Source organism: Dongia sp. (assembly GCF_041905885.1).
In the GTDB taxonomy this organism is placed as follows: Bacteria; Pseudomonadota; Alphaproteobacteria; order Dongiales; family Dongiaceae; genus Dongia.
In genome coordinates, this window is record NZ_JAYRKD010000023.1 from 1 (window position 1) to 55,891 (window position 55,891).

Annotated in this window: 53 protein-coding genes (1 of these 53 cut by a window edge); 19 read left to right on the forward strand and 34 right to left on the reverse strand. The window is 64.8% G+C overall.

Going from position 1 to position 55,891, the window contains the following annotated elements; genetic code table 11:
* Positions 1-123: 123 nt before the first annotated feature.
* From ACH2CY_RS20315 to ACH2CY_RS20335, 5 genes are all read right to left on the reverse strand, one after another.
* Positions 124-540 carry a thioesterase family protein gene (locus ACH2CY_RS20315; RefSeq protein WP_395021257.1) on the reverse strand — a complete coding sequence of 139 codons (417 nt, stop codon included), beginning with the start codon at positions 538-540 and terminating at the stop codon, positions 124-126.
* Positions 510-1,487: a GNAT family N-acetyltransferase gene (locus tag ACH2CY_RS20320; RefSeq protein WP_395021259.1), complete on the reverse strand. Its 978-nt coding sequence runs from the start codon at positions 1,485-1,487 to the stop codon at positions 510-512. Before ACH2CY_RS20320 ends, ACH2CY_RS20315 begins: the two co-directional genes overlap by 31 nt.
* 65 nt (positions 1,488-1,552) lie before the next feature.
* Positions 1,553-2,332, reverse strand: a complete 780-nt coding sequence (locus ACH2CY_RS20325) for an ATP-binding cassette domain-containing protein (protein ID WP_395021260.1) — start codon at positions 2,330-2,332, stop codon at positions 1,553-1,555.
* Positions 2,329-3,429: an ABC transporter permease gene (locus ACH2CY_RS20330; protein WP_395021261.1), complete on the reverse strand. Its 1,101-nt coding sequence runs from the start codon at positions 3,427-3,429 to the stop codon at positions 2,329-2,331. The genes ACH2CY_RS20325 and ACH2CY_RS20330 overlap by 4 nt, the downstream gene beginning before the upstream one ends.
* Before the next feature lie 107 nt (positions 3,430-3,536).
* Complete coding sequence (locus ACH2CY_RS20335; protein ID WP_395021262.1) at positions 3,537-4,562, reverse strand: sugar ABC transporter substrate-binding protein; 1,026 nt, start codon at positions 4,560-4,562, stop codon at positions 3,537-3,539.
* Positions 4,563-4,760: 198 nt separating this feature from the next.
* On the opposite strand from ACH2CY_RS20335, the gene ACH2CY_RS20340 reads away from it, so the two are divergent.
* From ACH2CY_RS20340 to ACH2CY_RS20350, 3 genes are all read left to right on the forward strand, one after another.
* Entirely contained in the window at positions 4,761-5,984 is a 1,224-nt protein-coding gene (locus ACH2CY_RS20340; protein WP_395021263.1) for an ROK family protein, read from the forward strand.
* Complete coding sequence (locus ACH2CY_RS20345) at positions 5,984-6,991, forward strand: hypothetical protein (RefSeq protein WP_395021265.1); 1,008 nt, start codon at positions 5,984-5,986, stop codon at positions 6,989-6,991. The genes ACH2CY_RS20340 and ACH2CY_RS20345 overlap by 1 nt, the downstream gene beginning before the upstream one ends.
* A 73-nt stretch (positions 6,992-7,064) precedes the next feature.
* Positions 7,065-7,421 carry a hypothetical protein gene (locus ACH2CY_RS20350; protein WP_395021266.1) on the forward strand — a complete coding sequence of 119 codons (357 nt, stop codon included), beginning with the start codon at positions 7,065-7,067 and terminating at the stop codon, positions 7,419-7,421.
* A 3-nt stretch (positions 7,422-7,424) separates the two neighbouring features.
* Here ACH2CY_RS20350 and ACH2CY_RS20355 read toward each other — a convergent pair whose 3' ends face one another.
* From ACH2CY_RS20355 to ACH2CY_RS20370, 4 genes are all read right to left on the reverse strand, one after another.
* Positions 7,425-8,438 (reverse strand): ABC transporter permease, encoded by a 1,014-nt coding sequence (locus ACH2CY_RS20355; protein WP_395021268.1) that lies wholly within the window; start codon positions 8,436-8,438, stop codon positions 7,425-7,427.
* A gap of 10 nt (positions 8,439-8,448) precedes the next feature.
* On the reverse strand, positions 8,449-9,963 hold the full coding sequence (locus tag ACH2CY_RS20360; protein ID WP_395021269.1) for a sugar ABC transporter ATP-binding protein: 1,515 nt from the start codon (positions 9,961-9,963) through the stop codon (positions 8,449-8,451).
* 128 nt (positions 9,964-10,091) lie between these two features.
* Positions 10,092-11,042 (reverse strand): sugar-binding protein, encoded by a 951-nt coding sequence (locus ACH2CY_RS20365; protein ID WP_395021270.1) that lies wholly within the window; start codon positions 11,040-11,042, stop codon positions 10,092-10,094.
* 325 nt (positions 11,043-11,367) lie between these two features.
* On the reverse strand, positions 11,368-11,994 hold the full coding sequence (locus tag ACH2CY_RS20370) for a DNA-3-methyladenine glycosylase (protein ID WP_395021272.1): 627 nt from the start codon (positions 11,992-11,994) through the stop codon (positions 11,368-11,370).
* Positions 11,995-12,412: 418 nt separating this feature from the next.
* Here ACH2CY_RS20370 and ACH2CY_RS20375 point away from each other — a divergent pair, with 418 nt between their 5' ends.
* Complete coding sequence (locus ACH2CY_RS20375) at positions 12,413-12,640, forward strand: DUF2934 domain-containing protein (RefSeq protein ID WP_395021274.1); 228 nt, start codon at positions 12,413-12,415, stop codon at positions 12,638-12,640.
* A gap of 4 nt (positions 12,641-12,644) precedes the next feature.
* Positions 12,645-13,004, forward strand: coding sequence for a hypothetical protein (locus ACH2CY_RS20380; protein ID WP_395021275.1), 360 nt, complete (start codon positions 12,645-12,647; stop codon positions 13,002-13,004).
* 287 nt (positions 13,005-13,291) lie between these two features.
* Here ACH2CY_RS20380 and ACH2CY_RS20385 read toward each other — a convergent pair whose 3' ends face one another.
* Entirely contained in the window at positions 13,292-14,266 is a 975-nt protein-coding gene (locus ACH2CY_RS20385; RefSeq protein WP_395021276.1) for a lysylphosphatidylglycerol synthase transmembrane domain-containing protein, read from the reverse strand.
* Between the two features lie 171 nt (positions 14,267-14,437).
* On the opposite strand from ACH2CY_RS20385, the gene ACH2CY_RS20390 reads away from it, so the two are divergent.
* Complete coding sequence (locus ACH2CY_RS20390) at positions 14,438-14,611, forward strand: hypothetical protein (protein ID WP_395021277.1); 174 nt, start codon at positions 14,438-14,440, stop codon at positions 14,609-14,611.
* Positions 14,612-14,615: 4 nt separating this feature from the next.
* Here ACH2CY_RS20390 and ACH2CY_RS20395 read toward each other — a convergent pair whose 3' ends face one another.
* Positions 14,616-14,936 (reverse strand): hypothetical protein, encoded by a 321-nt coding sequence (locus tag ACH2CY_RS20395; RefSeq protein ID WP_395021279.1) that lies wholly within the window; start codon positions 14,934-14,936, stop codon positions 14,616-14,618.
* Between the two features lie 428 nt (positions 14,937-15,364).
* Here ACH2CY_RS20395 and ACH2CY_RS20400 point away from each other — a divergent pair, with 428 nt between their 5' ends.
* The gene (locus tag ACH2CY_RS20400) at positions 15,365-15,892 is read left to right on the forward strand and encodes a hypothetical protein (RefSeq protein ID WP_395021280.1); all 528 of its coding nucleotides are present in this window, start codon (positions 15,365-15,367) and stop codon (positions 15,890-15,892) included.
* 8 nt (positions 15,893-15,900) lie between these two features.
* On the opposite strand, the gene ACH2CY_RS20405 is transcribed toward ACH2CY_RS20400, so the two are convergent.
* The 8 genes from ACH2CY_RS20405 to ACH2CY_RS20440 form a co-directional block, all read right to left on the reverse strand.
* Positions 15,901-17,517 carry a hydantoinase B/oxoprolinase family protein gene (locus tag ACH2CY_RS20405; protein ID WP_395021282.1) on the reverse strand — a complete coding sequence of 539 codons (1,617 nt, stop codon included), beginning with the start codon at positions 17,515-17,517 and terminating at the stop codon, positions 15,901-15,903.
* Positions 17,517-19,565: a hydantoinase/oxoprolinase family protein gene (locus tag ACH2CY_RS20410; RefSeq protein ID WP_395021283.1), complete on the reverse strand. Its 2,049-nt coding sequence runs from the start codon at positions 19,563-19,565 to the stop codon at positions 17,517-17,519. The genes ACH2CY_RS20405 and ACH2CY_RS20410 overlap by 1 nt, the downstream gene beginning before the upstream one ends.
* 76 nt (positions 19,566-19,641) lie before the next feature.
* A complete protein-coding gene (locus ACH2CY_RS20415) occupies positions 19,642-20,490 on the reverse strand; it encodes a phytanoyl-CoA dioxygenase family protein (RefSeq protein WP_395021284.1) in 849 nt (282 codons plus the stop codon).
* Positions 20,480-21,460 (reverse strand): hypothetical protein, encoded by a 981-nt coding sequence (locus ACH2CY_RS20420; RefSeq protein WP_395021285.1) that lies wholly within the window; start codon positions 21,458-21,460, stop codon positions 20,480-20,482. The genes ACH2CY_RS20415 and ACH2CY_RS20420 overlap by 11 nt, the downstream gene beginning before the upstream one ends.
* Entirely contained in the window at positions 21,457-22,320 is an 864-nt protein-coding gene (locus ACH2CY_RS20425) for a carbohydrate ABC transporter permease (protein ID WP_395021286.1), read from the reverse strand. Before ACH2CY_RS20425 ends, ACH2CY_RS20420 begins: the two co-directional genes overlap by 4 nt.
* Entirely contained in the window at positions 22,317-23,198 is an 882-nt protein-coding gene (locus ACH2CY_RS20430) for a carbohydrate ABC transporter permease (protein WP_395021287.1), read from the reverse strand. Before ACH2CY_RS20430 ends, ACH2CY_RS20425 begins: the two co-directional genes overlap by 4 nt.
* A gap of 191 nt (positions 23,199-23,389) precedes the next feature.
* Positions 23,390-24,721, reverse strand: a complete 1,332-nt coding sequence (locus tag ACH2CY_RS20435) for an ABC transporter substrate-binding protein (RefSeq protein ID WP_395021288.1) — start codon at positions 24,719-24,721, stop codon at positions 23,390-23,392.
* A 28-nt stretch (positions 24,722-24,749) separates the two neighbouring features.
* A complete protein-coding gene (locus ACH2CY_RS20440) occupies positions 24,750-25,526 on the reverse strand; it encodes an SDR family NAD(P)-dependent oxidoreductase (protein WP_395021289.1) in 777 nt (258 codons plus the stop codon).
* 122 nt (positions 25,527-25,648) lie between these two features.
* Here ACH2CY_RS20440 and ACH2CY_RS20445 point away from each other — a divergent pair, with 122 nt between their 5' ends.
* Positions 25,649-26,506 (forward strand): SMP-30/gluconolactonase/LRE family protein, encoded by an 858-nt coding sequence (locus tag ACH2CY_RS20445; RefSeq protein ID WP_395021290.1) that lies wholly within the window; start codon positions 25,649-25,651, stop codon positions 26,504-26,506.
* A gap of 165 nt (positions 26,507-26,671) precedes the next feature.
* Here the strand turns inward: ACH2CY_RS20445 and ACH2CY_RS20450 are convergent, their stop codons facing one another.
* From ACH2CY_RS20450 to ACH2CY_RS20465, 4 genes are read right to left on the reverse strand one after another with little or no spacing between them, the layout of a single operon-like run.
* Positions 26,672-27,466, reverse strand: a complete 795-nt coding sequence (locus tag ACH2CY_RS20450; protein ID WP_395021292.1) for an SDR family NAD(P)-dependent oxidoreductase — start codon at positions 27,464-27,466, stop codon at positions 26,672-26,674.
* A gap of 6 nt (positions 27,467-27,472) precedes the next feature.
* Positions 27,473-28,693 (reverse strand): mandelate racemase/muconate lactonizing enzyme family protein, encoded by a 1,221-nt coding sequence (locus ACH2CY_RS20455; protein ID WP_395021294.1) that lies wholly within the window; start codon positions 28,691-28,693, stop codon positions 27,473-27,475.
* A gap of 17 nt (positions 28,694-28,710) precedes the next feature.
* Positions 28,711-29,484, reverse strand: a complete 774-nt coding sequence (locus tag ACH2CY_RS20460; protein ID WP_395021296.1) for an SDR family NAD(P)-dependent oxidoreductase — start codon at positions 29,482-29,484, stop codon at positions 28,711-28,713.
* Positions 29,485-29,498: 14 nt separating this feature from the next.
* Positions 29,499-30,260, reverse strand: coding sequence for an SDR family NAD(P)-dependent oxidoreductase (locus tag ACH2CY_RS20465; protein WP_395021297.1), 762 nt, complete (start codon positions 30,258-30,260; stop codon positions 29,499-29,501).
* 119 nt (positions 30,261-30,379) lie between these two features.
* Between ACH2CY_RS20465 and ACH2CY_RS20470 the strand changes: the two genes are divergently transcribed.
* Positions 30,380-31,090 (forward strand): GntR family transcriptional regulator, encoded by a 711-nt coding sequence (locus tag ACH2CY_RS20470; RefSeq protein ID WP_395021298.1) that lies wholly within the window; start codon positions 30,380-30,382, stop codon positions 31,088-31,090.
* On the opposite strand, the gene ACH2CY_RS20475 is transcribed toward ACH2CY_RS20470, so the two are convergent.
* From ACH2CY_RS20475 to ACH2CY_RS20495, 5 genes are all read right to left on the reverse strand, one after another.
* Positions 31,087-32,265, reverse strand: a complete 1,179-nt coding sequence (locus tag ACH2CY_RS20475) for a mandelate racemase/muconate lactonizing enzyme family protein (RefSeq protein WP_395021299.1) — start codon at positions 32,263-32,265, stop codon at positions 31,087-31,089. The two genes, ACH2CY_RS20470 and ACH2CY_RS20475, sit on opposite strands and share 4 nt — an antisense overlap.
* On the reverse strand, positions 32,246-34,306 hold the full coding sequence (locus ACH2CY_RS20480; RefSeq protein ID WP_395021301.1) for a dipeptide ABC transporter ATP-binding protein: 2,061 nt from the start codon (positions 34,304-34,306) through the stop codon (positions 32,246-32,248). The genes ACH2CY_RS20475 and ACH2CY_RS20480 overlap by 20 nt, the downstream gene beginning before the upstream one ends.
* The gene (locus tag ACH2CY_RS20485; RefSeq protein WP_395021302.1) at positions 34,303-35,190 is read right to left on the reverse strand and encodes an ABC transporter permease; all 888 of its coding nucleotides are present in this window, start codon (positions 35,188-35,190) and stop codon (positions 34,303-34,305) included. The genes ACH2CY_RS20480 and ACH2CY_RS20485 overlap by 4 nt, the downstream gene beginning before the upstream one ends.
* Entirely contained in the window at positions 35,190-36,140 is a 951-nt protein-coding gene (locus ACH2CY_RS20490; protein WP_395021303.1) for an ABC transporter permease, read from the reverse strand. The genes ACH2CY_RS20485 and ACH2CY_RS20490 overlap by 1 nt, the downstream gene beginning before the upstream one ends.
* 80 nt (positions 36,141-36,220) lie before the next feature.
* A complete protein-coding gene (locus ACH2CY_RS20495) occupies positions 36,221-37,750 on the reverse strand; it encodes an ABC transporter substrate-binding protein (protein ID WP_395021305.1) in 1,530 nt (509 codons plus the stop codon).
* A 147-nt stretch (positions 37,751-37,897) separates the two neighbouring features.
* On the opposite strand from ACH2CY_RS20495, the gene ACH2CY_RS20500 reads away from it, so the two are divergent.
* Entirely contained in the window at positions 37,898-39,040 is a 1,143-nt protein-coding gene (locus ACH2CY_RS20500; protein WP_395021307.1) for an extracellular solute-binding protein, read from the forward strand.
* Here ACH2CY_RS20500 and ACH2CY_RS20505 read toward each other — a convergent pair.
* Entirely contained in the window at positions 39,037-39,867 is an 831-nt protein-coding gene (locus ACH2CY_RS20505) for an IclR family transcriptional regulator (protein ID WP_395021308.1), read from the reverse strand. The genes ACH2CY_RS20500 and ACH2CY_RS20505 overlap by 4 nt on opposite strands.
* Positions 39,868-39,960: 93 nt before the next feature.
* Between ACH2CY_RS20505 and ACH2CY_RS20510 the strand changes: the two genes are divergently transcribed.
* Positions 39,961-41,091 carry a mandelate racemase/muconate lactonizing enzyme family protein gene (locus ACH2CY_RS20510; protein WP_395021309.1) on the forward strand — a complete coding sequence of 377 codons (1,131 nt, stop codon included), beginning with the start codon at positions 39,961-39,963 and terminating at the stop codon, positions 41,089-41,091.
* Positions 41,092-41,497: 406 nt separating this feature from the next.
* Here the strand turns inward: ACH2CY_RS20510 and ACH2CY_RS20515 are convergent, their stop codons facing one another.
* Positions 41,498-42,664 (reverse strand): mandelate racemase/muconate lactonizing enzyme family protein, encoded by a 1,167-nt coding sequence (locus ACH2CY_RS20515; RefSeq protein ID WP_395021311.1) that lies wholly within the window; start codon positions 42,662-42,664, stop codon positions 41,498-41,500.
* 8 nt (positions 42,665-42,672) lie between these two features.
* Complete coding sequence (locus tag ACH2CY_RS20520) at positions 42,673-43,422, reverse strand: SDR family NAD(P)-dependent oxidoreductase (RefSeq protein ID WP_395021313.1); 750 nt, start codon at positions 43,420-43,422, stop codon at positions 42,673-42,675.
* A 224-nt stretch (positions 43,423-43,646) separates the two neighbouring features.
* Here ACH2CY_RS20520 and ACH2CY_RS20525 point away from each other — a divergent pair, with 224 nt between their 5' ends.
* From ACH2CY_RS20525 to ACH2CY_RS20540, 4 genes are all read left to right on the forward strand, one after another.
* Entirely contained in the window at positions 43,647-43,988 is a 342-nt protein-coding gene (locus ACH2CY_RS20525; protein WP_395021315.1) for a hypothetical protein, read from the forward strand.
* A 325-nt stretch (positions 43,989-44,313) separates the two neighbouring features.
* Complete coding sequence (locus ACH2CY_RS20530) at positions 44,314-45,033, forward strand: Bax inhibitor-1/YccA family protein (RefSeq protein ID WP_395021316.1); 720 nt, start codon at positions 44,314-44,316, stop codon at positions 45,031-45,033.
* Positions 45,034-45,062: 29 nt separating this feature from the next.
* On the forward strand, positions 45,063-45,854 hold the full coding sequence (gene ppk2 / locus ACH2CY_RS20535; RefSeq protein WP_395021317.1) for a polyphosphate kinase 2: 792 nt from the start codon (positions 45,063-45,065) through the stop codon (positions 45,852-45,854).
* Positions 45,855-46,341: 487 nt separating this feature from the next.
* Positions 46,342-46,641, forward strand: a complete 300-nt coding sequence (locus tag ACH2CY_RS20540; RefSeq protein WP_395021318.1) for a thioredoxin domain-containing protein — start codon at positions 46,342-46,344, stop codon at positions 46,639-46,641.
* Between the two features lie 104 nt (positions 46,642-46,745).
* Here ACH2CY_RS20540 and ACH2CY_RS20545 read toward each other — a convergent pair whose 3' ends face one another.
* The 3 genes from ACH2CY_RS20545 to ACH2CY_RS20555 all read right to left on the reverse strand — a co-directional run bounded on the left by ACH2CY_RS20545 (position 46,746) and on the right by ACH2CY_RS20555 (position 49,848).
* Positions 46,746-47,888 carry a cytochrome D1 domain-containing protein gene (locus tag ACH2CY_RS20545; protein WP_395021319.1) on the reverse strand — a complete coding sequence of 381 codons (1,143 nt, stop codon included), beginning with the start codon at positions 47,886-47,888 and terminating at the stop codon, positions 46,746-46,748.
* A 29-nt stretch (positions 47,889-47,917) separates the two neighbouring features.
* Positions 47,918-49,426, reverse strand: coding sequence for a multicopper oxidase family protein (locus ACH2CY_RS20550; protein ID WP_395021321.1), 1,509 nt, complete (start codon positions 49,424-49,426; stop codon positions 47,918-47,920).
* Positions 49,427-49,503: 77 nt separating this feature from the next.
* On the reverse strand, positions 49,504-49,848 hold the full coding sequence (locus ACH2CY_RS20555) for a hypothetical protein (RefSeq protein WP_395021322.1): 345 nt from the start codon (positions 49,846-49,848) through the stop codon (positions 49,504-49,506).
* Between the two features lie 1,174 nt (positions 49,849-51,022).
* Here ACH2CY_RS20555 and ACH2CY_RS20560 point away from each other — a divergent pair.
* From ACH2CY_RS20560 to ACH2CY_RS20575, 4 genes are all read left to right on the forward strand, one after another.
* Positions 51,023-52,474, forward strand: coding sequence for a multicopper oxidase family protein (locus tag ACH2CY_RS20560; RefSeq protein ID WP_395021323.1), 1,452 nt, complete (start codon positions 51,023-51,025; stop codon positions 52,472-52,474).
* A 16-nt stretch (positions 52,475-52,490) separates the two neighbouring features.
* Positions 52,491-54,938, forward strand: a complete 2,448-nt coding sequence (locus ACH2CY_RS20565; protein WP_395021324.1) for a heavy metal translocating P-type ATPase — start codon at positions 52,491-52,493, stop codon at positions 54,936-54,938.
* Positions 54,938-55,156 carry a hypothetical protein gene (locus tag ACH2CY_RS20570; RefSeq protein ID WP_395021326.1) on the forward strand — a complete coding sequence of 73 codons (219 nt, stop codon included), beginning with the start codon at positions 54,938-54,940 and terminating at the stop codon, positions 55,154-55,156. Before ACH2CY_RS20565 ends, ACH2CY_RS20570 begins: the two co-directional genes overlap by 1 nt.
* 75 nt (positions 55,157-55,231) lie before the next feature.
* Positions 55,232-55,891, forward strand: partial view of an MBL fold metallo-hydrolase RNA specificity domain-containing protein gene (locus tag ACH2CY_RS20575; protein WP_395021328.1) — the 5' end (the start) only. It continues 705 nt past the right edge of the window; the window shows 660 of its 1,365 coding nt (coding positions 1-660); its start codon is at positions 55,232-55,234; its stop codon lies off the right edge, out of view.

The window sequence follows — 55,891 nt, forward strand, 5'->3', positions numbered from 1 at the left end:
GACGTACGAGAATAGTGATCCTGCCTGATCGTCCGATCCACGCATCTGATCCCCCAGAAGCTTTCTTCACTTCGAGTGAATCATCTCCAAAGATCGACCGCTATAGGCTTTTTCAACAGCCTGCTAGCTCTTCGCCGGGGTAAGCTTCGCCAGGAAGCGCTCGAGATCGATCAATACGCGCTCGTGGAAGCCTTCGCCGATCGGACCCTTGTCGTCGGTGCAGAGCACCTTGAACTTCAGTTTGCGGCCTTCGACCTCGATGAGTTCGACGGCGCAGATGGCGGTCATGCCGATCGGCGTCGCGGCGCTGTGGCTGACATTGACATGGGTGCCGACGCTGCGCTGGCCCGGCGCCAGATGCGGCTGCAGCGCCGCGACGCAGGTATCCTCGACGAAGCCGACCATGAAGGCCGTCGCGAACACCGCCGGCATGTCGTGGAAACCGGGGAAATGCGGCGAGACGCTGGGGACGGTGAGGTCGGGGGTAACGGTGATGCTCTGCTGGTGTTTCAAGCCGAGCGGCGGTGCTCCGCTGGACATTCATTCGCCTCCAAATCTAGTTCCCAGGTCTGCCCCACCAGGTCCTTGCCGAACATGTGGTGGCGATCCTCCTTGACCAGCTTGAAGCCCTGCGCCTTGTAGATATGCCGCGCGGCGGCGAGGACGTCGTTGGTCCAGAGGGTCATTCTTTTGTAGCCGAAGGCGCGCGCCTGGGCGACGCATTCCTCGACCAATCGCTTGCCGAGCCCGAGGCCGCGCGCCGCCGCATCGACATAGAGCATGCGCAGCTTGGCGATCTCTTCGCTCTGTTTCACCAGGAAGATCGAGCCGACCACCTCCCCGCCCCGCTCCACGATCCAGCAGCGCTCCCATTTCGGATCGAAGCTCCTGGCGAAGGCCATCGCGATCTCGTTCGCCATGATCTCGAACTCACCGTTCCAGCCGTATTCCTCGGTATAGAGCCGCGCCTGGCGCGCGATCACCAGCGAGATGTCACCCGGCTTCGGCGCACGCAGAACATAACCCTCCGGTTCCGAACCAGTCCCCATCGCCGCCTCGATCGCGTCCATCGCCTGCACCATGCGCTGGCGCTGGGCCTGCGGCATTGGGTCGAGGATGGCGGCGACGTCCCGGCGGGTCACCTCGTCAAGCGGCGCGAAGGTCTTGCGGCCCTTGTCCGTGAGGGAGAGATGATAACGACGTCCGTCGGTCTCGGAGGGCGTCCGCTTCAGCAGCTTCTTCTTCTCAAAGCTCGCCAGGATGCGGCTCAAGTAGCCGGCGTCGAGGCCAAGATCGCGCGCGAGCTCCGCCGCGGTCGGCACGGCGCGATGCGCCAGCTCATAGAGAACGCGGGCCTCGGTCAGGGTGAACGGGCTCTTGAGCCAGCCCTCGCCCAGCACGCCAATCTTCTGGGTGTAGAAGCGGTTGAAGCGCCGCACTGCGGCGATGTCGCGCTCGAGGTCGTCCTGGGGAGATGAAATAGCCATCGCGCACCTGCCGTTCCAGCCTCCGGCAAGCCTATCCGCATATAGTTGACTCAGTCAAGCATCTCTCAGGCGGCCTCGGGAGCCGAGGCCGGGGCCTTGGCGCCGGTCATCAGTGCGACGGCATCCGACATCGAGTGTTCCTTGGGGTTGATGACGCAGAGCCGCCGGCCGAGCCGGTTGATATGGATGCGGTCCGCGACCTCGAAGACATGTGGCATGTTGTGGGAGATGAGCACGATCGAGAGCCCCCGCTTCTTCACGTCGAGGATCAGCTCCAGCACGCGGCGGGACTCCTTGACGCCTAAGGCCGCGGTCGGCTCGTCCATGATCACGACCTTGGAGCCGAAAGCGGCGGCGCGCGCCACTGCCACGCCCTGGCGCTGGCCGCCGGACAAGGTTTCCACCGCCTGGCCGATGTTCTGGATCGTGAGCAAGCCGATCTCCGAGAGCTTGTCCCGGGACCGCTTCTCCATCTCGGCGTGATCGAGGGTGCGGAACAGCTTGCCGAGCAGCCCGGGCTTCCGGAGCTCGCGGCCGAGGAACATGTTGTCGGCAATCGAAAGCGCCGGCGAGAGCGCCAGATTCTGATAGACGGTCTCGATTCCGGCGAGGCGCGCTTCCATCGGCGAGCGGAACGCAACCCTTCTGCCCTCGAACTCGATCTCGCCGGCATCGGCGCTCATCGCGCCGGTGATCGCCTTGATCAGCGTGGACTTGCCGGCGCCGTTGTCGCCGATCACGCCGAGGATCTCGCCGGGATAGAGATCGAAGTCGCAGCGGTCGAGGGCGACCACGCGGCCGAAATGCTTGACCAGCTTCCTGGCGGTAAGGATGGGTTCACTCATGCCGACACCTTCCGGATCCACTGGTCGATGGCGACCGCGATGATGATCAGCGCGCCGACCGACAGGAAGGTCCATTGCGGGTCGGTACCGATCAGACGGAGGCCGAGGCCGAACACGCCGACGATCAAGGCGCCGAACATGGTGCCGACGATCGAACCGCGCCCGCCGAACAGCGAGGTGCCGCCGATCACCGCGGCGGTGATGGCGTCAATGTTGGCGGTCTGCCCGCCCAAGGGAGAGACCGAGCCGATGCGGCCGATTAGGGCCCAGCCGGCGATGGCGCAGATCAGCCCCGCCAGGGCGTAGACCGAGATCAGCTTGCGCTTCACGTTGATGCCGGAGAGACGGGCCGCTTCCGGATCGTCGCCGATCGCATAGACATGCCGGCCCCAGGCGGTGTGGTTCAGCACGTACCAGAGCAGGCCCGCGAGCAGGATCATCAAGAAGACCGCGAAGGTGAAGTTGGCCTGGCCGAACTCGATGCGTGCGCCAAGGAAGGTGAAGTCGACCGGGCCGACCTCGATTTTGTTGGCCAGGAAATGCAGCAGCGGCGCCTGGGTGTCGATGTCCTGGCTGCGAATGGTCTCGTTCGCAGCGTAAATGAAGTTGGCCGCGCTGTAGATCTGCCAGGTGCCGAGCGTCACGATGAAGGGCGGCAGCTTCACATAGGCGACCAGCAGGCCGTTGAAGGCGCCGCAGGCGAGGCCCAGCAGAAGTCCCGCCGTGAGGCCGAGGATGGGCGGGAAACCATAGTTGACGCTGAACTTGCCCATCACCACCGAGCAGAGGACCAGGATGGCACCGACCGAGAGATCGATGCCGGCGGTCAGGATCACCAGGGTCTGCGCCGCGCCGACGATGCCGACGATGGCGACCTGCTGCAGGATGAGCGTGAGCGCAAAGGGCGAAAAGAATTTCGAGCCGTTCGCGATCCCGAACAGCGCAACCGACAGGATCAGCACCAGCAGCGGGACGGAGGAAGGTTTGGAATGCAGGAAGTGCTGGACCCGCTCGATCGGCGAGCGTTCGCGCACGTCAAAGGAGGCGACCCTGGTATCGGCATTCGCCAGGGATTTCTCGAACTCCGCTTCGGCCATCATCCGCTCCCGGCAGGCAAGGCGGCGACGGCCCCCGGGATTGAACCCGGGGGCCGCGCACCGTCTTGAGAGTGACGTCTAGAGTGTCTTGCCGTTAAGCGAGACGGTCAACCCCAGCACTTCGCCAGGCCTTCCTTCGTGTCGATCGAAGGAACGCCGTCCACCGGCTTGTCGGTGATCAGGGTGACGCCGGTGTTGAAGAAATCGAGGCCCGGGGTCTTCTCCGGCTTCTTGCCGGATTCCGCGAAGGCCTTGATCGCTTCCATGCCCATCGAGGCCATCAGCAGCGGGTATTGCTGCGAGGTGGCGCCGATGACGCCGTCCGCGACGTTCTTCACGCCGGGGCAGCCGCCGTCCACCGAGACGATCAGCACGTCCTTCTCGCGGCCGACCGCCTTCAGCGCCTCATAGGCGCCGGCCGCAGCAGGCTCGTTGATGGTGTAGACGAGATTGACGCCCGGGTCCTTCTGCAGAAGGTTCTCCATCGCGCGGCGGCCGCCTTCCTCGTTGCCGTCGCTGAAGTCGTTGCCGACGATGCGCGGATCCTTCTCATCGGCGTTGCGATGGATATCGACCGTGTCGATGCCGAAGCCGGTCAGGAAGCCCTGGTCGCGCAGGACTTCCACGGTCGGCTGGGTGACGTTGATGTCCAGGAGCGCGATCTTCGCGTCCTTGGCCTTGTCGCCGAGGGTCTTCAGGGCCCATTCGCCGATCAGCTTGCCGGCCATGAAGTTGTCGGTGGCGAAGGTGGCGTCGGCGGCGTCGATCGGCTCCAGCGGCGTGTCGAGCGCGATCACCAGGATGCCGGCGTCGCGGGCCTGCTTCACCGAGGAGACGATCGCCTTGGTGTCGCTGGGCGTGATCAGGATGCCCTTGGCGCCGTCGGCGATGCAGCTCTCGATCGCCGCGACCTGGCTCTCGTTGTCGCCGTCCATCTTGCCGGCATAAGCCTTCAAGGTCATGCCGAGCTCGTCGGCCTTCTTCTGCGCGCCTTCCTTCATCTTGACGAAGAATGGATTGGAGTCCGTCTTGGTGATCAGGCAGGCGCCGATCTCCGCGGCCTGCGCCGAACCGGCGAAAGCAAAGCCGAGCACGGCCGCGCCCAGAGCCGACGAAAGCAAAGTCTTCTTCATCGTGGAAACTCCTCCCAAGGGTTAGGGCCGCTGTTGCCGCGACCTTGATTTGGCCGGAGGTCCGATGCCCCCAACACCCCACTATCAAAAGGCAGCGCGGCTTGAGCGTCAATATGTAAATTAACTTGATTAATTAAGAATTCTCCTTGAGCATCAAGGGCCAGCCAGACACCGTCGATCGGGTGCAACGCCGTGGGCGTGGATCCCCAAGTTTCGAACGCGCTCCGCTCAACCGCCCCGCGTCCCGGCCGCGGCTCGAAGCAGGCCGATCTGCGCCTGCACAACGAGCAGCTGATGCTCACCCTGCTGCGCCGGCACGGCGCGCTCGCCAAGGCGGAGCTGGCGCGCCTGACCGGCCTCTCCACGCAGACCGCCTCGGTCATCATGCGCAAGCTGGAGCAGGACGGATTGCTGGCGCGCGGCACGCCGATGCGCGGCCGGGTCGGCCAGCCGTCGATCCCGATGACCTTGGCCGCGGACGGGGTCTTCTCCTTCGGCTTGAAGATCGGCCGGCGCAGCGTCGAGCTGGTGCTGATGGATTTCGTCGGAAGGGTGCGCGGCACGCGGCGGCAGAACTATGCCTGGCCGCTGCCGGATGCGGTGCTGGAATTCGCCCGCCGCGAGATTGCGGCGCTCACCGCCGAGTTGCCGGCCCGGCTCCGGCCGCGGATCGCCGGGCTCGGCATCGCCTCGCCCTTCGAGCTGTGGAACTGGGCGCGCGAGCTGGGCGCGCCGCAGCAGCAGATGGATGCCTGGCACGACGCGGACCTCCGCGCCGCCTTGGAACGCGAGCTCCCCTTCCCCGTCTTCCTGGAGAATGACGCGACGGCGGCCTGCGTCGCCGAGGTGGTGTTCGGCCGCGGCAGCATGTTCAAGGACTTCTTCTATTTCTTCATCGGCTTCTTCATCGGCGGCGGCGTGGTGCTGAACGGCGCGGTCTTCACCGGCAGCGGCGGCAATGCCGGCGCGATCGGCTCAATGCCGGTGCCGGGCAAGGGAAAGACGCCGATCCAGCTGATCGACGCGGCTTCGATTCAGCTGCTGGAGAACCGGCTGAAGGCGGCGGGCATCGATCCCTCGCCGCTCTGGCTGCAGCCGGAAGACTGGGACGGCTTCGGCAAGCCGCTCGAGGGCTGGATCGCCGAGATCGCCGGGCCGCTGGCGCACGCGATCGCCGCCACCTGCTCGGTGGTCGATTTCCCGGCGGTGATCATCGACGGCGGCTTTCCGCCGGCGATCCGTCGCCGCATCGTCGCCCGCACCGCCAAGGCCATGGCCGGACTCGACCTCCAGGGCATCGCCCCGCCGGCCATCATCGAAGGCGAGGTCGGGCAGAATGCCCGGGCGATCGGCGGCGCTTGCCTGCCGCTGCTCAATCGCTACATCCTCGACCCGATGTCCTTTGCGAAGGTGACGACTTGATGCATGCAGCCTGGTGCGCGGCGGCGTTGCTGCTGGCCTTGGCCGGGGGCGCCCGGGCCGATACCGGCTGGGCCGAGACGACCTTCGTCTTCGCCACGGTCGAAGAAGCGGCCGCGGCCCTCGGCGCGGCCGACGCGTATACGGCCGCGATGACGCCGCTCGACCGCGCGATGCGGCTTAAGACCGACCGCGCCGTCTCCAGCGAAGACTATCGCCGCTTCGCCGCCGCGGCGGCGCGGGACTGGACCGCCGCCGAGCGCACGGCGCTGCGCGCCGACATCGCCGCACTGGTACCGGCCCTGGCCGCGCTCAAGGTGCCGGCGCCGCAGCGAATCCTGCTGATCAAGACCAGCGGCGCCGAGGAAGGCGATGCTGCCTATACAAGGGGCGACGCGGTGATGATCCCGGAAGTGATGGCCGACGGCGCCAGCGAGGATCTGCAATGGATCCTCGCCCATGAAGTCTTTCATGTCGTCTCGCGGCAGAATCCGGCGTTGCGCGAAGAGCTCTATGCGGCGATCGGCTTCGTCAAGGTCGATCCCTTTCCCCTGCCCGCCGACATCGCCGCGCAGCTGGTCACCAATCCGGATGCCCAGGGCAACGATCACCTGGTGCGCGTCAGCGTCGATGACGAGGAAGTCTGCGGCACGCCGATCCTGATGTTCACCAGCGACCGCTATGACCCGCAGCAGGGCGGCGACTTCTTCAACTACATGAAGGACCGCTTCCTGGTTTCGCGCGGCATCGCCGATCGCAAGGACGGCATGCCGGTCGATCTAAGGGTGGCGCCCAGCAACCGGGTGGTCGGGCTGGAGCGCCGCACCGGCGAGAACACGGTCTACAACATCCACCCCGAGGAGATCCTGGCCGAGAACTTCGCGTTGCTGGCGACCAAGCTCCGGAACCCGCCCTCGCCGGAGGTGCTGGACCGCATCCGCGCCGTCTTCGCCCATGCCGCCAATCCCAAAGCCAACCCGGCACCGGAACCGCCGCCGCCCTGCCCCTGATGGACCCACGGACGGGCTTGCCTGGCGGCACCGCCCTCGGCTACAGAGGACGCCCCATCACCGGAGGCTGACGATGCTGCGATTCCTGACCGCGACGGCGTTCATTCTCGTTTCCGTCCCTGCCGCCTCGCACCTGGCCTGGGCGGATGCCACCGGTGCCGGATTCTGCACCGTCATGCAGGAAGGCATCGCGGCCTGTGCCGACGAAATCGCCGCCACCAAGATCCGCCAGTGCCCGAAGGCGATCAAGGAGGTCAAAGCCTCCTACGACGCCACCAAGGACGAGCCCAGCAAGGCCCTGCGGGCGGAGCTGCAGAACGCCAATGCCATGTGGATGGCGATCGCGCAGCAGCCGGCCAAGGAAAAGCTGAAAGGCGCCACGGCCGCGATCGAGAAGAGCTGCGCCAAACTGAAGAAGCTCGACCAGTAGCCGCTACTTCTCTTCCTGTGCCGCGGGACTGACCGCGCCGGCGCTGCCGAGCGCGCGCTTCTTCTCGTTCGCCTTCATGTTGCGATAGCGGACCAGCTGCTGGTCGGCGATGACGCCGATCAGGATGACGCCACCCATCACCGCGAAGTTGAGCGAGCTCTCGATGCCGAGCAGGTTGACGAGATTCTGCAGCACCTGCAGCAGCACCGCGCCGAGCACGATGCCGAGCACCGAGCCCTCACCGCCGCGCAACGAACAGCCGCCCAGCACCGCGGCGGCGATGGCGTAGAGCTCATAGAAGTTGCCGTGCGAGGCCGGCGAGATCGACCGGGTGTACATGGCGAAATAGACCGTCGAGATTCCCGCCAGCAGGCCGGAGATCACATAGGCGGCGGCGATCACCTTCCTGGAATTGATGCCGGAATAGCGCGCCGCCTCCTCGTTCTTGCCGACCGCGAAGAGATAGCGGCCGAACACCGAGCGGTGCAGTACCACGCCCATGATGATGGCGACGATGATGAAGGCGACGAAGCTGTGCGGGACGCCGTAGGTGCGGCCCATGGTCATCCATTCGAGGCCGGGAAAGGTCTGGCCGAACTCGAAGCCGGCCGTGCCGTCGCCGGTATACCAGCGCGCGAGGCCACGATAGATCAACAGGCCGCAGAGGGTCACCACGAAGGGCTGGATCTTCATCTTGGTGACCAGGAAGGCGTGGATGCCGCCCAGCGCCACGCCGGCGACGATGGTGATCAGGAAGGCCAAAGGCCAGGGCACGCCCCAGAGACCGATCATGTCGATGAAGATGACGCCCAGCAGCGCGAAGATCGAGCCGACCGAGAGGTCGATGCCGCCGGTGATGATCACGAAGCCCTGGCCGATCGCGAACAGGCCGAACAGGCCGATCAGGTTCGCCGTGTTCGACAGGTTGATCGGCGAGATGAAGCGCGGATTGAGGATCGCCACGGTGGTGCCGACGATCAGGATCAGGAGCAGGAGGCCGAGGTCTTTCTTCAGCATGATCTCTGTCTCAATTCAGATGCTTGCCGACCGCCAACTGCAGCACGTTGTGCTCGCTGAACCGGTCGCGTTCCAGGAAACCGCTGATGGCACCCTCATGCATCACCGCCATGCGGTCGCTGACGCCGATCACCTCCTCCATGTCGGAGGAGATCATCAGCACCGCGACGCCGGCATCGGCGAGGTTGCGCATCAGTTGGTAGATTTCGCTCTTGGCGCCGACGTCGATGCCGCGGGTCGGCTCGTCGAAGATGATGACGCTGGGCTTCATCGACAGCCATTTCGCCAGCACGATCTTCTGCTGGTTGCCGCCCGAAAGCGTGCCGGCGCCGGTCCCGACGTCGAAGGCCTTGATGTTGAGGCGCCGCTTCTGCGCCTCCGCGTTCTTCTCTTCCGCCGCGTTGCTGATCAGCATCCCCGAGGCATAGCGTTTCAGGTCGGGCAGCGAGATGTTCTCGGTCAGCGAGAAATCGAGATGCAGGCCGGCCTGCTTGCGGTCCTCAGGCACCAGGAACAGGCCGCGGTCGATCGCATCGCGCGGCGCGTTGATCACGGCGGCCTGGCCGTTGAACTTCAGGCTGCCGCCGACCGGCCGGTCGATGCCGAAGACGGCGCGGGCCAGCTCGGTCCGCCCGGCGCCGACCAAGCCGGCCAGGCCCAGGATCTCGCCGCGCCGGAGGCTGAGGCTGACCGGGTGGTTGGGGAAGGTCGTGGTGCGGTAATCGACGATCTCCAGCGCCGGGTCGCCGGGCGCCACCTGCGGCGGGATGTAGAGCGACTTCAAGTCCCGGCCGATCATCAGCCGGATCATCGCCTCCGGCCGCGCCGCCTCGCGGTCGAGCGCACCGACCATGCGGCCGTCGCGCAGGACCACGACGCGATCGACGCAGGATTTCACCTCGTTCAGGCGATGCGAGATGAAGATGATGCTAACGCCGTCGGCGCGGAGATCGTTCATCACCGCGAGCAGGCGCTCGGTCTCGGACAGGGTCAGGCTCGAGGTCGGCTCGTCCATGATCACCAGCCGCGCATCCAGCGACAGCGCCTTGGCGATCTCCAGCAGCTGGCGCTGGGCCAGCGAAAGATCCGCGACCATCGTGTCCGGCGCAAAATCGACGCCGAGCTTCCTCAGCAGCGGCCAGACCTGCTCGTGCAGCTTCTTCTTGTCCAGCAGCTTCAGCGGCCCCCCGTAGAGCGGCTCCCGGCCGATGAAGACATTGCCGGCCACGTCGAGATTGTCGAAGAGATTGAGCTCCTGGTGCACGAAGGCGATGCCGCTCTTGATCGCCTCGTTCACGGTCAGCGCCGCGTGCTCGCGGCCGTCGACCTTGATCGTGCCGGCGCTGGGCGCGATCACGCCGCCCAGCACCTTCATCAAGGTGGACTTCCCCGCCCCGTTCTCGCCGATCAGGCCGACGATCTCGCCGCGCCCGACCGCAAGGCTGACGTCGCTCAGCGCGACCACGCCCGGATAGGTCTTGCTGATCCCGTTCAGCTCCAGAAACGGATCGGTCGGTTCACCCATGAATGCCCCGGTGGAGTCTCAGCCCTGGTCGGATGGAAGCAGAGAAGCGGCCTTATTGCAACGAAAGGGCCGGTGCCGTCGCCGGCACCGGCCCTCAAAGTCACTCGGTCAGGCTTACTTACGCACTGTTACTTGCCCTGTCGCTTCTTCAGCTCCGCCTCGAAGGCATCGACATTCGTCTTGTCAATGATCTTGGTCGGGACGATCAGCAGCTTGTTCTCCGGGATCCAGGACTTGTCGCCTTCCAGCGCCTTGGCGAGATACTTCATGCCCTGATAGCCCCACTCATACGGCTGCTGGACGACGGTGCCGATGATGGTGCCCTCGCGGACGCCGCCCAAGGTGGTCGGGTCTTCGTCGAAGCCGATCACCTGGATCTTGCCGAGTTGGCCGGCTTCCTTCAGCGCCTCATAGATCTTCGGCGTGTTGTACGAGTAGAAGCCGATCATGCAGTTGATGTCGGGATTTGCGGTCAGCGTGTCCTCGACATTGCGCTTGGCGCGGGTGAAGTCGATGTCGTCACCGCGGACGTCCACCAGCTCGACCTTCGAGCCGGCGATCACGTCCTTCACGCCCTGGATGCGCTCCTTGGCGTTATCGGCGCCGAGCAGGCCGACGAAGCCCATGCACTTGCCGCCGTCCGGGAGCGCCTTCAGCACCAACTCACCGGCCTGCTTGCCGGCGTCGGTGTTGGAGGAGCCGATATAGGCGATGCGGCTGGTCTGCGGCGCATCGGAATCGGTAGTCGCGAGCAGCACCTGCTGGCCGATGCGGTTCAGTGCCTCGCTTTCGGTCTTCGGATCGACCGCGCTGACCATGATGGCGGCGACGCCGGACGCGACCAGATCGTCCATCAGGCGGATCTGGATCGCGGCGGAGGACTGCTCCGGATATTTCAGCACCAGCTCGTAGTTAGGCAGCTCGGCCTGCGCGGCCTTCACGCCGGCTTCGGCGGCTTTCCAGAAATCGGACGCGCCGTTGACCACGAAGGCCAAGGTCTTCTTTTCTTCGGCATGCGCCGCGCCGGCGAAGGCGAGGCCCAACGCGAGGGCGACGGCGGTGGATGCGATACGCTTCATGTCGTGACTCCTCCCACAGAGTTTTTTGACCAGAGAGTTTGGAATGTGAAACGGTCGAGTTTCTTGCGACGTTGGATCGCTTGATCGCGGCTGGCGCCGCCAGCTTGCACTCCCCTGTTATTGCGTCCCGGTTGTTCGTTAGAACGCTTTTCTATTTGTCTTACTTAAATACAAATCCCCGGCGGAAGACAAGGCCGGTTGTGGCGCGCAAGCCTTGCCCGTGCATTGTGCATCCGCAAAAGAGACCGGGGCATCACGTGCGGGCGATCACGAACAAATTCGCGTTAACGCTGCATGCCCTCTATCGCGCTGAAAGGCGGGAGAATCAGCGGTTGAGCGCCGCAGGGCCGCTGACGTAGCGGCTGCCCTTCAAAAAAAATCGGAGCGGCCGCTGGGCATCCTTGGTGAGGCCGATGCGGGTGCTCACTCCGATCTTTGCGGGCGAAGTGCTGTCCATCTTGGCCTCCACCCCGAGCCACAGCCGGGGGTCCCGGGTGAGGTCGAGGCCGTCCAGCCGCCGATCGATCAGCAGGGCTTGCGCGATGCGTCCGGGCCCGCGCAACAGGTCGCGGGACTTCTCGGTGCCGCGATGGCGCGCCATCGTCTCCGTCCCGAGCATCGGTTCGAGCGCCCGGATCAGCACGCCGGATCCGACACCTTCCGCTTCGCTGGAGACGTTCAGCATCCAGGCCGTCCCATAGGCGAGATAGACATAGGCGTGGCCATGGCGGAGGAAGAGCGAGCGGTTGCGCGGGGTCATCCCATTGAAGGCGTGGCAGGCGGCATCGCCCTGGATATAGGCCTCGGTCTCGATGATTCGCCCCGCGAGCATGCCCGCTTCCGCCAGGTCGCGCACCACGACCTTGCCGATCAGGAAACGCGCCAGCGCCACGGTATCGCGGGGCAGCTGGCTGCGCGTGAGACGCCTGAGGTCGTAGGGGCCGATCTTCATCGCTTGGTCACAGACCTTCCCGGGGGGCGCGGAGGTAGCACGGCAACACGCGGCGCGGCAATCCGCCGCCCACCCGAAATCCGCATTGAAACCCGGACTCCGCCGCTCTATCTCATTGTGCAGCGCAGCATCAGACTGCGCTTCTGGGAGGAAGAGCCGCCAAACCAACGGAGGTCTTCCTATGTGGCCCTATAATGAAGATGAAGCCGGCTGGCTGAAGCCGCGGGAACGCGCCGAACCGGCACGCCGCGTCTCAGCCAATGACAACGATTCCGCCCGACACGCCGCCTTGCGCAAATCCCCCGCCGGCGGGTTAGGCGTGCCGGACCCGACTCTCCACGGGAAAAGCTGAGGGAACATCGCCGCCGACGCCGGGGTTGACCTGGAGACTTCCACAATTCCGGCAGAGGAGATCCCCATGGATAAGCGGGAGGATCGCATCCGCGCCAAGGCACACCAACTCTGGGAAGAAGCGGGCCGACCCGAGGGCGAAGCGGACGAGCATTGGATGAAAGCGGCACGCTTGATCGACGCGGACCAGCACAAGACCAAGAAGAACAAGAAAGGCCCCGGCGTCGATATTGCGCCCGCCAGCGAAGGCAACAGCCTCGGCGACATCCGCCCCACCGGTCCGGTTGGGAACTAGAGTGATGCGCCAAGCCACTCAACGCAGTGAAACCCGCGCCGACCCGCGTGCGCTTCAGCGCTGGCTGATCGAGCCCAATGCCGCCGCCGATGATCCGTGGTGGCAAGGCCGTGATATCTGGCAGCTGGTGGTCGCGGCACCGAGTGCCGCCTTCGCCCGCCTGGAGGCGGAGCGCTGGGCGCTACGCCAGCACCGTTTCGTTCCGGTCGGCAATGAAAGCCCCAGCATGAATGCCGGCTTCATCGACGAGAAGCTCTACTTCGCCAAGCCGCTGGCCGACGAAACCGGCCCGCGGCTCGACGAGTTCGACGCGTCGACCGTGATGGTCCTGGCCGGGCCGATGCCGTCGCGCGCCAGCGCCTGAGCGTCATTGCGCGGTCGCCATCAGGCGACTCACGTTTGCTCCGAATCCCGCCGACTTCTTCCGGCACGGGGAACGCGCCGAGCGAAGCGGTGTTGGATCCTCCTGGACGGTCAAGTCCGATTGGACGCGACGGACTCCCCTCCGGCGCGCGGCGGTCCCCAGCCAATGACCGTCTCCTGGTGCAAGCCGGGAGCCGTAGTACGGCATCCCCTGCCCGATCTGCGGCATGTCACATGGTCTCGACCTGGCCCCTCCGCTTCCCCGGCGGAGGGGCTGTTTCTTGTCCCTTACGGTGCGCTCTCGCCGGTCACCGCACGGCCGGGAAGTATGGGCGCGGCGGCGAGACCGATCGCCCCGGAGACCAGGCTGCTCAACCCGAAGCAGATCGAGGCGGCGACGATGTTCTCGGCATCGGCGCCGACCAAGGCGAAACCGGTCACCAGGGCACCCTCCCGGACACCCCAGCCGCCGAGCGACACCGGAAGAGCGGCGATCAGCAAAGCGGAAGGCACGATCAGCAAGGCCGAAACGAAATCGACCGAGCCGTGCAGCATGCGCGCTGCGGACCAGAAGGTCAGCACCGAGGTCAGGTGAACCAGCAGGCCGGAGCCGACCAGCAGCGGCATCGCCCGCCGATCGACGGCAACCCGCCGGATCTCCATCAGCAGCTTGGCCAGGCCCTGGCCAAATGCCGGGATGCGCGCAATCAGTGGCCCGGTCTGCAACCCGACGACGAAGGCCAGCAGGCCGCCGAAGCCGAGCGCCGCGACCACCGCGAGCGCCGGCCCGCTGCTGACCATCGCCGCGAAGAACGGCACCGAGAGCGCGATCAGCACCAGCAGCGCGACCAGGCCGATCACGCGGTCGACCAGCACGGTCTTGGCGATGGTGATCAGCGACGCCGAGCCGGCCAAGGCGAGCGTCCGCACCAGGTCGGTGCCGAGGAACGACGGCAGGATCGGCGCGACCGCCTCACCCAGCCCGAACACCAGGCTGAGCCGCCGCAGCCCCAGCCGCAGCCCGTAGAACCGCAGCATCACGTAATCCCAGCGCCAGACCACCAGCGCCAGATGCACGACCAGGGTGAGGAAGCCGAAGCCGATCCAGACCGGATCCGCGGCGGAAAACTGCTTCAGCAGCTCCTCGAAATCGACCGCGCGCAGCACCAGCCAGAAAGCCACGATCGAAACCAGCAACTTCGCGGCCGCCAGCAGGATGGTCATGCGGCGATCCTTCGGCCGGCTGGTGGATTCCGCTGTCATGCCTCGATCGCTGCGCCGTGATGGAGTGTTTCGGTATGCGGCGGGAGACTATCCACCAAGGCGGCAAGATACAATCGACTTGGACAGATCGGGAACGGGAGGGACCCGCCGCAGGGAGCCCTTAGACCGGCTCCGCTGTTCTACCCCAAGCGAAACTTTCGGAGCCGCTCAATGAAGACCACGCTCTATTCCGTCATCACGGCACTGGCCGCATTCGGGCTGCTGGTTGGGGCGGTGCTGCTCTACATTGCCGCCCGCATCGCCCTGGCGGCGGTCTTGTTCATGCTGTTTGCCGGGATCGTGGTCTGGGCCGTGGTTCGACACTTCCGCGCCGCGCCGGAATGAACCGTCAGCGCTTCAACAAGTCCTCGCGCGACAGCAAGGTCACGCTGTCGTCGACCTGGCGTTCGCCGCGCTGGATCGCGGCGTTGACCTCGATCTCAAGCCGGGTGCGCAGGAAGGAGCCGAGCCGGGTCTTCCGCGCCGGGGCGCTGGCATCGAGATGCGAGATCGGCAGCTTCGCGCTGCGCAGGATCGTGATCGAGCCGACGGTGCGGTTGCCCTGAATCTTCACCCGGAACACGCCGAGACGCTCGTCCCAGACTGCATTATCCGCGACCGAGATGATGCCCCGGTCAAATTCGCTGCTATCGATATCGTTACGCGTCATGGTCCGACTCTGATCTGCTCTCTGCCTTCGTTGCCTCCCCCACGGATGCCGCCAACGGCGTTGCTCGCATGGACGCAAACCTGCGCATCCGGGTTCGACGGGTCAATCGCAGCGCAACCATGCGGGTGTGTGGAGCGCGCGCGCGGCGCGTAGACTCCTGCGCCCAATGCAGCCGCGGTGATCGATGTCACTCCGGCATCGCGCGCTGCACGGGACCGGGTGGCCCATCCGGCTGCGCCGCGCTGGCCTTGTTCGCGCCGACGGGCTTCCTGTAGGGTGAGCTACCGAGAGTTGGGTCCAGTGGGGGAATCACAATGTTTGCACGAGGTTACGCCGGCCGGTCCGCCGCTCGTCGCCGCTTGGGCCAAGCGATAGGGCGCTTCGGGGGCGCAACACTGCTCGCAATCCTGGGAATTTTTGCCGGGTCAATGCGCGGCGAGGCTGCGACGATCAGCACCTACTCCTTCTTCCAGGACGGCTACGCCGACCCGGGCAATTTTGTCGGGACCGCGACCGTTCAGGGCAGCTTCACCGGATCGGTCGAGCCGAGTGGCATTATGAACTCAGCCGGACTGACGGCCTTCCAACTGACGCTGACACTCAACCAGCCGAACGGTTCGTTCCAACTCCACAGCAGCGGCATGCCGTCGTTCTTTTCCTTCGATACTTTGAGCAGCCCCAATCCATCCGGCGGCAACAGCACGTTTGCGCTGGCCGTTGCCCTCGCCAACTCGTCGAACACTCTGTGCATCGGCGTTGCGACGCCGTTCATCTGCGGCCGCACCGCCAATGGCGGGTTCACCGTCTATGGTCTGACGACCATGAACTTCGCCCAGCTGACCCTGGTCCCGCCGACCGTCACGCCGATCCCGGCGCCGGTGCTGCTGTTTGCGACGGCTTTGGCCGGGCTCGGCCTGCTGGGCGCAAGGGCACGGCGCCTGCCTCGCGCCGCCTGACGTCTCTGCTACTTCGCCCGGCCCCAGCCGCCACCGCCGGCGGAGCGCAGGACCAGGCGATCGCCCTTGTCGACCCGGATCGCCACGAACTTGCTTGGGATCGGCTTCGGACCCGTGCCGTTGGTTTCAAGCGTCGCCCGGCCGGGCGCGCCGGGATCGCCGCCGGCGAGGCCCCATGGCGCCGTCTCGGCGCGGGTCTGCTGCAGATAGCCGGAGAGCGAGAGGCCGTCGCAGAGCATTTCGTATTCCCGCTCGATGGCGGCACCGCCGCGATGCGCGCCGCCGCCCCCTGAATCGGGGATCAGCGTGGTGCGCGTGACCCGCACCGGCGAGGTCAACTCCATCACCTCCGCGGAAAGCAGCGCGCAATTGCCGCCATGGGTATCGACCGCATCCAGGCCGGGGCCCGACTGCGACGCGCCCATGCCGCCGCCGATGATGTCGCAGGTGACGAAATAGGGCGCCTGGCCGTCGGCGGCCGCCACTGCGGGGCGCGTATCCAGCCCGCCGACGACGAAGGTCGGAAAGGAGATCTGGGTGCCGGCGATCGACTTCTCCGGTGCAATCTCGGCCAGTGCCTTCAGCACGACATCGGCGACCGCCTGTTGAGTCAGGTGCCGCACCGACACCGCCGCCGGGGCACGCGGGTTGAGGATCGAGCCCTCCGGCACCGAGATCGAAAGCGAGCGGTTGAAGCCCTCATTCTGGGGCAGGTCCGGCGTGAACACGACCTTCACGGCATAGCAGACCATCGAGATCGTGCTGGCGATCGGGTTGTTGAGGCCGTTCTGGCGCTGCGCGCTGGTGCCGGCGAAATCGAGCGCGATGCGGCCGTTGCGGATCGCGACGCCGACCTTGAGCTGCATCGGCTCGTCGGACGCAGCGTCGTCTTCCATCAGCACCATGGCCTCGGCTCGTGCCCCTTCATGGGCGAGCAGCACGCGGGTGAGCACGGTCTCGGCGTAGTCGGCGATCGCGCCGCAGCGCGCCGCAAATCCCGGAATGCCGTATTTCCCGACCAGCCGGACGACGGACCGGGCGCCGACGTTGCAGGCAGCCATCTGCGCGTCGAGGTCGCCGAGCGAGGCGTGCGGATCGCGCACGTTGCGCGCAAAGATCTTGAAGAAAGTCTCGTTCCGCCTGCCCTGGTCGATCGCCTTCAGCGGCGGAATGAGCAGCCCTTCTTCGTAGATCTCCACGGCGGTCGCGGATTCGGTGCCCGGCACCCGCCCGCCGACATCGATGTGATGGGCGATCGAAGACGCGATCGCGACCAGCGCCCCATCGGCGAAGACCGGGGCAAACATCACGATGTCGGGGGTATGCGTGCAGCCGGCATAGGGGTCGTTGCAGATGACGACGTCGCCCGCGCGCCAGTCGGAGAGCGGGATCGCCTTCACCGTCTTGCGGAACGCCATCGGCATGATGCCGAGCTGCGCCGGGATGGTCGGCGCCTGCGCCACCATGTTGCCGTCGGGATCAAGGATGCCGCAGGCATAGTCGATCATGTCCCAGATGATCGGCGAGAAAGCCGAGCGCCGCAGCACCGCGGACATCTCCTCGGCCGCGGCGATGATCTCGTGCTGGAAGACGTCGCGATCGATATCCGAAAGCCGTTCGGTCATCACTTCTTCTCCGTCACGATGAGGGCGCCGCGGGCGGCGACCCGCGCCACCTGCCCCGCCAGCAGCACGGTGGTGCTGTCGCGCTGCACGATGATCGCCGGTCCTTCCTGGCTGCCCTTCGCATTCACCGCGGCGCGGTGCACGACGGGAACCTCCACGGCCGCGGGCGAATCCAGGAACAGCACGGCGCGCCGGCGCTCGGCCGCGGCAGCGGCGTCTTCGCCCGCGACTTCGGGCGGGCGGACCTGGCCCATCTCGCCCAGCATCTCGGCACGCAGGTTGACGATCTCGACCGCGCGGCCGCGGTCGCTGTGTCCGAAGGTCGCATGGTGGCGGTCGTGAAACAGGCCGGCGATGGCGACGGGATCGAACGCATCGAGCAGCGCCTGCGGCACCTCGACGGCGAGCTCGTGAAACTGCCCGCGATAGCGCAGGTCGAGCAGGATGGTGAAGCGGCGGCGCTCAGGGGGAACGCCGTCCGCCTGCAGCTCGGCTTCGAGCGCGTCGTGCAGCGATGCCAAGGCGGCGGCCAGCGCCTTGCGATCGACCTGGTCGAGCAGGGCACGGAACGCGCGCTGATCGACATGCCGGATGTCGGTGGCGAGCAGGCCTTCGGCCGCGAACACGCCGGGATATTGCGGCACCACCACGCCCCGCATGCCGAGCTCGCGCGCCAGCATGCCGCCGTAGAGCGGCCCGGCGCCGCCGAAGGCGACCAGATGGAAGTCGCGGAGATCGAGGCCGCGGCTCGAGGTGACCGCGCGAAAGGCCTGGGCCAGCTGGGCATTGGCGACACGGATGATGCCCTGCGCCGCCGCCTCGATCGAGATGCCGAGCGGCTCGGCCACCTGCCGGCCGATCGCCGCGCGCGCCAAGTCGACGTCGAGCCGGATCTCGCCGCCGAGATAGTCCTCGGCGCCGAGCCAGCCCAGCACCAGCGCCGCATCGGTGACGGTGGGCTCGGTGCCGCCGCGACCGGTGCAGGCCGGGCCCGGCACAGCGCCGGCCGACAAAGGTCCCACCCGCAGCGCTCCGCCGATATCGACCCAGGCGATCGAGCCGCCGCCGTTGGACAAGGTCTCCACGTCGATCGCCGGCAGGCGGATCGGCTGGCCGTCGATAACGCCGGCGGTGCGCCGGCCCGGCTGCCCGGCGGAGATGATGGCATGATCGGCCGAGGTGCCGCCAACATCGAGCGTGATCGCCTGCCCGATATCGAGATCGGCGCAGAGTCGCGTCGCGGCCATGACGCCGCCGGCAAGGCCCGAGGTCAGCATGTGCCCCGGACTCTGCCGGGCTGCACGCGAGGTCGCCACGCCGCCGTCCGATCGCATCAGCCGGAGACTGCCGCGGAAGGTCTCGCCGTCAAGGCGGGTCTCGAGGTCGTCGAGATAGCGTCCGACGATCGGCCCGAGATAGGCGGTGATCGCCGTGGTGCTGGCGCGCTGCCATTCCTCCTGCTGGGGATTGACCTCGTGCGACACATAGACCGGGCAACCGGGCAAGGCCGCGCGGATCGCCTGCGCCAGCCTAGCCTCATGCGCGCCGTTCAGGAAGGAGAACATCAGCGAGATCGCGACCGCATCGGCGCCGAGCGCACGAATCCGGTCGACGGCCGCGGCAACGGCGGCATCGTCCAGGGGGCGCACGATCCCGCCCTGGGCATCGACGCGTTCATCCACCTCGACGACCATGCCGCGATCGACCAGCGGGGCCGGTTTCGTCTGAAACAGCGCATAGGTCTGCGGCCGGACCTGGTTGCCGATATGGAGCACGTCGGCAAAGCCCTGGGTCGTGACCAGGGCGACGCGCGCGCCGCTGCGCATCAGGAAGGCGTTGGTCGCCACGGTGAAGCCGTGCACGAAGAGATCGATGTCGGCGATGCGCGCCGCGCTCCGGCCGGTGATCCGCGCCAGGCCGTCAACGATGCTGCCCGCGGTACCGCGGGCGCCCGAGGACACCTTGTCCACCAGAACCAGATTGCGCGCGGAATCGACGAGGATCAGGTCCGTAAAGGTGCCGCCGACATCGGCTGCGACTGCCAACACGCTTCAATCCCCCAACGACGGCTTGCTCTGGTCACGCCCCATACATGATTGCAGATCCGATGACGCCGCTCAAACCCTAGCTTGGTCGCTTTGCGGCGCCGGCATAGAGGATCCGGGTCGTATCGTCGTAGCTCTTGGCGTGGAACGCGACGGCATCCGGGTGGAAATCGGCCGCCGGCACCGGCTCCGGATCGAAATGCCCGAAGCTGTCCTCGCCGCGCACCAGCATCGCGGTGTCGCGGATGCCGCTGGTCTGGCGCACATAGGTCGGCAGGTAGCGGATCGCAAAGCCGATGCGGCGATGATCGGCGCGGTTCGGCTCCGAACCGTGGATCAGGCGCACGTGATGCAGCGACATCTGGCCCGGCTGCAGCACGGCATCGACCGCATCACGCTCATCGACCTTGACCTGGATCTCCTGGCCGCGGCTCAGCATGTTGTCGGCGGCGAAGGTATCGCCATGCGGCAGCTGGTCCCGGAGATGGCTGCCGGGCACGACACGCAGGCAGCCGCTTTGGACGGTGCTCGGGGTAAAAGCAACCCAGGCGGTGACGATGTCGGGCCTGGAGAGTCCCCAATAAGTGGAGTCCTGGTGCCAGGTGACGCGCATGCCGTCATCCGGACTCTTGCTGAAGAAGTCCGAGGCCCAGCAGAGCAGGTTCGGCCCCAGCAGGCTCTCGACCTGGTCGAGGATGACCGGATGGCGCACCAGGTCGGCGAGCCAGGTCAGCAGCAGATGCGGCTTGTGGTTGGTTCGCTTGGAGAGGCGGCCGCCCTCCTTCTTCTCCAAGGCCTCGAATTTCTCCAGCATGTCTCCAGCCGCGGCCGCGCTGATCGCCGGGCGTGGGTAAAGCACGCCGTTGCGCTGGTATTCGGCGATCTCCGCCGCGGTCAGGCCGAACCGCTTCTGCGCATCATCGGGCATGGGAACTCCTCTCAGTGAGCGCGCCGGGTTCGGGCCGGAAGGCCCGCAGCCGGATCCAGGCGGATATCTTCCGGCCAGGCTCGAGCGTGAGCAAGCGCGCACCGCGACGATTCGTGTCGAGCAGGCCGTTGCCGGGCCAGGTCGTGTTGGGCTCGATGCCGATCAGCCGCGTCTTGCCCGCCCAGGGCTGCTCTTGCGTCCCCTCGAGCTCGATCCAGAGCCAGGCGCAGGGAAAGACGGCACCATCCCAGGCAAGTTCGACGGCGATCGAGTCATCCAGGCGCCGGATCGCAGCCCAGGGCGTCTCGAAGTCCAGCAGATAGGCCATGGCCGCCATCGGCCCACCGGGCCGGTCGAGGCGAACCGGGCCGGCCTTGCCCGGGACCTCGGGCCAGCTTGCGGTGACGCCGGGCTGCAGGGGATTGCGCGGCGGATCGAAGCGGTCATCGACCACGACGCGCCGCGCCGCGGTGGCGATCTCGAAGGGCGCCGCCAGGAGATCGGAGCCGAAGGTCGGATGGTGGCCCCAGATCACCGAGGCCGAGCGCGCGCCGTGCGAAGTGACGCTCTCGCGGATCGTGACGGTCTCGCCTTCGACGGTGAAGAGCCGCTCCATCTCGACCGGCACGGTCTCGAAGCGGCGGAGCAGGCGGAGATGTTCCGGAGTCTGCTCGGCGGTCCAGGTCGCCAGCGAGGCTTCACCGTGGAAGCCGTGGAACACGCCGTCGAAGCTGCAGGCGTCGCCGCCGTTGGGGAAGAGCAGCGGCCAGCCGCCGGAATAATAGGCCAGCCAGGCATTCTCATCGGGCGCCGCGATCGTCGCGGCCGGGCCGGGCCGTGGGTGCCAGGGCACGCTGCCGAGCACCGACAGGCCCTGCGCCTTGTGGATGATCGAGGTGATGGTGCCGCCGAGAAGCGGATCGACGGTGACGCTGAGATCCGCGGTCTCGAGCCGAATCGGCCCGGTCATTTGATCGCGCCCGCCATCAGGCCACGGATGAAATACTTCTGGAAGGCGATGTAGAGGATGATCATCGGCGCGCTGCCGATCGCCATGCCGGCCATGACCAGCGGGATCTGGTTTTCGTAACGGCCCTGGAACACGCTGATACCGGCCATCAGGGTGCGCTTGGCATCGTCCTGCAGGAAGATGATGGCGATCAGCAGGTCGTTCCAGACATAGAGCGCGTTCACCACCAGGAGGGTCAGCAGCGCCGGCAGCGACAGCGGCAGCACGATCCGCCAGAGGATCAGGAAATCCCCCGCCCCGTCCATCCGCGCCGCCTCGAACAGCTCCTTCGGCAGGGTGCGGAAGAAGGTGGTCAAGAGATAGACCGAGAAGGGCGTGATCAGGCCGGCATAGATCAGGATGGCGCCTTCATAGGTGCTGATCAGGCCGATCCTTGAATAGAGCACGAAGAGCGGCACGATCATCACCACCGGCGGGATCGCCATCAGCGCCACCGAGATCGAGAACAGCAGGTTGCGGCCCTTGAACTGCATCCGCGCGATCGCATAGGCGCCGAGGCAGGATACCACCGAGCTCAAGATGACCGACCCGCCGGCCAGGATCGCGCTGTTCAGCATCCAGCGGAAGAACGGGCTGTCGAACAGCACCACGTTGAAATGATCGAAGACCAGGGCCTGCGGGAACCCGACCTTGTTGAAGGTGTATTCCTCGTCGCTCTTCAGCGCCGTCATGATCATGAAGATGGTCGGCACCAAAGCGATGAACACGGCGATCAGCAGTACCGCCTGCTTCAGCAGCGTGTCGAAGCCGATTAGCGCAGGCGGGGGCGGCGCGGCGGGTTTCGCGGCTTGCGTCGTCATGCCACCTCCTCCTCGTTGGCGCGGCGGCGCACCGCGAAGAGCGGCACGATCAGCAGCAGCGAGACCAGGAACAGCAGCACCGAGACCGCGGAGGCGATGCCGGGCAGGTTCTGCCGCACCACCGCGCCGAAGATGTAGAGCTCGACCACCATGGTCGAGGTGCCGGGGCCGCCGCGGCCGCCGCCCATGATGTAGACATAGGCGAAGACCGAGGAGAGCATGGTGATCACGCTGACCACGGCGTAGAACTCGATCACCACCCGCATCTGCGGCAGGATGATATAGCGCACCCGTTGCCACCAGTTGGCGCCGTCGAGCCGCGACGCCTCGAGCAGCGATTCATCGAGGTTGAGCAGCCGCGCCAGGAACAGCACGATGCCGAGCGCCGCCTCGCGCCAGATGATCAGCAGCATCACGGTCCAGAGCGCGTAGTCCGAGGAGCCGATCCAATCCAGCGCCATGAAATCCGCTCCGAGCCAGCGCAGGGCCTCGTTCACCGGCCCATTGAACTGGAACATCTTCTTCATGATCGCGGCGATGATCGGCACCGCCAGGATGTAGGGCACGAAGATCACGATCCGGTAGAGCTTCCAGCCCTTCAGCCGGTCATAGAGCAGGATCGCGATCAGCAGCGACCAGGCGATCATGATCGGGATCGCGATCAGCAGCAGCAGGTTGTGCCGCACCGCTTCCCAGAACAGGTCCTGGCCGAAGATGAGTTGGTAGTTCCGCAGACCGATCCACGGCCCGTCGATGCCGCGGATCTGCTTGAACGAGTACTCGAAGATCTGCACCAGCGGATAGCCGAAGACGAAGAGCAGCAGGGCCAGCAACGGCGCGATGTAGAGATAGGGCTTCAGGCGCGAGGTCTGGTGCATGTCACTCTTTGATCATCGCCAGACACAAAATCGGCTTACCTTCAGAATCGTCATGGTCCGCGAAGGCGGACCATCCACGAGTTTGCATTCGTCACTCCATAGAAACTCGTGGATCCTCCGCCTTCGCGGAGGATGACGAGAGTGAGAGAGCGGAGTTGAGAGGACTTCGACTCCGCTCCCTCACATGCAGCTTACCCGAGATCCTTCGCCCACTTCTTGTAGTGGTCGACCATGTCCGGGTTGAAGTCGCGCCATTCCTTGGCGACCTTGGCCGCAAGCGCACCGGCTTCGGCGCCGGTGATCTTGCCGGCGACCACCTGCTGGCCGGCAGGCAACAGCGCCTGCTCGTACCACTGGCCCGGCACCACGTTGGCGACATAGGGGATGTTCTCGCCCTGGCCCCAGCGCTTCCACATCGAGACCACCGACGGATCGGTGATGACCGAGGTGTCGAAGGTGCTGTTGGAGGGCAGCCATCCGGTCTTCTCATGCAGCAGGGCCAACTGCTCGGGCGCCTGCATGAACTCGAGGAAAGCGGCGGCCGCCTTCGGATCCTTCGCATCCTTGGAGATGCCGATGCCCTGGGCATCGAAGATCGGCTTGCCCGCCAGCTTGCTCTTGCCGAAGACCGGCATGACCATCGCGCCGATCTTGCCGTTGGTCGTCTTGCTGTCGGCTGGCATGCGCGAGCCGATCGATTCGCCCATCGCCACCTTGCCGGTAACGATCAAGTCGATGCCCGGATAGAGCTCGGTGGACGACATCGCCTTGTTGAGGAAGCCGGCTTTCTGGAGCTCCTCCAGCTTCACCCAGGGCGCGTGATAGGCGGGATCTTCGAAGCTGCGCTCGCCGGTGAAGAGCTCGACCGCCTGGCCGGGCGAGTCCACGCATTGCGCGAGGCCGTGGCCGAAAAACCATTCGCCCCAATAGCCGTCCTGGATGCCGCCGCCGACCGGCTCGATGCCGGCCGATTTCAGCGCTTCGCAGGCTGCGAGGAAAGCATCCCAGGTCTCCGGCGCCTTTTCCGGATCGAGCTTCGCCTTCTCGAACAGGTCCTTGTTGTAGATCCAGATCATCGGCAGCGGATACCACCCGAGCCGGTAGGTATGGCCGTCGTAGTTGCTGAGCAGGGTCGGCTGCGACGCCTTGATCACGTCGTCCTTCACCAGGCCGTCGAGATTGGCGAGATAGCCGAGCCAGACACTCTCCATGTGATAGATGCCGTTCCAGAGGAACTGGATGTCCGGCGCGTTGCCGGCCGCCGCCGCGGTCTGGAACTGCGAGATCACCACCGCGGTGTCCTGCAGCATCGGCTTCACCGTCGCGGCGGTGTAGCGCTTCACCACTTCATCGACATAGCCCTGCAGGCCGGGCAGCTCCTGCTCGCCCCACCACCACATGGTCATCTCCTCGGCGGCGCGGGCGCGCCAGGCCGGGAACGCGCTGCCGGCGAGAGCGCCGGCACCGAGCGCCGCGGAAGCCTGCATCAGCCGGCGGCGCGAAAGTTCGGTCGTCTTGGTCATGGTTCGTGCCTTCCTGTTGGTTCTTGTTTCAAAACGTGGTCATCAGCCCGCCATCGATCACCAGCAGCTGGCCGGTCATGTAGCGGCAATAAGAAGAGGCGAGGAAGATCACCGTGCCGGAGACATCCTCGGGGAAGCCGGTGCGGCGCAGCGGGATCTTGCCGCGCTTCACATACCACTCGATGAAATCGGGTGTTTCCGTCTCGTCGACGCCGTTGACGAAGGACATCGGCGTGCGCATGAAGCCCGGCGCCACCGCGTTGACCAGGATGTTGTGCGGCCCAAGCTCGACCGCCATCGACTGGGTATAGGCGATGATCGCACCCTTGGCCGCGTTGTAGGAACCGACCTCGCCCGAGGAGGCGAAGCCCTGGATCGAGGCGACGCTGATGATCCGCCCCTGCTTCTTCGCCACCATATGCGGCGCGACCAGCTTCGAACCCATGAAGACGGATTCGAGGTTGATCGCGATGGTGCGCCGCCAGTTCTCCAGCGTGTCGTTGAGGATGGTCAGCGACGGCGGGTTGATCGCCGCGTTGTTGACCAGCACGTCGATCTTGCCCTGCTTGGCGGCGACATCGGCCACCACCTTGCCGTAGGTCTCGTAATCGGTGATGTCGAGCCGGTAGGCCATCGCCTTGTGGCCGGACGCGGTGATTTCCGCCGCGGTCTTATCCAAGGTATCGGCGTTGCGCTCGAGCAGCGCCACGTTCGCACCCTCGGCCGCCATCTCGAGCGCGATCGAACGCCCGAGCCCCTGCCCGGCGCCGGTGACGATGCAAACCTGATCCTGCAGCAACGCCATTATGCCTCGACCTGTTCGATGCCGTTTTCCGGCATTCTGGAACTTGTTCTGAGATGATGGACAATACTATGCTGCCGGTGAAATCGGCGGTCAAGCCGTGCGGAATCAGGGAGATAGGAACGATGACGGCGCCGCGGAATCTGTCGACCCTCACCAATCTCGGCCATGCCCTCGACCATCCGGAGGCAGTCGCCTGGGGACCCGACGGCCGGGTCTATGCCGGCGGCGAGGCCGGGCAGCTCTATCGCATGGGCCTCGATGACTCGATCTGCGAGCAGATCGCCAAGGTCGAAGGCGGATTCCTTCTGGGACTCGCGCATGACGCCGACGGCAACACCTACGCCTGCAACGACCGCGGCCCCTGCGTGAACCGCATCACGCCGCAAGGCGCCGTCTCGGTCTACTGCAACGGCAATGCCGAACAGCGGATGCGGGTGCCGAACTATCCGGTGTTCGACGATGCCGGCAATCTCTACGTCTCGGATTCCGGCGAATGGGGCAAGCAGAACGGCTGGATCTGGAAGATCGCCCCCGGCGGACAGGCCGAGATCTGGGACCGAAGCGCCAACGGCTTCACCAACGGCATGTGCCTCGCGGCCGACGGCAAGGCGCTCTACGTCGTCGAATCCTCTCCGCCGCTGATCTCCAAGGTCGAGATCAAGGCGGATGGCTCGGCCGGCAAGCGCGAGGTCGTGGTCGAGCTGCCGCGCACCGTGCCGGACGGGGTCGCTTTCGACCGGAACGGCGACCTCTACATCTCGCTCTACAATCCCAACATCATCTACCGCTACAGCGCGAAGGGCGAGCTCATCACCCTCTACGACGACTGGGAGCAGCTGATGCTGGTGGCGCCGACCAACATCGCCTTTGGCGGAACGGACATGAGGACCTTGATCATCGCGAGCTTGTGCGGCTGGTCGGTGCACACCGCGCCAATGGAGGTGGCGGGGGTGAAGCTGCGGTATCCGAAGGTCGGATAGACACCTCTCCGGTGATTCCATTTTGAACTGCGTCACCCCAAGGCTTGGCCTTGGGGTCCACGAGTTTGATTCTGCCGAACCAACGATGCTGCATGAAACTCGTGGATGCCAAGGCCAAGCCTTGGCATGACGGCGGAGTTTGAAGGGAGATCGAGACACGCCAGCCTAAAACGTCGCCGAGGCGCCGCCATCGACCATCAGGATCTGGCCGGTGACGTAGCGCGCGTCGTCGGAGCAGAGGAAGAAGGCCGGTCCCGCCATGTCGTCGGGATTGCCGAAGCGCCGGAGCGGGATACGGCCGTATTTCACATAGATGTCGCGGAACCAGTCGGCATCGTATTCATGGCTCCCATCCAGCTGGATCGACATCGGCGTATCGACGAAGCCCGGCGCCAGCGCGTTCACCATAATCCCGTGCGGCGCCAGATCGCAGGCCAGCGCCCGTGTGAAGTTTACGATGGCGCCCTTCGCGGTCGAATAGGGAACGGCATCGGGCCAGCCGCGGACACCCATGATCGAGGCGATGTTGAGGATGCGCCGCCCCTCCCCGCCCTTCTTCAACAGCGGCACGAAGGCCAGGGTCATGCGGATGGCGCCGTCCTGGTTGACCCGGGTGACCTCGTGGTAGCGGGCCATCGTCAGCTTCTCGATCCCGGTGCCGTCGGAGATCGCGGCGTTGTTGACCAGGATCTCACAGCGGCCGAGCTTGGCCTCGATCTTCGCCGCCAGCGCCGCGACGCTGGCATCGTCGCCGATATCGACAGCGCAGCCGCAGGCAGTGCCGCCGGCAGCGTTGATCTTGGCCGCCGCGCCCTTGGCCGCCGCTTCCTTGATGTCGGCGATGACGACATGGGCGCCCTCGTCGGCGAAGCGGCGGGCGATACCGAAGCCGATGCCCTGGGCGCCGCCGGTCACCACCGCGACGCGTCCATCCATTCGCCTGGCAGGACGTTCCGTCATTTCGCCTCAGGCCACCCGATACTTCTTCACCACATCCCAATCGACCTCGACGCCGAGACCCGGCTTCTTCGGCAGCGGGATCGTGCCGTCGGGCCGGAACTCCAGCTCCTCATGCGCCAGCTCCCGGCGCAGCCTTTCCACGCAGAGCTGCGGCGGCAGGTATTCAATGAAGGCGCAGTGGTCGGTGACGAAGGCCATATGCGCCGTGCCGGAGATCGAGATCCCGGTCTTCCAGCAATGCGGCACGATGGTGCGGCCCCGCGCCTTGGCCATGTCGCAGACGATGGTCGCCTCGCCGATGCCGCCGACCCGCCCGACATCGGGCTGCGCCACCTGGACCTTGCCGATGTCCATCAGCTCCTCGAACTCGAAGCGGGTCGCCAGCCATTCGCCGAAGGCGATCTTCATCGGTGCCTTGGCCACCAGCTTCGCCATCTCATGGACATTGTCCGACCAGAGCGGCGTCTCCAGGAAATAGATGTCGTACTCGCCCCAGTCCTGCACGGTCTTGAGGCAAGTCTCGGCATCCTCCCAGAGATACTGCACGTCGACCATGAGCGTCACGTCGTTGCCGATGGTCTTGCGCACCGCCTTCAGCACTTCGGTGTGGCGCGCGTAGCTCTCGCGCATGCCGCCATGGGCATAGGGGCCGTTCATGGTGATCTCGGTCTTCATCGCCTTGAAACCGAGCGATTTGGCCTTCTCCGCCGAGGCGCAAAGCGCGTCGCGGTATTCCTCGAAGCGATGCCCGGTCGGCTGCAGCGAGGCATAAGGCGTGATGAAGTCCCGCGTGGCACCGCCCAGCAGCGCATGCACCGGCTTGCCGACGGCCTTGCCGCAAAGATCCCAGAGTGCCATCTCCACCGCACTCATGGCGTGGATCACCATGCCGCGGCGGCCATTCATCGCAGTGCCGAGATACATCTTCTTCCACAAGGCACCGATCTCGAACGGGCTCTGGCCGATCAGCATCTCCTTGATGCAGAGGCCCATCGTATGGGTGCCGGGCGCCTCGACGCAGGCCTTGGCCATCCAGGGATTGGCGTCGCATTCGCCGACGCCGCTGACCCCGCCGTCGGTGTGAATGATGACGATGAAGCTGTCCTGCGCCGAGGAGGTGAAGCTGGCGTCGTAGTCCGGCGCCAGCAGCACATGGCATTCCACCTCGGTGATCTTGAGCTTCGGCGCGGCGCCTTCGAGCTTCGGCGAGACGGTCCTGAACGGCATATGCGATCCCTGACTGATCAGACGTTGACGAGGCCGCCGTCGATCGGCAGCACGGTTCCGGTGATGAAGGAGGCCTGGTCGGAGGCGAGGAAAGCCGCCGCACTGGCGATTTCCTGCGGCACCGCGATCCGGCCGATCGGGTGCATCGCCGCCAGGGTCTTCAAGCCCTCCGCCTCACCGCCCGGCATGCCCGAGGCGTAGTTTCGGGTGAGCGGCGTGTCGATGACACCCGGCGCGATCACATTGGCGCGCAGGCCCTGCTTGGCATAGTCCGAGGCGATGCAGCGCGCGAGATGCTGCAGCCCGGCCTTTGCCACGTTGTAAGCGACGTCGCCCTCCCAGGCGACCAGGCCGCAGACCGAGCCGATGAAGACCAAACCCGGCTTGTTGCCCTGCAGCAGGGTCGGGATCAGCGCCTTGGAGAGGAAGAACGCCGCGTTGAGATGGAGGTCCATCATCTTGTCCCACAGCGCTTCCGAGGTTTCGTGCGCTACCGCGGTCTGGGTCACGTCGACGCCCGCCGAATGGACGAAGATGTCGAGCCCGCCGAGACCCGCGACCACCTCCTGCGCGGCCCGCGCGATCTGCCGGCGGTCGGTGAGATCGGCCTTCACGACCAGATGGCCGCCGCCCGGCAGCTCCTTCGCCATGGCCTCGGCTTCCCTGGCATGCGTCGAGGCGCCGATCGCCACCCGTGCGCCTTCCTCGGCGAAGGTCCTGACGATGGCGGCGCCGATGCCGCTGGAGCCGCCGGTGACATAGGCCCGCTTGCCAGAGAGCAATCCCGTCATCAGCCCCATCCTTCTCAGCGTGTCGTGAAGCCGCCGTCGAGCGCGATCGCCTGGCCGGTCATGAAGCCGGCAAGATCGCCGGCGAGATAGACCGCGAGCTCACCCACTTCCTCGAGCTTGCCCGGCCGCGGAATCGGATGCATGCGACGCTTGAACTCGATGACCTCTTCCCAGTTCGGCTCAAGCTTCGCGACCTCGATGGCGAGATCGGTCTCGATGAAGCCCGGGCAGATCGCGTTCACCCGCACCTGTTTATCGGCGAAGTCCATGGCGGCGGATTTCACCAGGCCGATGACGCCGGCCTTGCCGGCGCAATAGGCCGCGCGTTCCTTCTGCCCGGTCAGGCCGAACATCGAGGAGATGACGATGACCGAGGCGCCGTTGGCCTTGAGCAGATGCTCAGCGCCGAAGCGCATCGCCAGGAAGGGCGGCAGCAGCGAATGGTCGGTGATGCGCCGGAACTCCTCGACCGGCGTATCGAAGATCGGGGTCCGGCCGCCGGCGCCCGCGCTGACCACGATCGTGTCGATCCCGCCCATGTAGTCGGCGGCGGTCCGGGTCACGCGCTCGACATCCGCAGCCACGGTGGCATCGCCCGCGGCATAGCCGGCACGGCCGTGTTGCTTCAGCTTGCCGCGCGCCTCGGCCAGTACCTTCTCGCGGCGGCCGGAGAGAAAGACGGTGGCGCCTTCGCGCACCATCGCCTCGGCGCAGGCGAAGCCGATACCCGTGCCGCCGCCATAAACCAGCGCCTTCTTGCCTTGGAGTCTTGCCACGCCTGTTCCCGTGCCTGCCGTGCGGCGTCTGGCGGCCGCTTTCTGCTGGGCAGATTGGCAGTCCTGGGTTAGGATGTCGACATAATAAATGTATACAATATTACAAGCCTGAGAGATCGATGCCGCGCCGCCGCGTTTCAACGATTGCCGCCGCCCCCGCCGAACCCGTCCCGCAGGTGCTCGCCATGGCGCCGGCCGCCGGGCTGGCCGAGCGCGCGGCGGAGGCGATCGTGCTGGGCGTCGCTTCCGGCGCGCTGCAGCCCGGCCAGCGCCTGGTCGAGGTCGAACTCGCCCGCCTGCTGCAGATGAGCCGCGTGCCGCTGCGCGAGGCGCTGAAGATCCTGGAGGCCCAGGGCATCGTCGAGAGCACCCCGCATCGCGGCACCCATATCGCCACCTTCGACGAGGCGCGGATCGACGAGATCTGCGAAGCGCGCCTCGCGCTGGAGAAGATCGCGATGCGCGGTGCGATGGCGGCCTATCGCCGCGAGCCGCCGCTGCTCGCCCGCCTAGATCGGATCATGGCCGCCATGGAGCGGGCCGCCTCGCATCTGGAATGGATCGAGATCAGCCGGGCCGACCTCGACTTTCACCGCGAGATCTGCCGCGCCTCGGGCAATGCGATCGTGCAGAAGCTGTGGGACGCCCTCGCCCGCCACGTCCTCATCGTCTTCGGCAAGGAGATCCGCAGCGAGCGCGACGCCAAGGCCATTGTCGCGCAGCACAAGCGGCTCCGCGACATCCTCGCCGCCGGCAGGCTGGACGCGCTGGACGACGAGCTCGACCAGCACATCCACCGCCTGCAGCGCCGCAAGGGCCGCGCGCGTTAGCTCAAACTGGGTGTCTTGTAGAGCACCTTGCCGCTGACCTTGATCTCGGCGTCGATCAGGTACTTCTTCACAGCCGCAAGATCGATCTCGATGCCGAGGCCCGGCGCTTCGGGCACCACCACCTCGCCCTGGGCATTCGGGGCGATGTGGGTCTTGCACATCTCCCAGGCCATCGGCTGCGGGCGCACCGGGTACTCGCAGATCTTGTGATCGCGCAAGCCGGCGAAAGGCTGGATCGAGGCGCAGAGCGCCAGATGCGTGGTGAAGGTGTGGTTCACATAGGTGACACCCTTCCCCACCGCATAGTCGGCAACCTGCTTCGCCGGGCCGATGCCGCCGATCCTTCCGCAGTCGATCTGGATGAAGCCGACCCCGCCATAGTCGATAGTGTGCCGCGCCATGAAGATGTTGTGCGCCGCCTCGCCGCCGGCCAGGCGTACCTTCGGGCTCCGTTTCGCCAGCGCGCCATACGCCTCGTAGGCGCTGCCGTTGAACGGCTCCTCGAACCAGGTCGCGTGCACCCCTTCGAGATAGGGCAGCCGCGCCGCCGCCGCCTCGACATCCTCGCCGAAAATCTGGCCGGCATCGATCAGCAAGGTCCCCTCCTTGCCGATCCCTTCGCGGGCCGCCTGGAGATGGTCGGCATCGTCCTTCAAGGTGCCGCGGCCGAACGGACCCCAGCCGCATTTCACCGCGCGATAGCCCACCTCCCGCACCGAGCGGCAGAGGTCCAACGTCTCCTGCGGCGTATCGCCGAACAGCTGCGAGGCATAGGGCACCTTGGGATAGGCCTTGTCGTAGCCGAGCAGCTTGTAGACCGGCACGCTCTCCTTCTTGCCGAGGAGATCCCAGAGCGCGATCTCGATCCCCGACCAGGTGTGCGCCGCCTGCAGGAGGTCCATGCAATTCCACTGGATGGTCGCGGCAAGGCGCGCGATATCTTTCGGCGAAGAGACGTCCTCGCCCAGGACCTGCGACGAGACCGGGCGGCAGGCGCCGTGCGACATCGGCGCGATCGATGAGGCTATCGAGGTCAGCGGCGAGGCCTCGCATTCGCCCCAGGCTTCGATCCTGCCGGCGCGCACCCTGACCAGCAATGCGTCCTGGCTGCCGTCGCCGGCATCGGTGACGACCGGCATGGAGATATAGAAGAAATCAATCGACTCGATTTTCATGACTCGTCCTTGTTGCACGCGATGTGTTTGCAGCCGCCGGTGCCGGCGGCCAGTCGGCCAGTTCGTTGAGTGCGTCGATACTGTGATGGCAGCGCAGCCGCAAACCGCCCGCGCTCTCGCGCCAGGGCGGCCGTGTCGTGTCGCAGACCGCGCCGACCTTCCAGGGGCAGCGCCCGGCAAAGACACAACCTGCGCTGCCGCGCTTCGGTTCGCCGGCCTTCTGTTCGTCGGACGCGGTCGGCGGCTGCAGCGGCACCGGAACGGCGTGCAGCAGGGTATGCGTATAGGGATGGAAGGGCGCGGCGAAGATCCGCTCGACCGGCCCGATCTCCATCACCTCGCCGCCATAGAGCACGCAGACATGATCGGCAAGCATCCGCACCACGGCGAGGTCGTGGCTGATGAACAGCATCGCGATCGCATGCTGAGCCTTGAGCTTCTGCAGGAGCTTCAGGATGTTCGCCTGCACCGAGACGTCGAGCGCCGAGAGGATCTCGTCGCAGAGCAGCAGGCTCGGCTCGGCCGCCAGGGCCCGCGCGATCGCCACCCGCTGGCGCTCGCCGCCGGAGAGCTGGTCCGGGAACCGCGCGGCATAGCTGCCGTCGAGCTGCACGTCGGCGAGTGCCGCGGCCACCTTCTCGCGAGCCGCGACCCGGTCGAGGTGGAAGAAGTAGTGCAAGGGCCGCGCGATGGTCTCGCCGACCCGCGCCCGCGGATTCAGCGAGGCATCCGGGTTCTGAAAGATGTATTGGATCCGGCGCCGCGCGTCGCTGCTGCGGCGGTTCACCCGCGGCGCCAGGGCTTTCCCGTCCAACGCGACATTGCCCGCCGCCGGCGGCACCAGCCCGCTGATCGCGCGGGCGATGGTCGATTTGCCGCTGCCGGATTCGCCGACCAGCGCGAAGACCTCGCCCTGGCGGATGGCGAAGCTGGCATCGCTCACCGCATGGAAGGCCTTTTCGCCGCGGCCGTAGTGGATGTCGAGCTTGTCCACCGCGAGCAGCGGCACCTCGCCCTTCGCCTGCGGCAGCGGCGGGACTTCGATCGGCTCCGGCGGCAGCGGCGCGATCTCCTGCCAGCGCCAGCACGCCACCATGCTGTCCTGTCCGGTCGGCGCCGGGCGTTGCGGCTCGGCGAAGCAGCGCTCCTGCGCGAAATCGCAGCGCGGGCTAAAGGGGCAGCCGGCCGGTAATTCGCGCCGCCGCAGCAGCCCGCGCAGCGGCCGCTCGCGCTCCGCCCCTTCGGTATCGATGCGCGGGATCGAGCCGATGAGGCCGCGGGTATAGGGGTGTTTCGGCGCGGTGAAGATGTCTTGCGTCGACGCCACCTCGACCATCTTGCCCGCATACATGACGCCGATCCGGTCAGCGATCTGCGAGAGCAGCGCAAGATCATGCGTGACATAGAGCATCGAAAGGCCGATCCGCGCCCGCAGCGCGATCAGCAGCGAGACGATTTGCTCCTGCGTGGTCACGTCGAGCCCGGTGGTCGGCTCGTCCAGCACCAGGAGGTCGGGATCGCAGCAGAGCGCCATGGCGATGCAGACCCGCTGCTGCTGCCCGCCGGAGAGCTGGTGCGGATAGCGCCGCAGGAAGCCGGGATCGACCGGCAGGCCGACCAGATTCAGATACTTGCCGACGACCTGGTCGGCGCCGCCGAGGTCCTTGGCGCGGCCATGCGCCACCATGGTCTCCGCCACCTGCCTGCCGATGCGAATGCCGGGGTTGAGCGCGGTGGTCGGGTTCTGCGGGATGAAGGCGATCTTCTCACCGCGGAGCTGGTCCAGCTCCGGCCGGGTCAAGGTCAGCAGATTCCTGTCCTTGAACAGCACCTCCCCCGCTTCGGCTTTCATCGAGGGATGGCGATAGCCGAGCAGTTGCAGCGAAACCGTGGACTTGCCGCAGCCGGATTCGCCGACCAGTCCGAACACCTCGCCCTTCTTCAATGCGAATGAGACGTCATCGACCGCGCGCGACCAGCCGCCGGCCTGCCGATAGGCGACGCTCAAATTGCGCACCTCGAGGATCGTGTCCGGCGTCATTGGTTGCCCAGCCGCACGGTTCGCCCGAGGATCCGCGCCAGACCTTCCGTGAAGAGATTGAGGCCGACCACCAGCGAAGCGAGCGCCAGGCCCGGCCCCAGCACCGTGATCGGCGTGATGATGATGAGCGCGCGGTTCTCGCTGATCATCAATCCCCATTCCGGCGTCGGCGGGCGCAGGCCGAAGCCGAGGAATCCGAGCGAGCCGATCAGAACCGGGGCGTAGCCGGCACGCAGCGCGAACTCGACCAGCAGGACGCTGGTGGCATTGGGCAGCAACTCGCGGCGCATCACCGACCAGGCGCTCTCGCCGCGGAGCCGCGCCATGGTGACATAGTCGCGGGTGGCGATGTCGATCGCCGCCGCCCGCGCCATGCGGGCGATGCGCGGCGCGTAGACCAGGGCCACCACCAGCACCACCAGCACCGGGTTGCCGGAGAGCTGCGGGCCCGCCGAGGCGATGGCGATCAGCGCCAGCACCAGGAACGGAATGCTGATCAGCGCTTCCAGCAGCCTTTGCAGAACTGTGTCGAACCAACCGCCGATATAGCCGGAGAGCAAGCCTAGGATCGCGCCGACCACCAGTCCCAATGCCGTGCCGGAGAGCGAGAGCAGGATCACGATATGGGCACCGTGCACCACGCGACTGAACACGTCGCGGCTGAGTTGATCGACGCCGAACGGATGCTTCCAGCTCATCCCGGAAAGTGGGATGCCGGTCTGCATCTGCGAGAAGCCGTAGGGCGCCCAGAACGGCCCGGTCGCGGCAATGATGAGATGCAGCAGCAGGATCACGAGTCCGATGCGGAAGCTCTGCGGCGTCTGGCGCCAGAGGCTGCGCCATTTCCCGGAGACGCGCGGCGCCATGTCGGTCGACACCGCCATCACGCCGTCCTCAGCCGCGGGTTCAGCAGCACCGCGGCGATGTCGGCGATGAGATTGGCGCCGACATAGACCACGGCGGCGATCATCACCGTGGCCTCGATCACCGGCAGGTCGCGGAGCTGCAGCGAGTCCACCAGTTGGCTGCCGAAGCCGGGATAGGAGAACACCCGCTCTACCACCACCACGCCGCCCACCAGATAAGCGAGGTTGAGCGCGGTCACGTTCAGGGTCGGCACCAGTGCGTTCGGCAGCGCATGGCGCAGCAGCACATGCCGGGCCGAAAGACCCTTGAGCTCCGCCATGCGGATGTAGTCGGAATCCAGCACCTCGATCAGGTTGTCGCGCAGCATGCGCACGGCATAGACCGCCATGACGATGGCGAGGGTCAGTGCCGGCAAGGTGGTCGCCATCAGATAGTCCGTGGCGGTCGAGCTGTGATCGACCAGCGAGATCGCCGGGAAGAAGCGGAACACGACGACGAAGAGAAACAGCAGGATGGTCGCCAGCAGGAAATCCGGCATCGACAGCAGGACCAGAGTCACCACCGAGAGCGCGTGGTCGCTCGGCTTGTCGCGACGGATCGCCTGGATGATCGCGGGGAGCACGGTCAGCGGCAGATAGAGCAGGAAGGCGTAGGCCGAGAGCACCACGGTGTTGAAGATGCGCGGCGCCAGGATCTCGGTGACCGGCCGGCTGGAGACCAGGGACTGGCCGAAATTCCCGGTTACGAAATGCGCCAGCCAATGCCAGTAACGCACGACCGCCGGATCGTAGAGCCCCAGCTTTTCCCGCAGCGCGTTGAGGGTCTCCGGCGTGGCGTCGCGGCCGAGGATGCGGCTGGCGACGTCGCCGGGCAGGATCTCCAGCACGAAGAAAATGATCAGCGAGACGAGAAGCAGCGTCAGCAGCGAGAGCAGGATCCGCGTGGCGACGAGCTTCAGGATCGACAAGGGTAATCTCCGCCTCGGCCCTCAGAAAAGAAAAGCGCCCGGATGCCGATCCCGAACCGGCATCCGGGCGAGGGTCGAGCTTACTTGCTGCAGCTCAGTTCTTCAAAGTTCAGGTTGAAGTTCTGCGCCCGCGGGGTGTAGCCCTCGCAGCCCTTGCGCAGCGCCAGCACCTGGTGGACGAACATCGGCAGCACCAGCCCGCCTTCCTTGGCCAGCAGCTCACCGGTCTGCTGGAACAGCTTCTGGCGCTCGGCATCGTCGACCGTGGTGTTGGCCTTCAGCAGCAGCGCATCATAATCCGGCCGCTCCCAATGGGTCTCCTTCCACTTCGCGGTCTGGACATAGGCGACGGCGAGGCCCTCTCCCGGCGGCCGCATCGACCAGGCGGAGGTCACGGCCGACTGCTTCAGCCAGACGTCGTCCCAGAAGCTCTCGGCCGGGGTCACGATGACATTGATGTCGATCCCCGCCGCCTTCGCCTGCTCGGCATAGACCTGGGCCATACGCACCATGCCCGGCACGCCTTCCGCGGTGTAGAGGTCGAACTTCAGCCCGTCCTTATGGCCGGCCTCGGCGAGCAGCGCCTTCGCCTTCTCGATGTCCTGCTTCGGCGCTTCCTTCACATAGGAGTTCGGGTTGCCGACCGGCACCGGATTGTCGGCGCCGGGCTCGCCATAGCCGAGCAGCACGGTATCGACCATCGCCTGCCGATCGACCACCAGCTTCAGCGCCTCGCGCACTTTCACGTCGTCGAAGGGCTTGGCATCGACCCAGAAGGAGATGGTCATCGAGTTCGAGGCGCCGGTCTCCAGCAAGGTGACCGACGGATCGTCCTTCAAGGTCGGGATCACCGAGGGATCGACGTTCAGCATCAGGTCGACCTGGCCGGCCTTGAGTGCCGAGACCGCGGCGACCGCCTCTTGCGCGACGGTGATGCGCAGGCAGTCGGCCTTCGGCTTGCCCGCATCCCAGTAGTTCGGATTCTTCCTGAGGATGCGGACCGGCGCGTTCGGCGTGAACTCTTCCTGCATGAAGGGGCCGGTGCCGTCGGCCTTCAAGACCAGGTCCTCGTGCTTGGCGCCGTCCGGCACGATGTTGGTGAACTTGTTGCTGATCAGCACCGGCAGCTCGACCACCGGCTTCTTGGTGGTGAAGGTGACGGTCTTCGCGTCCGGCGCCTTGATGCCGTCGGGATCGAGGAACTCCAGCACCGCGCGGGCGCCGGAGCCGAGCTTCTCATCCAGCAGGCGCTTGAAGGTGTAGACCACGTCGGCCGAGGTGAAATCCTTGCCGCTGTGGAATTTGACGCCGTCGCGCAGCTTGAAGGTCCAGGTCAGGCCGTCGGCCGAGACCGACCATTCGGTCGCCAGCTCGGGGATGACCTTGAAGTTGTCGTCGACATCAACCAGCCGGTTGTAGACCGCGAAGGTGTGATAGGCATCGTCGCCGGAATGCATGTCGGCAGGATCCATCGACTGCTTCTCGCCGCTCCATTCGTAGCCGAGCACCTTCACGCATTCGTCGCCGGCCGCCGCCATGGCCAGGTTCGCCGCGCCGGATACCGCGATGGCAAACGCCGCCGCACCGGACATCAGTTTCATGAGTCTCATTGCGCCCTCTCCCTGTTGCTTGCCCGCGTCCGTTCATTCGGATCGCTTGTCGCAATTCCAGAATACCGGACTGTTGTACGTATTTCCAGAATGCTAGGTTAGCGCGAATCAGGAGTCAATCTGGGACCAATGGGTCGGGGGAGCCGAATGGCGCGGATCAAGCTGCGCGGAATGACCTGGGGACATCGCCGCGCCATCGACCCGCTGCTGGCGACCAAGGCCCTGTTCGAGCAGCAACATCCGGAGATCGAGATCGAATGGGCGTCGCGTCCCTTGAGCGGATTCGAGTTCACCCCGGTGCCGGATCTCGCCAAAGAATACGACCTGATCGTGCTCGATCATCCGTTCTGCGGCGAGATCGTGGCGACGGGCTGCCTGCTGCCGGTGGACGACATCATCGCGGCCGCCGGCGGCGATCGCTATGTCGGCCCGTCGCTCGCCAGCTACACCTATGCCGGCGCCTGCTGGTCGGTGCCGATCGATGCCGCAGCCCAAGTCGCGGTCTCGCGGCCGGACCTGCTGCAGGCGCTGGATGCGATGCCGCCGATCGATTGGCGCGAATTGATCGCGCTGGGCGAGAAGGCATCGCGCAAGGGCCTGCAACTCGCGACCGGCCTCAAGGGCGTGCACAGCCTGATGACCTTCTTCACGCTCTGCGCCAACCTGGGCCAGCCCTGCTCCACCGATCCGGAGCGGCCGCTGGTCGATCGCGACACTGCCCGCCAAGTCCTCGATCATATCCGCGCCCTGCTCGCCTATTGTCCCAAGGAGGCGCTCGACTGGAACAGCATCGCGCTCCATGACGTCATGGTCGCGCGGGACGATCTCGTCACCTGCCCCGCCGTCTATTGCTACGCCACCTATGCCGAAAGCGATCAGCGCAAGCCGCTCCGCTTTCACGACCTGCCGGGACCGAACGGTCCCGGAGGCTCCACCATCGGCGGCACCGGCCTCGGCCTCTCGGCCTATCGCGGCAGCGACGAAGCGACGCAGGCCTATGCACGCTTCGCCGCTTCGCCCGAGGTACAACGCCTGTTCGCCGCGCACCACGGCCAGCCGGCGCGACTTGAGGCCTGGACCGATCCCGCCATCGACACCCGCTTCGGCCGCTGCTACGCCGAGACCCGGAAGACCATGGACGGCTGCTGGATCCGGCCGCGCTTTCCCGGCTATCTCAGATTCCAGGCCGAGGGCGGCGATCTCATCGAGCAGCATCTCCGCGGGCAGATGGACGAGGCGACCTTGCTGGACCGGCTGCAGCGGGCATTCGAAGCGTCGGGCAAGCGCTAACGCGCGCCGAGCCGCTTCGAGAGTTCCGCCGCCGCGGCGCAGACCTTCTTGGTCAGCGCCTCGCGGTTGGTCTTCCCCAGCCGATGCTCGGGCGCCACGATGCTGATCGCGGCGACACAGCGGCCGGTGCCGTCGATCACCGGGGCGGCGACGCAGCCGGCATGCTCGTTGGTCTCGTTCAATTCCGAGAAGAAACCCTGCTTCCGGGCCTTGCGGACCTGCTGGATGAACTTGTCGATCTCGACTGTGGCCCGGCCGGTCGGCGACTGCCGCACCGATTTGCTGAGCAAGCTGGTGAGCTCGTTGTCGTCGAGGTCGGAGACCAGCAGCCGGCCGGAGGCCGCCCAGTTGACCGGCACGCGGGAGCCGACCCGGCTGATGATGCGGACCGGATGCGAGCCCTCCTCCTTCAGGAGCACCAGCATCATGTCGTTCTCGAGCACCGAGAGCTGCACCGTCTCGGCGCAGTCGTTCCTGAGCTCCTCGACGATCTGGCTGCCGTCGCGCAAGAGATCGACCTGGGCGCGATAGGCCATGCCGAGCTCGAACAGCTTGCGGCCGAGGGTGATCCCGCCGCCGCGGCGCCCAGGCTCGAGATAGCCGGAATCCGACAAGGTCCGCACCAGCTCGTAGGCGGTCGACTTCGGAATCTGCAGGGCGCTGACGATCTCGCCGATCGTGGTCGGCGCGTCGAGCTGCAGCAGGAACTCGAAGATCTCCAGCGCGCGGCGCACGCTGCGCGATCCGCCCGCATCCTCGGTTATGGCAGCGGCTTGCGGCGCGGCGGCAGCGCGCGGCTTCGCCCGCGTCTTTGCGTCTTGTCTCATTCCATCAATTCCAGCATTCTGGATTAGTATCCAATATTTCGGACGGCCGGGCAATGGTCGTCCAACAGGGGGCCGCCGACGCGCGGTGGGGCAATGAAAATAACCGATGTCGAGGTGATCGAACTGCGCACCCCCGGCTGGACCGGGGAGACGTTCGACGGGTCATACGACAATTGCTTGGTCCTCGTCCACACCGACGCCGGGATCACCGGCATCGCCGAGGTGGACTCCGTACCTTCGGTGATCAAGGCAATCATCAACGCGCCCCGATCGCATTCCCATGCCTATGGCTTGAAGGATGCGGTACTTGGTCAGGATCCTCTCAATCCGCCGGCGGTCTGGGACCGGATGTATGACCTCACCTCCTATTACGGGCGGCGCGGCGTGGTCATCCATGCGATCAGCGCCATCGACATCGCGCTCTGGGACATCAAGGGCAAGGCGGAAAAGAAACCGCTTTCCGAGTTGCTCGGCACCAAGAAGCGCGACAGCCTGCTCGCCTACGGCACGGTCTATCCGCTCGGCGAAACCCCGGACGCGGTGCGCTTCAACATTGACCGCGGGCTCAAACGCGGCTTGAAGGCGATCAAGATCGTGGCCGACCCGCATTGGCGTTATGACCTGAAGAAAACCGAGCTGCTGATCCGGACCGCGCGCCAGCATGTCGGCCCGGAGATCCGCCTCATGTGCGACGCCGCCACCGCCTGGACCGAGGCCGAGCAAGGCCTCCCCGTCGTGCCGATCTTCCGCGACAACGGTTTCCTCTGGTTGGAGGCGCCGTTGCCGATCGACGATCTCGCCGGTCATGCGCGCTTCGCCGGCCAGGGCGTGCCGATCGGCGGCGGCGACCTTGGCCTCACCACGCATTTCGAATACGAGACCGCCTTCGACGTCGGCAAGATCGACATCGCCCAGCCCGACGTCACCATGGCGGGAGGCTTGACCGAGCTGATGCGGATCGCGGCTTCGGCGAAGCAACGCGGCAAGCGCGTGGTCACGCATGGCTATAAGTCCAACATCACGATTGCCGCCAATCTCGCTTTCCTGTCGCAGCATTGGGACGACGAGCCCTGCGAATACTCGACCAGCGAGTCCGAATTGCGCTGGGAACTCACCAACGAGCGCTTCCCGCTGGGTCCGGATGGCCGGATTAAAGTGCCGACCGCGCCAGGATTGGGTGTCTCGCTCAATACGAAGACTGTGGCGAAGTACCGGGTCGGGTGATGCCGGCGCAACACGGACGGGTTCGACCGTCTTTCAAGCCCAGATTTACGCCAAGTCTTTGATTCCAGTTTGGTCTTGGATTCGTCCGGGTGACGCGAATCTTGATTCTGTCCGGGTCCTGTCCGTGACGCGGTGCAGCATAAATCAGGATTTCCGGTCATCGCTGGGACACCAGGGGAGATAGGTGTCGGCCCATTTCCGCAGAACCTCGACGTTCGGAGAAGTCCGGGCAAGGCAGCGCTTCCCCGGATCATGCACCGGGTCATAGCGATGTGCGGGCCAGACCAACATGAAGATGACGCCGAACCCAAGCAGAATGAGCGACGATCTCACCACCCCCACATTATAGGTACGAGTGGCGGACCGGTCAAAGATTGCAACCTCCGCTAGAATTCGAGCGACGCTGCTAACGATCGGTGCGCAGGCGCTTCACCAGGTCTTCGTTGAGCTCGATGCCAAGACCCGGAGAATTCGGCAGATCCATGAAACCGTCCTTCACTTCCGGCTCCGGCGAGACCAGCTCGCGGCGCAGCAGGGAGTCGAAGACCTTCGGCGAGACATATTCGAAGACCGGCGACGGCGCGCAGGCGGCGTGGAAGTGACGGCCCGCCGCCGAGGTGATCCCGGTCTTCCAGCCATGCGGCACGACTTCGGCGCCCATCAGCTCGCAGAGATCGGCGATGCGGCGAATCTCGGTCAGGCCGCCGCCGCGGCCGATATTGGGCTGCACCACGCCGACCTTGCCGCGGGTCAGCCATTCGCGGATCTCGAAGCGGGTCGCCGCCGCCTCGGCCCCGCCGATGCGAATGCGGCTGCGGGTGGCGAGCTCGGCATGGCCGTCGAGATCGTCGTGCTGCAAGGTCGCCTCGGCGAACAGGATGTCGCAGTCCTCGACCCGGTCCAGCAGCCAGAGCGCGTCATGCCAGTTGTGCCAGCGATAGCCGAAGTCCACCGCCATCTGGATGCCGTCGCCCAGCATCTTGCGGCCGCGCTGGATGAGCTCGACCAGCTCGCGGTCGGTGGCGAGGTCCTCGAACAGCACCTCCATCTTCACCGCACGGAAGCCCTGGTCGACCGCGGCCTCGAACTGCCGGCCGATCTCCTTCATCAACACCTCGATGCCGCGACCCTGCGACATGCCGGGGAAGATCGTGCAATAGGGCCGGATGCGGTCGCGCCGCGCGCCGCCCATCAGCTTGTAGGCCGGCACGTTGTGCTGCTTGCCGGCGAGGTCGTAGAGCGCGATGTCGATCGCCGAGAGCGCATGGATGCCGAGGCCGCGCCGCCCCGGCCAGAAGGTGCCGTCGTAAAGCTTCTGCCAGATGCCGGCGGCCTCGATCGGATCGGCGCCGATCAGGATCTCCTGCACGTTGCGGCTCCAGAGATGTGCCGTCGGCATCTCCAGGAAAGCCTTTACGACATGGGGCGGGGCATCGCATTCGCCGATGCCGGTCTTGCCGTCCTCGCCGGTCAGCCTGACGATGACCGTGTCCGTGGTGCCATCGAGATCGCCGGCCGCCGCCACATCCGGCGTCGCCAGCGGAATGACTTCGATCGATGCGATCTTTCCCACGTTCCCCCCTAATAGGTCGCGCGGCCACCCGAGAGATCGAAGGTGAAGCCGGTGGTGAAGCTGCAGGCCGGCGAGACGATCCAGGCGATCAGCTTCGCGGCCTCGTCCAATTCGCCGCAGCGCTTCATCGGAATCTTCGCGGTCATGTAGTCGACCGTCGCCTGCGGCAGGGCATCGACCATCGCGGTGCGGATGACGGCCGGGGCCAGGGCGTTGATGGTGATCCCCTGCTCCACGTAATCCTTGGCCAGGCTCTTCACCATGCCGATCAGGCCGGCCTTGGTGGCGGAATAGGCGGTCATGCCGGCATTGCCCTCCTTGCCGGCGATCGAGGCCACATGCAGCAGCCGCCCGTATTGCCGCGCGATCATCTGCGGCAGCACCGCCTGGGAGACCAGCAGCGCGCCGCGCAGGTTGACCTGATAGACCCGGTCGAAGTCGGCCATCTCGACCGCGTGGCCGGGTACGTTGGTCTTGCCGGTGATGCCGGCGCAATTGACCAGCGCGTCGATGCGCGGCTGTGCGCGCAGCGCGGCGTCGATCGAGCCCGCGTCGACCACGTCGACCGCGGCGGCACTCGCCCGCCCGCCCGCGGCGATGATGGCGCGGGCGGTGTCCGCCGCCGTCTCGCCGTCGCTGTCGAAGCAGGCGATGCGCACGCCCTGGCGCGCCATCTCCTCCGCCGCGGCCCGGCCGATGCCGCGCCCGGCGCCGATCACGGCGACCGCGTAGTCGCGATCGTCGAAGTAATTCAGCAAGCTTGCCTCCTCCGGAACCCCGAGGAGCCGTCATATCGCCAATCCTCAGCGCCGTCCAGTATTCCGCATCATGTTCCGGTATTTCGGAATTGCACCATGTGCAGAAGTCTAAGCCATCGCCATCGGCCGATTGGCCACTACGTATTTGTCACGATGGGTAGGTTGACTTTTGTCAAGGTCGCCATCGGGTACAACCAACGATGCACCACGCTTGGAGGGGATTCATGGACGAGCGTCGCGTTCAGGTGATGGATGTCTCCTGGCAGAGCCCAGAGAAAGGGTATCATTGCTTCGAAGCGTTGGTCGATGGCCAAGCCGCGGTCGTTCATGTAGCGGAGGACATCGCCTTCGATTTCCTCGGAGGCTGGACGCCCGACACGGCGAAATGCCTCGACATTCTTCGCCTTCACCGCGCCGACCTCGCCAAGGCCCTCGAGCGTAAGCTCCCGAGAATATTGCGCTGCACCGGTCAGACCGCGCTCCTGCTCACCTGGGAAGACTCTCCGACCTCACCACTTGTGGAGCGCGATCACGGGGACCGGAAGCCGCAGCCGGCTTATGCGTGATGCGTGCGGTCATGGCTTCAGCTTCAAGAGAGTTGAATAGTGTTCTGCTGGTAGACGACGATGACCTCTTCCGGCGGAATTTGGGCCGCGCACTAGATCGGGTACCTTTTGCCCGATGCGGGCCGGCAGAGCCGTGGCTCATCGAAGGCAGCACTACGGGCGATGGCGACAAGGAGCGAGACGCCGGTTTCCTTGCGTCCGTTGGCGCGCTGGGCACACCCCCTTTTGATCTGCGTCAACGTGCAGGGTCGCACAACGTGGAAGATTTCCAACGCGAGTGCAGACGGTGGTACAAGCCGGCGTATTGCGACCTGAGGAGGACTCTATGGCGAGCAACGCACCTTACCAGCCTCGAGCGGGTGGCGCGCAGCGGGCGACGGTCGAAATCGACCTTGGCCTGCGGCAATACATGCTCCGCGTCTACAACTACATGGGCGGCGGCCTGGCGCTGACCGGCCTCATCGCCTATCTCGGGGCGGCGAGCGGCTTCTACGCTTCTGTGGCAGGAACGCCCCTCTTCTGGGTCGTGCTGCTGGCGCCGCTGGTGCTGGTCTTTTTCTTGAGCTTTCGCATCGAGCGAATGAGCCTCGGTGCAGCGCAGCTCAGCTTCTGGGCCTATGCCAGCCTGGTCGGATTGTCGCTCTCCGGCATCTTCCTTGTCTATACCGGCGAAAGCATCGCGCGGGTGTTCTTCATCAGCGCGGCGACCTTCGCCGCCACGAGCCTTTACGGGTACACCACGCGTCGCGACCTCTCGCGCTTCGGATCCTTCCTCTTCATGGGCGTCATCGGCATCGCAATCGCTGGGCTCGTGAACATGTTCTTGGCGTCATCGAGCTTACAGTTCGCGATCTCCGTGATCGGCGTGCTCGTGTTTACGGGACTTACTGCCTACGATACGCAGCGGATCAAGGACATCTACGTCGGGTCTGATGATGACGCGATCGCGGGCAAGAAGGCTATCATGGGCGCACTCGCCCTTTATCTCGACTTCCTCAACCTCTTCATGATGCTGCTGCAGCTCTTTGGCGACCGCCGCCGCTAGGCGTGCCACCGACTTTTGTGGAATAGGCCATGGGAAAGAACCGAAAAGCGCACCGAGACGCTGCGGCCGATGCCGACTACGAAGCATCGTTGCGAGAGCTACAGATTGAGCTTGTGAAGGTCGAACGGCACATCATCAAGCACGGCCACAAGGTCTTGCTCATCTTCGAAGGACGCGACGCCAGCGGCAAAGACGGCACGATCAAGCGCATCGTCGAGCATCTGAGTCCGCGCGAGACCCGCGTCGTCGCGCTGGGCAAGCCGTCCGAGCGAGACAATGCGTCTTGGTATTTCCAGCGCTACGTCGCACATCTGCCCGCAGCAAAGGAAATGGTCCTCTTTAACCGCAGTTGGTATAACCGTGCCGGCGTCGAACGGGTCATGGGATTCTGTTCCGAGAAGGAATACCAGACCTTTATCGAAGCCGTTCTCCCCTTCGAGCACATGCTGATCGGCACAGGCATCCAAATCCTCAAATACTATCTAGACATCGGCAAGAAGGAGCAGAAGCAGCGTCTCAGAGCGCGCCGCAAGGATCCCTTGAAACAGTGGAAGATCAGCCCCATCGATGAGGTGGCGCTCGAGCACTGGGACGCTTACAGCCATGCCCGCGACGAAATGTTCGCCCGCACATCGAGTCCGCTTGCCCCCTGGCTCGTGGTCCGCGCGGACGACAAGCACAGCGCGCGGCTCAACGTCATCCGCGATCTGCTGTCCCGACTGGCCTGCCCCGAGACCGACAAGCACATGGCAATGCCGGACCCGAAGATCGTTTTCCCTTACGATAAAGTCCATGCCAAGGCTGGCCTGCTTGCAGCGTGAGTGACGATGCCGCCGGCAACCCTCTGTCCAGCGGCGCCGCCTTCTCTCTCAGCCGGTCGCGCTATCGGCTATCGTAACGCCGAGGGTGCGGCTCCCGGTCGTGCAGGCATCGCGTTCTCGATTGACGCGTAAACCGGGCTCGACGAGGTCGAACTAATCAACGCGGCATGGGGCCTCGGCAAAAGATACTGTCCTAAATCGAGATTCGTGGCTCCGAGGCCGGCGCGCGGAGCCGACATTCGAACTTCGTGAGTTGTGCTCCGGCTCCATTTTACTCGCGAGCGGTAGTCTGGCAGGCTGGGTTCACCTGCCGAGCAGGTGAGATGATGGAGGTCCTTGCGCATGCGCAATAACAGTCTCGCCTGGCTCCTGGCACTTTCGATCACGATCGCCGCCTTCCGGTTCAAGGAGCCAACAGCGGAACGATTGTCACACCGCACCGAACTCTCCTGACGCGTCCGGTCCGGTTCAAGAAACCCAGTCTCCGGTGCTCGACTGGGTGGGTTCACTGGACTCGTTGCAGGTTCCGGTACTGTGGGAGCAGGACGTATTTCACGATTCGACCACCCCGGTGCTCGGAAACCCGAAGGGTGACGTGAACGTCGTCGAGTTCTTTGACTGTCATTGCAGCTACTGCAAGAAAGTCGCCGCGGATCTGGCCCAGTTGATCGCCACCGATCCTGGCATCCGCCTCATAATGAAGGAATATCAGATCGAGGATTCGGTCACCGGGACCCAAAGCCGCTCTCGCCGCCGTCCGACAAGGCCGGTATCGCGAGATGCATGAAGTGCTCATGGCCTATCGCGGCCTGTTCACCCCAGCAGCGCTTGAGATGCTGGCAGCAGATGCAGCGCCGGCTGCGCGTCCCGCAGACCGGCGCTGCTTATGCACTATGACCCCGACGGACGGAAGGTCACGCCGTTCGGGCCCTTTCCGACCACGAACTCCTTCACGACCGATTGGCTTTCGACATCGACCATAGAGACCGTACCGGCAGCGATGTTCGTGACGAACACAGTCCGGCCGTCAGTGCTGACGACGACGCCGTGTGCGCCTGCGCCCGTGCGGATCGTCTCCACCACCGACCGAGTCGCCACGCTGATCACGGAAACTGTGTCCGCAGGGTCGTCCTTGCTCCCCTGGTTGGCAACGTAGACGAACCGGCCGTCGGGCGTCACGAACACTTGGATGGGCCCACGACCCACCTCCACCTTGCCAAGCACTTTCCTTGTCGCCGTGTCGACGACGGCGACCTTGTTCTCGTCACGCAATGAGACGAAGACTTGGCCGCCATCCGGCGTGAACCCAACCTGAACAGGTGCCCTCCCGACTGGAATGCGGGCCACTTCCGTCAGCTTCTCGGTATCGAGTACGGAGACGCTCCCGTCCTCGACATTGGCAACATAGGCGACGCTGCCGTCTGGGGTAAGCCGCAATCCATGTGGATACGCCCCAGTCGGAATTGTCTGCGATACCTTCTGGCGAGCGAGATCGACGACCGCGACGGCATTCTCTTCCGCCAAAGTTACAAAGGCGCGCGATCCGGTCCGGTCGACCACGACATGCGCCGGATGCTCTCCCACTTCGATCGAGGCGAGCGGACCCGAGGCGAGCTTGTCAGGATCGAAGACGAGCAGGAGGCCCTTCATGCCTTCCATTTCGGTCTCCTGGCCCGTTTGAGCTTGATCGTGACCCTCCATTGCCGCCGGGTTCCCGACCGCAAACAGGCGTCTTCCATCCGCGCTAATCTGGATGTTGTGAGGCGAAATGGCGACCGGAAGCGTCTGGACGTGTCCGTCCGTCAGGTTGATAGCGCTCATCGAGTTGCCGTATTCGTCCGCCGTGTAGACGAATCCGCTCATCGATGGAAGCACTGCCGTTTCCTGCCCGAACGCCACTCCTCCGCTGAGTGCGATATAGGCTGCCGCAGCGGCCGAAATCAGCCCGCTCCAGAACACATGGGAGCGCACCGGTGATTCGATTCTGGCCGCGATAGCGCGGACGGAAGTGCGATTGCTCAGCTGTCTGTGCATTGCTCTATCCTTTCAATCCATGAGTTGCGCTAGGCGACGTATTCCACGCTGGTCATCATTCCACTCGCCATGTGATAGAGATGATGGCAGTGGAAGGCCCACTTCCCGGGATTGACCGCATCGAAGGCAAGGGTGACGGTCCGCATCGGCGGAACCCAGACCGTGTCCCGAATAGCGCCGGAAAGACGCTTTCCATCGACTGCCACGACTTGGAAGTGGTGACCATGGATGTGCATGGGATGGCCCATCATGCTGTCGTTCCGCAGCGCCACCTCGACCCGCTGGCCAGCCCGGACATCCAACGGCTTGTGCTGTGGCCAGGTCCGGCCATTGAGCGTCCATACGTACTTCGCCATGTCGCCGCCCAGCACGAGCGATTCGCGAAGGTCGGGCTCCTTCTCCGGCAGCGGTCGTACAGCGCGGAGTCCGGTCTCGAACGCCAAGTCGAGCGCGGGAGAAGCCTGATCCGCTGCCGGCGTAAGGCGGGCGACTGCCCCACGCGTTGTTGCGAGTACGATGCCGGTGCGTTCCACGGCCCCTTCCCGCTGCGCGAGGACGGGCCAAGCGCCGCCGCTCTTCGGCAGCCGGATCCTGATGTCGATCCGCTGACCCATTCCGATCGGGAAGTCACGACCCGAGACTGGGGCAATCGGATTGCCGTCGACAGCGATAGCCTCACCTGTGAGTTCACCCAGCCGGATCCAGAAGGCGGTGGCCGTTGCCCCGTTGATCAGCCGGAGCCGGACGGTCCCGCCTGGCTCGATCTTGACGATTTCGGGATCGTTCAGAGTGCGGTCGTTGGCCAGGTAGGCTTCGTAAGAAAGATCATTGATGTCCATAGCCATGCCCGGCATCGACGACTTGGGGGCCGCCGCGGTGCCGCCATCCATCTCCATACGGCCCATGTCCATTCCGCTCATCTGCATGTCGCCCATCTGCATGCCAGGCATATTGCCGTGATCGGTGGACACAGCGGATCCTTGCTGGCCTTTCAGCTCGCTCAAGATTTCTTCTGGCGATTTGAAGGAGAAGTCGTGCAACAGCACGACGACGGGCTGTTCATCCAACCTCGCTTCCGCTGGATCCTCGACGATCAGAGGTGCCGCGAGCAGGCGCTGCTCCTGCAGCGTATGGGCGTGCATCCAGTGCGTACCCGGCGTCTCGAGTGGGAAGTCGTAATCATAGGCTCCACCCGAAGGCAACAACGCCTGCGGGAAGTCAGGGACGCCATCTTGCCCGTAGGGAGGCAGCAAACCATGCCAATGGATGAGGGTCGATTCTTCGCTAAGATTCTCCAGGCGAACCCGGAAGGGGCGGCCTGCCTTCGTCAGAATGCCCGGTACGCCGCTGGGTTGGGCGAGGCCGAACACTTTGGCCGCTTTGCCATCGACATCGATGGTTCGGCTGGCCACGCGAAGAATGGTGGTCTCGGCCTCGGCGGCTTTGGCCGCGCGAGCCACGAGTTTCGCCGCAAATGTCGCACCGGCCACGGTCGTGGCTGCGGACGCCAGTAGACGGCGACGAGAAAGAGAAAACATGGTGGTACTCCCAAATGTCGGAACGATTCGGCTGGTGGATCAGCCGATGAATCGCGACGCGGCTGCGTCGCTCTCGATCAGAGCGGGAGGGAGTACTGGGGCGGCTGCAGTTGCGGTGTGGTGCCCCAGCTCGTTCCCACGGCCCCGGTGACCGGCTGGAGATGCGGCTTGCCAGCCAAGAACGTCACCGGGCTCGCTTCGAGCGGCGCATAGAGCGAGCAGGCTACAATCATGCTGCAATGCGCCATCTTGGCATGATCGCCGGAATCGCAAGGCGCGGTGTCGTGGCTCATTGCGACCAGGGCGGCCGTTTCCACGGACGCTTCAGCCGGCACGGTCTGGCCAAGGTGCAGGACGACACTGAGCGCAATCAGAATGCTCAGAAAGAGAGAGGCACAGCGCCGATGCGCCAGCGCAGCCACCCTCTTCCTTCCATTCGCACCCTGGTGCATCAGCCTCTACTAGCTCCTTGACAATCAACATTGCCAGAATGGATTGCCGGCCGCATTGACCCACCTCAATTCCGGCACATGCGCCCGATGGCAGTTCCGCACCGAACCTCACGGGGACTTTCTACCTTACGTTCAGGCCAGACAAATGTGCGTCGCAGTGCCGTTGCCCGCAAGAGCCGAACAGTATCCTCGTTCGGATTCCGGGTGCGGCATTTTCTACCAGTTCTGCCTCAAGCCGGCCGGCCCCACCCGCTTTGACTTACGTCGATGTCGGAGAGACCCAACTGTGACATCGTCAGGTTAGGTCACCCGAGCCGACCTTGGAGCCGACGACCAGGGCGGTCAGCGCATCAAGGCGAAGCCTGCGCGACGCGGCAGTTCCGCTTGTGGGAATGGTGGGGCCGACGATTGCCGATGACATGATCCCCCTCCAGGATGCGCGTCCCTGGTTTTTGACGACTGGCGGCGAGTTTGGCTGGCCAGACTTGCGGCGGCGCCGTGTCGAAATGCGCTTTGACATGCATCAATCTACTCGGCGGTAACAATCTGCCAGTTCCCTACTAGATCTCCTGAGATTCCGGTGGGGTGAGACGTTGACATGAATCAATGCCGCGCTAGACCCAACTACTAAGGTCTAGTTGAGAATCGAACCAAGGTACTGAAGCTAAATGTGTAATTTGGCGGATATGGGCGTACTTGTAAGCGGTGGCGATCGCCGCCGTTGGCGCCCGATTCTTGCCTTCCTCGCAGTAACGATTGCACTCCTCGTTTTCTCTAGCCCTGAAGTGCCGGCACAGACCTACCTTGACGTCGGCCAGTACGAAGTGACCAGCAGCCCTCATCAATCAGGCGGTTGTGAGCAGCATGATTTGGTGCTTGGCCATTGCCACATGATGAACTCCGGTTGTTCGATGTCGATGGCGCCCAATACCACGCGTGCGATCTTCGACTTCACGACCGCTGATCATCTTTCGCCAATAGGTCAGGCCAAACCTCAGAGTCAGACCACTTCACCGAATCTCCAGCCTCCAAAACACTCCGTTCAGGCTTGATCTGCCCTGACGGGCGACGCTGTTCCCAAGCTCCGCCCTGAAGCAGCTGAATTTCAATTCAGCGATTGACCTGAATCATTGGAGTGATTTTCATGTCCATACTTTCTCGCCGCCACTTTCTGGCCTCGGGTGCCGCCTCTTTCGCAGGCGTAGCCGCCGCTGCGAAGCTCTCCACCCGCGCGACAATGGCGGGTACCACTGATCCAGCGCTATTGCGTGTGGACAGCCGAACGATCGAAGTGAATGGCAAGGCCGCAAAGGTTTTCGGCCTCGGGACTCCCGCCAAGACAGCTGGCCTGCGGATCGATTCCGGCGCCCGGCTCCGTATTCACCTTGAGAACGCTACGAAGGAGCCGACCCTGGTTCATTGGCACGGGCTGCTGCCTCCATATGGCCAGGACGGCGCGCCAGGACTGCCGCAGGCTTTGCTCCCTGGGGGGCAATCCTATGAGTACGACTTCCCAGTCAATACGCCGGGGACGCATTGGATGCACGCTCACACCCTGCAGGAGCAACGGCTGCTCGCAGCACCGCTGATCGTCACCGATCCCGCCGACGCCGGGCGCGATGAACAGGAAGTGGTCGTGCTGCTGCATGACTTCAGCTTCAAATCTCCCGAAGAGCTGCTGGCGGGGCTAAGCCAGAAGAATCTGGCATCAGCCGTACCCAGCGGCGGCATGGACGGCATGCAAATGGGCGACATGCCCGCAGCCGCGCAGCAAGGCATGACAATGGATACAAACGATATCCAATACGATGCCTATCTCGCCAATGACCGTACCCTCGATGATCCGGAGATCTTTCGAGTAGAGGCCGGTGGCACCGTCCGCTTGCGATTGATCAACGGTGCGACCGCTACCGCATTCTGGATCGATCTCGGCCGGCTGGAAGGCAAGGCTATTGCCGTCGACGGAAACCCGATCGAGCCTATCGCCGGTCGAAGGTTCCCGCTCGGCATGGGCCAGCGGATCGATATCGCAATCCAGCTGCCCAAAGATCAGGGGAGCTGGCCGATCCTGGCCCTGCGCGAGGGTGCGGTTGAGCGCACGGGGTTTGTGCTGGCGACCCGCTCTGCCGCCTTGGCGCGAATCATCCCGAGCGGAACAGATGCCACATCGGCGATCGATGCGACGTTTGAAAGGAGCCTCCGTGCCCGCCAGCCACTTGTCGATCGTCCGGCGGATCGGAAGCAGAGCATGACATTGAACGGCGACATGGCGGCCTACCGCTGGACCCTCAATGGGCAGGCTTGGGGCCAACATACGCCGATTGCCGTCCGGATGGGAGAACGTGTCGAGGTCACTCTGATCAACCAAAGCATGATGGCGCATCCGATGCACCTCCACGGCCATCACTTCCAGGTCGTCGCGGCCGCGGGAAATCGCTTCTCAGGCGCCGTCCGAGACACCGTCTGGGTCCCGGCGATGGGCAACATCACGATCGCATTCGACGCGGCGAACCCCGGTGAGTGGGCATTCCACTGTCATCATCTTTATCACATGGCGAGCGGCATGATGACGTCGGTCGTCTACCAGCAGGGTTGACATGACTTCCCATCATATGGACACGAACCAGCCGGCAACACCACACCATGGAAGCGGCCCGATGCGGACAATAACGATCGATGTTTCAGGTCTGATCTCGATGCTGGATCACCTCGGCGTCGAAAAGCGGCTTCGGGCTATTGTCGGCGTGCGCAACGTCGAGATCAATGCGGCGTCTTCCGGTGCCACCATAACTTACGACGACCACCAGACAAACGCGCAGGCGATTAAGCGTGAAATCGAGGCCTGCGGCTTCCATTGCCGCGGCGAGAGTGTCCCCCGCCATCTCTGCAGGCCGGATGCCACCGCTGTTTCGCGAGCGGAACTCACGACACCTTCTGTGAGCCCCACCCACGATGACCACGCTCATCATCACGGCAACAGGCACCAGGCTGCTGTGCCTGCACACGACACGATGGCGCATGAAATGGGCCATGGTGCCGGCATGGACATGCAGGACATGGTCAAGGATATGCGCAATCGCTTCCTGATTAGCCTGGTGTTCAGTATTCCACTGTTTGCAATGTCCCCCATGGGGCTGGGCGAACCATGGCTGAAGCCACCTCTCGGGTGGAACCCGGAAGTGGTGATGTTCTTCTTCGCCAGTGCAGCGATCCTCTACCCGGTCTGGCCATTCGTCGTCGCTGCCGTGCGTGCTCTCCGCAACGGCGTACTCAATATGGCGGTGCTCGTGTTGCTAAGCGTCGGCACCGGGTACCTATTCAGCGTTGGCGCTACCTTCCTCTTTGCGGGACAGCAATTCTACGAGGCATCCGCCGTCCTACTGGTGTTCATTCTCCTCGGCCACTGGCTGGAGATGAGGGCGCGGGCTGGCGCCTCGGCGGCGATTCGCGCTCTGATGAATCTCGCACCGCCCAAAGCCGTTGTTCTTCGCGGAGGACAGGAGATCGAGCTTCCTACCGCCGACGTTATGAAGGACGACATCGTCATTCTGCGGCCGGGAAACAAAGTGCCGGTGGACGGAGAGGTGATCGAGGGCGAGTCGGCCATCGACGAGTCGATGCTGACGGGAGAGTCGATGCCTGTCAGCAAGAAGGTGGGTGACGCAGTGATTGGCGCCACCATCAACAAGAGCGGCACCCTACGCTACCGCGCGACGAAAGTTGGAGCCGATACCGCGCTTGCGCAGATTGTAAAGCTTGTACAGGAGGCACAGAACTCGAAGGCACCCGCCCAGCTTCTTGCCGATCGCGCGTCCCAGGTCCTCGTTCTCGCAGCCATCATAATCGGCATTGCCACATTCGCTGCCTGGTACTGGTGGTTGGGGCAATCGCTGTTGTTCGCGATGACGCTCACCATCACCGTCTTTGTCATTGCTTGCCCGGATGCCCTTGGCCTTGCCACGCCGATGGCGGTGATGGTCGGCACCGGCCTCGGCGCGATGAACGGCATCCTGTTCAAGAACGCCGGTGCCCTGGAGGAAGCCACCAAGCTCAAGGTCATCGTCTTTGACAAGACGGGAACGCTAACCATGGGCCAACCGAAGGTCGTGGACGTGGTCCCCGCCGCGGGATTCACCTCCGACGAGGTGCTGCGCGTCGCAGCAGCCATCGAACGCGGCTCGGATCATCCGCTGGCACTCGCCATCACAGAGCGTGCGGCGGCGTTGAATGTTCCGGCCATTCAGGGCTTTCTCAATCTGGAAGGCAAAGGAGCACGGGCTGCGATCGAGGGGGCATCCGTTCTTCTTGGAAACAGCCGTTTGATGGCGGAAGAGAATGTCGATTTTGCGGATTTGCAAGAGAGAGCCGAGGCCCTGAAGGGCGCCGGACGGACGGTGGTTCACGTTGCAAGATCCGGCAGGCTTCTCGGACTCGTTGCAATTGCCGATGCGCCACGACCAAGTGCCAGAATGACGATCAATGAACTGCGCAAGCGCGGGCTGAAGGTCGCCATGCTGACCGGTGACAACGCCGGCACGGCCGAGAGGATCGGGAAAGATCTCGGGATCGACATCGTCCTTGCGGATGTCTTGCCGGGCCAGAAGGCAAGCAAGATCAAGGAGCTGCAAACCCAGGGCTTCAAGGTCGGCATGGTTGGCGACGGAGTCAATGATGCCCCAGCGCTTACGCAGGCCGACGTCGGCTTTGCGATCGGCGCGGGCACGGATGTGGCAATCGAGAGCGCTGACGTCGTGCTGATGAAGAGCGATCCGCATGACGTCGTCGGTGCAATCGAGTTGTCGCGGGCAACTTTGCGCAAGATGCACCAGAACCTCTGGTGGGCTACCGGATACAACCTGATCGCATTTCCTTTGGCGGCAGGGGTCTTCTATCCCTTCCTCCTTAGCCCGGAGGTCGCCGCGCTGGCCATGTCCGGCAGCTCGGCCTTGGTCGCTATCAATGCCTTGCTATTGAAACGAACAAGACTGAAGGGCCAGAGGGCGGAGACCCTTCCGCCCGACGGTCCGATTGAAACGGCTGCAACGAGGAGAGAAACGTGATGGGTAGCTTTGACATGATGGCGTGGTCTGCCTGGCATTGGGTCGTGTTTGCGGCGTTCGCGGCGCTGATCCTCTATCCGGTCGGCCGGATCCTCACTCGGATCGGTTTCTCTCCCTTCTGGTCGATAATCGTGTTCATCCCTCTTGCGAACCTCATCGGCCTCTGGATCTTGGCGCTTTCCGTTTGGCCTCGCGCGTCCACTGCCAAGAACCGGTGAGCTCGAACTCCACTTATCCGGCCGAGGCGCAGCTGGCATCGGAGGAGCCCTCTATTGTGAAACTCAGAGGATGAAATGCCCCTTACACTGACGTTCCTGGGTGGCGCCGGCACCGTGACCGGCTCGAAATATCTGCTCGATGCCGGAAGCGATAGACTGCTGGTCGATTGCGGCCTGTTTCAGGGCCTGAAGCAGCTGCGGCTTCGGAACTGGACGCCGTTCCCGGTGGAGATAGGTTCGGTCGGCGCGATTGTGCTCACGCATGCGCATCTGGATCACTCCGGGTATCTGCCGTTGATCGTGCGCGACGGCTATAGCGGCCGCATCCATTGCTCATCTGCAACCGAGGAACTCTGCGGGATCCTCCTGCCGGACAGCGGTCATCTGCAGGAGAAGGATGCGGAATTTGCCAATCGGCACGGATTTTCCAAGCACGCACCGGCGCTGCCGCTCTATACGCTTGAAGATGCAAAGCGCTCTCTGGAGCGATTCGTCTCTGTCCCGTTCGAGACCGATCAGGAGTTGCCAGGCGGCGCTCGCCTTCGTCTTCGCCGGGCCGGCCATATCCTTGGAGCAGCAATTGTCGAATTGAACTGGAAGGGCGTTAAGACCGTCTTTTCCGGTGACCTCGGCAGGTACAATGACCCGATGATGGTCGATCCAACGCCTGTCCGCCAGGCTGACTATCTGTTGATCGAATCGACCTATGGCGGTCGGCGCCATGATCGCCGAAAT

Excerpts from the sequence above, each read along its gene's own strand:
- ACH2CY_RS20565 (WP_395021324.1), top strand. The coding sequence starts at position 52,491 with ATGGACACGAACCAGCCGGCAACACCACACCATGGAAGCGGCCCGATG.
- ACH2CY_RS20500 (WP_395021307.1), top strand. The coding sequence starts at position 37,898 with ATGGCGCGGATCAAGCTGCGCGGAATGACCTGGGGACATCGCCGCGCC.
- ACH2CY_RS20360 (WP_395021269.1), bottom strand. The coding sequence starts at position 9,963 with ATGGGTGAACCGACCGATCCGTTTCTGGAGCTGAACGGGATCAGCAAG.
- ACH2CY_RS20315 (WP_395021257.1), bottom strand. The coding sequence starts at position 540 with ATGTCCAGCGGAGCACCGCCGCTCGGCTTGAAACACCAGCAGAGCATC.
- ACH2CY_RS20560 (WP_395021323.1), top strand. The coding sequence starts at position 51,023 with ATGTCCATACTTTCTCGCCGCCACTTTCTGGCCTCGGGTGCCGCCTCT.
- ACH2CY_RS20330 (WP_395021261.1), bottom strand. The coding sequence starts at position 3,429 with ATGGCCGAAGCGGAGTTCGAGAAATCCCTGGCGAATGCCGATACCAGG.
- ACH2CY_RS20545 (WP_395021319.1), bottom strand. The coding sequence starts at position 47,888 with ATGCACAGACAGCTGAGCAATCGCACTTCCGTCCGCGCTATCGCGGCC.
- ACH2CY_RS20425 (WP_395021286.1), bottom strand. The coding sequence starts at position 22,320 with ATGACGACGCAAGCCGCGAAACCCGCCGCGCCGCCCCCGCCTGCGCTA.
- ACH2CY_RS20415 (WP_395021284.1), bottom strand. The coding sequence starts at position 20,490 with ATGCCCGATGATGCGCAGAAGCGGTTCGGCCTGACCGCGGCGGAGATC.
- ACH2CY_RS20405 (WP_395021282.1), bottom strand. The coding sequence starts at position 17,517 with ATGACCGAACGGCTTTCGGATATCGATCGCGACGTCTTCCAGCACGAG.
- ACH2CY_RS20460 (WP_395021296.1), bottom strand. The coding sequence starts at position 29,484 with ATGACGGGATTGCTCTCTGGCAAGCGGGCCTATGTCACCGGCGGCTCC.
- ACH2CY_RS20475 (WP_395021299.1), bottom strand. The coding sequence starts at position 32,265 with ATGAAAATCGAGTCGATTGATTTCTTCTATATCTCCATGCCGGTCGTC.
- ACH2CY_RS20470 (WP_395021298.1), top strand. The coding sequence starts at position 30,380 with ATGCCGCGCCGCCGCGTTTCAACGATTGCCGCCGCCCCCGCCGAACCC.
- ACH2CY_RS20350 (WP_395021266.1), top strand. The coding sequence starts at position 7,065 with ATGCTGCGATTCCTGACCGCGACGGCGTTCATTCTCGTTTCCGTCCCT.
- ACH2CY_RS20510 (WP_395021309.1), top strand. The coding sequence starts at position 39,961 with ATGAAAATAACCGATGTCGAGGTGATCGAACTGCGCACCCCCGGCTGG.
- ACH2CY_RS20380 (WP_395021275.1), top strand. The coding sequence starts at position 12,645 with ATGCGCCAAGCCACTCAACGCAGTGAAACCCGCGCCGACCCGCGTGCG.
- ACH2CY_RS20365 (WP_395021270.1), bottom strand. The coding sequence starts at position 11,042 with ATGAAGCGTATCGCATCCACCGCCGTCGCCCTCGCGTTGGGCCTCGCC.
- ACH2CY_RS20375 (WP_395021274.1), top strand. The coding sequence starts at position 12,413 with ATGGATAAGCGGGAGGATCGCATCCGCGCCAAGGCACACCAACTCTGG.
- ACH2CY_RS20320 (WP_395021259.1), bottom strand. The coding sequence starts at position 1,487 with ATGGCTATTTCATCTCCCCAGGACGACCTCGAGCGCGACATCGCCGCA.
- ACH2CY_RS20430 (WP_395021287.1), bottom strand. The coding sequence starts at position 23,198 with ATGCACCAGACCTCGCGCCTGAAGCCCTATCTCTACATCGCGCCGTTG.
- ACH2CY_RS20355 (WP_395021268.1), bottom strand. The coding sequence starts at position 8,438 with ATGCTGAAGAAAGACCTCGGCCTCCTGCTCCTGATCCTGATCGTCGGC.
- ACH2CY_RS20335 (WP_395021262.1), bottom strand. The coding sequence starts at position 4,562 with ATGAAGAAGACTTTGCTTTCGTCGGCTCTGGGCGCGGCCGTGCTCGGC.
- ACH2CY_RS20435 (WP_395021288.1), bottom strand. The coding sequence starts at position 24,721 with ATGACCAAGACGACCGAACTTTCGCGCCGCCGGCTGATGCAGGCTTCC.
- ACH2CY_RS20390 (WP_395021277.1), top strand. The coding sequence starts at position 14,438 with ATGAAGACCACGCTCTATTCCGTCATCACGGCACTGGCCGCATTCGGG.
- ACH2CY_RS20485 (WP_395021302.1), bottom strand. The coding sequence starts at position 35,190 with ATGGCGGTGTCGACCGACATGGCGCCGCGCGTCTCCGGGAAATGGCGC.
- ACH2CY_RS20480 (WP_395021301.1), bottom strand. The coding sequence starts at position 34,306 with ATGACGCCGGACACGATCCTCGAGGTGCGCAATTTGAGCGTCGCCTAT.
- ACH2CY_RS20525 (WP_395021315.1), top strand. The coding sequence starts at position 43,647 with ATGGACGAGCGTCGCGTTCAGGTGATGGATGTCTCCTGGCAGAGCCCA.
- ACH2CY_RS20445 (WP_395021290.1), top strand. The coding sequence starts at position 25,649 with ATGACGGCGCCGCGGAATCTGTCGACCCTCACCAATCTCGGCCATGCC.
- ACH2CY_RS20345 (WP_395021265.1), top strand. The coding sequence starts at position 5,984 with ATGCATGCAGCCTGGTGCGCGGCGGCGTTGCTGCTGGCCTTGGCCGGG.
- ACH2CY_RS20450 (WP_395021292.1), bottom strand. The coding sequence starts at position 27,466 with ATGACGGAACGTCCTGCCAGGCGAATGGATGGACGCGTCGCGGTGGTG.
- ACH2CY_RS20370 (WP_395021272.1), bottom strand. The coding sequence starts at position 11,994 with ATGAAGATCGGCCCCTACGACCTCAGGCGTCTCACGCGCAGCCAGCTG.
- ACH2CY_RS20395 (WP_395021279.1), bottom strand. The coding sequence starts at position 14,936 with ATGACGCGTAACGATATCGATAGCAGCGAATTTGACCGGGGCATCATC.
- ppk2 (WP_395021317.1), top strand. The coding sequence starts at position 45,063 with ATGGGAAAGAACCGAAAAGCGCACCGAGACGCTGCGGCCGATGCCGAC.
- ACH2CY_RS20400 (WP_395021280.1), top strand. The coding sequence starts at position 15,365 with ATGCGCGGCGAGGCTGCGACGATCAGCACCTACTCCTTCTTCCAGGAC.
- ACH2CY_RS20550 (WP_395021321.1), bottom strand. The coding sequence starts at position 49,426 with ATGTTTTCTCTTTCTCGTCGCCGTCTACTGGCGTCCGCAGCCACGACC.
- ACH2CY_RS20505 (WP_395021308.1), bottom strand. The coding sequence starts at position 39,867 with ATGAGACAAGACGCAAAGACGCGGGCGAAGCCGCGCGCTGCCGCCGCG.
- ACH2CY_RS20325 (WP_395021260.1), bottom strand. The coding sequence starts at position 2,332 with ATGAGTGAACCCATCCTTACCGCCAGGAAGCTGGTCAAGCATTTCGGC.
- ACH2CY_RS20420 (WP_395021285.1), bottom strand. The coding sequence starts at position 21,460 with ATGACCGGGCCGATTCGGCTCGAGACCGCGGATCTCAGCGTCACCGTC.
- ACH2CY_RS20495 (WP_395021305.1), bottom strand. The coding sequence starts at position 37,750 with ATGAGACTCATGAAACTGATGTCCGGTGCGGCGGCGTTTGCCATCGCG.
- ACH2CY_RS20385 (WP_395021276.1), bottom strand. The coding sequence starts at position 14,266 with ATGACAGCGGAATCCACCAGCCGGCCGAAGGATCGCCGCATGACCATC.
- ACH2CY_RS20455 (WP_395021294.1), bottom strand. The coding sequence starts at position 28,693 with ATGCCGTTCAGGACCGTCTCGCCGAAGCTCGAAGGCGCCGCGCCGAAG.
- ACH2CY_RS20440 (WP_395021289.1), bottom strand. The coding sequence starts at position 25,526 with ATGGCGTTGCTGCAGGATCAGGTTTGCATCGTCACCGGCGCCGGGCAG.
- ACH2CY_RS20530 (WP_395021316.1), top strand. The coding sequence starts at position 44,314 with ATGGCGAGCAACGCACCTTACCAGCCTCGAGCGGGTGGCGCGCAGCGG.
- ACH2CY_RS20570 (WP_395021326.1), top strand. The coding sequence starts at position 54,938 with ATGGGTAGCTTTGACATGATGGCGTGGTCTGCCTGGCATTGGGTCGTG.